We start from the raw sequence: 57671 nt of genomic DNA, 5'->3' as shown, positions 1-57671 counted from the left end.
TGTTAAGCGACTAGAGGTCCTAGGCCAAGCTTAGAGAGGAGCATTTATATGGATGATAAAATAATAAATGTAGCATTATTAGGATTTGGAACCGTAGGCTCAGGTGTGGTGAAGATCTTAAATTCCAACGGCGATAAGATTGCACCCAAAATCGGAGCGGCCCTCAATGTAAAAACTGTTTTAGTGCGTAATCCTCAAAAGGTTAGAGATATTGAATTTAGCGGCAATATTACTACAGATTACGAGCAAATAATAAACGACCCGGAGATTGATATAATAGTTGAAGTTATGGGCGGTGAAAACCCAACCAAAGATTATATATTAAGAGCCCTCCGCGCGGGAAAGCATGTTGTTACTGCTAATAAAGACGTTGTCGCTAAGTATGGCAAGGAGTTATTTGAAGCTGCTGAGGAATCAAATGTCGACCTAATGTTTGAAGCCAGCGTTGGGGGCGGTATTCCGATTATCAGACCCTTAAAACAGTGCTTAGCGGCTAATGAAATATCTGAAGTAATGGGTATCGTAAATGGGACTACTAACTATATGCTTACTAAAATGACCAACGAAAAAATGGATTTTGCTGATGTACTGGCCGAAGCACAGGCGAAAGGTTATGCTGAGGCTGATCCCACCGCCGATGTCGGTGGTTTCGATGCAGCTCGCAAGTTAGCGATATTATCTTCAATTGCGTTTGGAACCAGAGTGGCGCTCGACGATGTATATGTCGAGGGGATTACTAAGATTTCTAAACAAGATATTGAATATGCCACTGAGCTTGGCTATGTGATTAAATTATTAGCGATTGGTCGAGAAGATGAAAATGGCATAGACGTCCGTGTTCATCCAGCGTTTATTCCTTCTGATCATCCGCTAGCAACAGTCAATGACGTATTTAATGCTATCTATGTTCGCGGTAACGCAGTCGGTGAAACAATGTTTTACGGCCGAGGCGCAGGACAAATGCCGACAGCTAGCGCAATTACGGCTGATATTATTGACGTTGCCCGCAATATGATGCATAACGTCAATGGACGCATCCTTTGCACTTGTTTTGACGAGAAAAAATTATGCAATATCAAGCAAACGAAATCACCTTACTATATAAGAATTTTAGTAGACGACAAACCAGGTGTCTTGGCAGCGATTGCTGGTGCGTTTGGCGCTCAGCAAGTTAGCTTGAACTCTGTCATCCAAAAACGTAAAGTAAATAATTGCGCTGAAATCGTCCTTATAACGTACTATGTTTCAGAAGCTAATATTAGATTAGCCATTGACACAATAAAGGGTATGTCGGTAGTTAACGAAGTTAAAAACATTATTAGAGTGGTATCATAAGGCATAATTAGAGGAGAAGTTATTATGAAAGCACATATCAGTGTTCCAGGAACTACCGCCAATTGTGGTCCTGGCTTTGATTCAGTGGGAATTGCCTGTACAATATACAATTATATTGACCTTGAGTTGTGTGAAGATAGCAAATGCTGTAACATCGTTGTATCTGGTGAAGGTGAAGAAATTATTCCAACTGATGACCGCAATATTGCTGTTAAAGCCGTACGCACTGTGCTGGAGCGGGTAAATTGCCTTAATTATGGCATAAACCTGAAAATGGTTAATAATATTCCGTTGTCACGTGGACTTGGCAGTAGTGCTGCTGCCATTGTCGGTGGTCTTGTCGCTGCCAATGAGGCTACCGGAAATCTGTTGAGCCGACAGGAGATTTTTGAAATGGCGACTGCTCTTGAAGGTCATCCTGATAACGTTGCTCCCGCTATTTTCGGAGGTATCACTATAAGTGTAACTAGAGATAGTAAGCCGCACTGCTTACGCTTTGTCCCACATCAAGAATTGTTAATGGTAGTTGCCGTGCCGGAGTTTACATTATCTACTCATAAAGCCCGTCAAGTATTGCCAGCTTCGGTACCTTTAAAAGATGCCGTCTTTAATGTTGGTCGAACCGGTATGCTCATTGGTGCCTTGTGCAGTGGTCAATTTGATCATTTATGCTATGCACTCGATGATAAATTACACCAGCCATATCGTCAGAGCCTTATCCCAGGAACGAAAGAAGTGTTTGAAGCCGCCCTTAATTTCGGTGCGTATGGAGCGACAATAAGTGGTGCTGGACCCTGTATAATGGCGTATACTGACAAAGATCCTGATAAAATCGGTGTAGCAATGGTTGCAGCCTTTGCTCAAAAAGACATCCAGGCTAGATATATCACCTTAACTATTGACCAAAGTGGAGCAGCAGCGTGTCAAGAAAATCATAGTTGACATATTAGCAAATTTAAGGTAAAATATTTTTTGTCAGTCAGCATTGCTGTTTGGCAGATGTCGGGGCGTAGCTCAGCTTGGTAGAGCGCTACCTTGGGGTGGTAGAGGCCGCACGTTCAAGTCGTGTCGCTCCGACCAGTTGTATATTATTGTAGATCAAGAGTTCGCTGAAACGCGGACTCTTTTATATTTTTACAGTGTTAATCGCACATAAATAAATTTAAAAAGCAGCTTGCGCTGCTCTTATGTCGATGGATGATTAGGGCCAGTAAGGTGTTTATCGCCGCTTATATCTTGTCTTTTGAGATTCCGGTTTTGTTTCTTAATTTTTTTTTGCTCTAATGAATCATTTGAATTATTTTTTGACATTGTATCACCTCCCAAAGATCTACATTAGTTTATTAAATTTTTCAATATGCAACTTCTGGTCAAGTATTGGCATGCCTGAAGAACGAGTGGTATTGGTTCCTACAGAGAACCAAGGTAGACCCAGCCACATACTCTCCTGTTTCTTTGTTATTTATAAAACCACGGTAAAACGGCATGATACGACCCCCTTTAGTAAATAGTGTAGGAATTATAATTAGATTTAATTCACTTAAAAAAAGAATCATTTAGATTAATGCAGCTGAGATATTATTCACAATTGTTATAATTAATACTGAATTGTAAGGATAAGCGGCTAGCTTGAAATATCCCCAAGGAGGATTCTTATGTATGTGTTTTCTATTATTCTTATAGTTTTATCAAATATTCTATACAATGTTTGCCAAAAATCAACTCCGGAGAGTGTAAATCCATTTACTGCACTGCTTGTTACCTACTTTACAGCTGCAATGTTGACTGCTATTGCTTTTTTGGTGAATTCTGCTGATAAAACACTTTTGCAGTCTGTAAAAGAGCTGAATTGGACAAGCTTGGCTTTAGGCGTTTCAATTGTCGGTCTTGAGTTTGGATATTTGATGGCATATCGCTCAGGATGGAATATAAGCGTAGGGTCTTTAGTGGCGAATATTTTATTAGCAATTATGTTAATTCCAGTTGGGATTATTTTTTATAAAGAAGGGTTTGGATTTAATAAATTATTTGGGGTAGTATTTTGTTTAATTGGATTATTTCTGATAAATAAAAATTAAAGACGTAATAGAGAAAACACTATAGGTCGTCTTTTATTTTAATTACAATTATTTCCAGGGTAATAATTAATTTAGGTTTACGCTCTAATGTATCTGACTAGCTCAGAGTCCGCCAACTTATGGCAAAAGGGATATTGCTAGAACGCCGCGAAATTTATATTAATAGATTGCCATATCCAAACAAATTATAAAATACAATTAGACAGGGTGAATAATATTGAATTTCGTCAATAATAAGATAAAACATAAGAGGAGGTGAGACCGTATATGTCAAAACAGTGGAAACACTTTATGATTGGTGCACTTACAATGCTAATACTACTGGTAAGTGGCTTTTTACTTTTTTCTGAAACAGGGAAAATTTCAACTCGGTCTCCCTCTAATTCATTAAATCCAACTATTCCATCCGATACTGTAATTATTAAACCTCTCCCGCCTCTTCTGATTCTTCGTGGAACTGACGTTGCTTTCGAAGGAAAAGCAGAGTTTAAGCAGGCTATTGCAGGTCGTTTTGCCCAAAACATTGTTATTACTAACTTTCAGGCAACTGGTAATAATGCCGAAAAATCAATGATTAAGATTGTATGGGAGAATGGACAGATTGAAAAGATTTATCCAGGTACAACAGATAAAAGAATTTTATCTAACCAAAGGGCTGTTGACATTTCAATATTAGGATACAGCATGCATGAAAGGCGGATTTTTAAAGATTCTAGCCGTAAAGGTACACTGACATGGGAAATTCGCTACGAACCGGTTGAATTATGATGTTTAAATAAGATTTGTATAAAGTAGCCCTGCGAAAGCAGGGCTATTTTATTAGAGGTTTTTATTTAGTCTTGAAAGTTTTAGTATAAATACAGTAAAATCGTAAATAGTAATAATATTATTTAGGAGGGTTCCTTAATGGAAAGGGTTATTACCATTTTACGCCGTAATGGCTATAAGATAACGCCGCAACGCAGAGCAGTTATTGAGGCACTTATTAAAAGCGGTCAATTTACTACAGCGCATAAAGTGCTAGCCTATGTAAAAACAAGCCTTCCTGATATGAGTCTAGATACTATTTATCGAAATCTAAGCTTGCTAGTAAAACTTGATATAGTATATGAAATAAAAACTAGGGGGCGTGAGGGCAATCTGTTCGAAATTGTTAGTGGGGAGAAACATGATCATCATCATCATTTAGTTTGTTTAACCTGCGGCAAGGCTGAATGCTTAGACTTTTGTCCAATCAAGAATGAAGACTTGGTGCAAGCTGAGAAAAGCGGCTTTAAAATAACTTCGCATGCTTTTGAATTTTACGGATACTGCCGTAAATGTCGCGCTGCAATGTAATTCAACTGTTTTAGGAGGTATAATAAATGAAAATTCTACAGTTTGGAATTATTTCGCTGCTTTTGATAAGTTTAGGGTTAGCTGGTTGCAGTAACCAAAGTACGCCTATACAATCTCCAAATGATAGAATTAATATTGTTACAACTATTTATCCTCTTTACGAGTTCACCCGTCAGGTTGGCGGTGATAAGGTGCAAGTCGATATGCTTATTTCACCGGGCGTAGAACCCCATGACTGGGAGCCATCGGCTCAAGATTTAATCAGAATTAAGTCTTCTAAATTGTTTGTATATCATGGGGCTGGGTTGGAAGCAGTCGATAAACTATTGGCTAAAGAAGTGTTAGGCGGAGTTAAGTCAGTTGAGGTTAGTAAGGGTTTAATTAGTCATACTGCAGAAAAAGATGAACATCAGCATCAAAACGATGTACATACTTGGCTGGATCCGATTCTTGCTAAGCATGAATTAAAGGTCATTACTAAAGCACTTTGTGAAGTTGATCCTGCTAACAAAGAATATTATGAGCGAAATGCTGACCGTTTCGCAAAAGAACTCGACCAACTTGATAACGACTATAAAACTGTGCTTGCCAATGTTAAGCGCCGAGATATCATAACAAGCCACGCTGCTTTCGGTTATTTGGCAAACCGATATAATCTAAAACAGACTGGGATTATGGGCTTATCACCAGACTCAGAGCCAACTCCTGAAAGAATGGCCCAAGTTGTAAAGTTTTGTAGGGAAAACCAAGTTAAATACATTTTTTTTGAGACACTCCTAGGTCAAAAATTAGCTGAAACAATTGCAAATGAAACAGGGGCTGGCTTGTTGGTCTTAAATCCCCTTGAAAACCTGACAGAGCAGGAGTTTAAGGAAGGCAAAAACTATATAATAATAATGCGGGAGAATCTCGTTAATTTAGAGAAAGCGCTAAATAATTGATTTAAATGATAAAGGCCGGATATTTTCCGGCCTTGCGTCTTGTATAAAGTTATTGGACAACTGTTACCCAAAGGTCAACAGCTCTATCGGTATCAGTAGTGTTAGGGATAATCTGAACTTTACCTTTGCCTGGGCTAGTAGCTGTAAATACGACTCGGCCAGTGTCTTTCTCTTCCTCTTTTTTCATAATATTGCCGATAAAGTCTGCACCGGAAGATGAGAAGCGGGTAGTTTTAGTAAGACCTGGAGCAGGTTCAAGTATAAGTCGTTGACCAATCTTCATTACAATATTATTATTTGAGAGCTGGACCGGACCGGTATCACCGTAATTATAAATGACCTTAAATTCATTTTCATTAAATTGTTTCGACGGTGGGTTACCAGGTGCCGGAGTGCTTGGCGCAGGGTTTACAGGCGTCATATTATTTGTACAGCCCCCCAAGAGCACGCTGCAAGAGAGTAGTATAACAACAGCGTAAGATATAAGGTACTTAATACGAATAGTTTTCATTATAACCTCCTAATTACAAGTCATTTACAGTTATTATTAGAAGGTTGGCTGTTATTTATGAATTATTCGCGTGCGGTTTTAAATTTAAGTTCAAAGAGCTGGAATTGCTTTTTAATGAACAATCTTTACGGGTGTACCGACCGTAACCATTTTAGATAATTCCATAATATCGCGGTTATACATTCGGATGCATCCTTTAGACACATAACCGCCAATTGAGCCAGGGTTATTAGTACCATGAATACCATGGTGAGGTAGACTTAGCCCCATCCACATTACTCCAAACGGACCGCCTGGGTTGGGTCGTTTGTTGGCAATATAGTAGTTTCCAGCCGGGGTCGGGGTAGACATTTTTCCGACACCAACAGGATAAGATTTTAGTAAGCTTCCATTTTTAAAGAGATATAATTTTCGATCAGATAAGTCAATAACAATAGAATGGGCCACTAAAATTCACCCCCACAATATTCTATGCCATGACAAGTTTAAAGGCTAAAAACTATAATTGCTAACACCGGAGTTGCCTTTAAAATGAAGTGCTATAAAGAAATAGGGGGACGGGTTATATGCCAAGATAGCGAAAGTCTAACTTTACGTGTTCGGTAAGGAAAAAGACGTTATGTACCCGAGGGGTGATTGAAGTTGGAGCTGCGCTCAACAGGATTTTGTGCCTAAACGGGGGTGTCTGACTGGTCTTAATGTCAGCCGCAAAATTAAATCAATTGCTTCCTCTAGGCTGATGTCATTGCAAGAATTACCTTTTTCAATAACGCATAACGGATCAGATGCACCAATCTCACCACCCGGCATATAAACGTATTCCTCGGTACTGGCGTCACCAAAGATGAAACCGGCCTCCAGTTGTTCAGTTAATATTTTGCTCATAAATTACCTCTGCATAATTGTTTTATATAATTATAGCATAATCTTTACAATTTGCCGTTTCACGCCGTCTCTTGGAGGTTTGAAATCTCAATTTCTGTAGACTAAAAAAGGATTTCATCTGTTATAATAGAAACAAATACCAATATGTGCTATTTTTAGCTGGGGGTGCAAATAATTGGATAAAGGTTTAATAGTCTCAGAGACGATCGAAAAATATGAAAAATACATAAATCCTGCAGTTGCTCGTTTATTCCGTTTTATGGGATTGGCAACAATTGAATGGGAAGCTGAGGGAACAATTATCCGTGACATTGATGGCAAGGAATATATCGACTGTTTAGGCGGCTACGGTGTGTTTAGTTTAGGGCATAGAAACCCCAAGGTAGTCGAGGCAGTTAAACGTCAGCTTGATACTATGCCGCTGTCTAGCAAGGTGCTTTTTGATAAGCCAATGGCCGATTTAGCGGAAGTGTTAGCAGGAATTACACCAGGCGATTTGCGATTCAGCTTTTTTGTTAATAGCGGCGCTGAAGCAGTAGAGGGTGCTTTAAAACTGGCTCGCGTTCATACCGGTCGTTCTAAGGTTATATCTACTGTTAACTCATTCCATGGTAAAACGCTAGGAGCACTTACTGCAACGGGGCGCGACATGTTTAGGGAACCGTTCCAACCGCTCTTATCCGGGTTCAGTCATGTACCCTTCAACGATATTCAGACTTTGAAGCAGGAAATTGATCATGACACTGCAGCTGTAATCATTGAACCAATTCAAGGTGAGGGCGGTATAATTGTACCATATGATAATTATTTGCCGGCCGTCAGACAGTTATGTGACGAATATGGTGCACTGTTAATCTGTGATGAAGTTCAGACCGGACTCGGGCGCACCGGTAAAATGTTTGCTGTCGACCATTATAATGTCGTTCCTGATATCATTACTATGGCCAAGGCCCTTGGGGGCGGAGTTATGCCGATTGGGGCTTTTACAGCCAAAGCTAGTGTCTGGGAAAAATATATAACAAGCCCGTTCCTCCATACATCAACCTTTGGCGGAAATCCTCTAGCTTGTTCCGCAGCAATTGCTGCAATCGAAGTTATTAAGGAAGATAAGCTTTCTGAGCGCGCGGCTGTGGAAGGCGCATATTTTATTGAAGGTCTCAAGAAGATCCAGGCGTCTTTCGGCGACGTAATCAAAGAAGTGCGCGGCAAGGGTCTGATGATTGGTATTGAACTTACCAAGGAAGGTATAGGCGGTCTTATGATGAGCGAACTTGTCAACAATGGGGTGCTGGTAGCTTATACACTTAACAACCCAAAAGTAATCCGGATTGAACCGCCGCTTATTATCGGCCGTGAGCAAATTGATATTGTTCTAAAAGTAGTTGCTGATGCTGTAGAAAAAGCTCAGGAAATGATTGAAGATTTTTAAGGGAGGGGAAAACTGTGCCATACGTTGAAGTAACATTACCGATTAAAGCAAAACCCGATGAAGTATATCCAATTTTAAAGGAAATGGATAAATACCCAGAGTTTATGGACGACTTAGAAAGCGTTGAGATAATTGAGCGCAATGCCAACACTACTCAAACTAGATGGGTGTCAAATGTAGACGGTCGAGTCATTAAATGGATTGAGCTTGATACTTTTGATGATGAGAATATGCATATTACCTATCGGCAAATTGAAGGAGATCTTAAAAAATTTGAGGGTGAGTGGATTTTGACGCCGCTTGAAAACGGTACTGAAATCAAATTAACGGTAGATTTTGAATTTGGTATACCAATGATAGCTGGCCTGTTAAACCCTATCTTAAAAAAGAAGGTTCGCGAGAACTGCATGAGTATGCTCCAAGCAATCAAAAACCGTTTGGAAAAGTAGCGACTGAATACAAAAAACAATTACCGTACAATATACTGTAGATAGAGCCGCCACGGCTTTTAATTAGAGGAGGATATGTTATGGATAAAACGCTGAATTGGTTAAAAGAAATATCTACAGTACCAGGTGTATCGGGTTTTGAGCAGCCAGTAAAAGATTTAATGATGAAAAAGCTCAGCCATATAACCGAGATTTCTTACGATAAGATCGGCAGCGTGATTTTTGCAAAAAAAGGTAGTCTCGCTGAACCCAAGATAATGCTTGCCACTCATATGGATGAGATTGGGTTTATGGTTAAAACTATAACCAAAGAAGGATTTATAAGATTTACTACGCTAGGTGGCTGGTGGGAACAGGTAATGCTGGGTCAGCGAGTAACGGTATTGACATCTAAAGGAAATATTCCAGGAATAGTTGGCAGTAAGCCGCCGCATATTCTAACACCAGAGGAACGCAAAAAGGTTGTAAAGAAGCGTGAAATGTTCATTGATATTGGTGCTGCCGACGAACAGGAGGCAAGATCGCGATTTGGTGTACGACCTGGCGATCCAATTGCGCCTTACAGCGAATTCACCGTTATGGCCAACGAAAAATTCCTGATGGCCAAGGCTTGGGATAATCGTATTGGCTGTGCAATTATTACAGAAGTGTTGGAAAAATTGCAAAATGAAATGCATGCTAATACAGTTTATGGTGTCGGTACTGTCCAAGAAGAAGTTGGGTTGCGTGGTGCTCAGACTAGCAGCAACGTTATAAACCCGGATATTGCTTTTGCCGTTGACACCTGTGTGGCGGGCGACACTCCAGGTGTAACTGAAGATTTGGCGTCGAGTAAACTGGGTAAAGGTGTTGCTATTGCGATCTATGATGCCAGCATGATTCCTCATACAAAATTGAGAAACTTCGTTATTGATGTTGCAGAAAAGAATAATATCCCATATCAGTTGGAATTTACAGAGGGCGGCGGAACTGACGCCGGTAAGATTCATGTTCACAACCAGGGCGTACCAAGTTTGGTTCTTAGCATTCCGACACGCTATATTCATAGTCACAACAGTATTATCCACCGTGATGATTATGAGGCGGCGGTGCGCCTGATTATTGCTATCATAAAAGATCTTGATTTTAATCAATACAGGGAGTTGTTAACGTAGTGTCTTCAAAAAAAATAATGCCTTATAAAGATTTAATACCCAAAATTGATCCGACTGTTTTTGTTGCTGAAGGTGCCAGAGTGATCGGCGAGGTTACGATTGGGGAAAACTCCGGTATTTGGTACAACACAGTGCTGCGCGGTGATACGCATCCTATTCTTATTGGGAAGTATACAAATATTCAAGATAATTCAACCGTCCATGTAATGCACGACTATCCCTGTGAAATTGGGGACTATGTAACTGTCGGCCATGGCGCAATAGTTCATGGCTGTATTATTGGTAACAATTGCCTAGTTGGTATGGGAGCAGTCATTTTGAGTTATGCTCAGATTGGTGATAACTGTATTATTGCGGCTGGGTCGGTTGTACCTGAACGTAAAGTAATACCGCCTAATTCAATGGTTATGGGTGTACCAGGTAAGGTCGTTCGAACGCTAACTAACCAAGAAGTTGAAGCAATTCGTAAGTCAGCAATAGAATATCATCAGTTGGCTAAGGATTATTTGCAGCAGCAGAAGTAATAGTTAATGCTGATAATGTTTTTATTGAGGTGGAAAAATGAAAGTTTATACGAAAACGGGAGATAAGGGGATTACTAGCCTGTTAACCGGCGAACGCGTAGATAAAGACAGCTTAAGAGTTGAGGCTTATGGAACAGTTGATGAAATAACTTCGGCCCTAGGTTTAGCCAGAGCATTTTGTAAAAAACAGGATGTTTCCGAAACAATTGTTAAATCGCAAAAATTATTAATGATGGTTATGGCTCAACTTGCCAGCAAGGGCGACAAAGCTACTTATATTACAAACGTACAGGTGGAGCTACTTGAGAAGATAATAGATTCTTTTGAAGAAAGGCTTCCGCCTTTGAAAGAATTTCTTATTCCCGGAGATACCCCGGCAGGGGCTGCGCTTGATATGGCACGGACGATCACACGCCGTGCAGAGCGCCAAGTGCTCCGTTTAGCAAAAGCTGAGCCAGTTGATGAGTCTATTGTGATTACCTTAAATAGACTATCAGATTTATGTTTTGTTCTAATGCGTTTTGAACAAATGTAAATGAAATTTATTAACTATTGACACGAAATGCAAGCTCCTGACATAGATTATAACGACATTGTACTGCATAGTGACAAGGGGGCGAGCGTGGTGAAAGCGTTGAAGGTATACCTTTTACGGGTGCCCAAACCTTTTAGAAGAATGATGCGTGCGATTTGTAACAAAAGTTAAATACTAAAAAATAATAGCCGCCTGAGAAGGCGGTTATTATTTTTTAAGCCCATTAGAATATTTTTACCAAATTTATACTAATACGCGAATAAATTGACTGAAAAGAAGGAATATTTCCAGTAAACAGAGAATTTCTAAAACATGCAATTTACACCATGAGTCACGCTATGTGTGGTTCAAGTTAATCTAAGCATATAGGAGGGATATTAATTGAAAGAGTACAGAAGTGACGGGCTAAGAAATGTTGGTATTGTTGCCCACGGTGGGGCGGGAAAGACTTCGTTGGCGGAAGCTTTCTTATTTAACTCAGGTGCGATTAATCGTCTAGGCCGTGTAGATGACGGGACGTCCACAACGGACTTTGAACCTGAAGAAGTAAAACGGAAAGTTACCATCAGCGCGGCACTTGCTCCTTGTGAGTGGCGTGATCACAAGATAAATTTCGTTGATACCCCCGGATATGCGGACTTTGTAGCTGAAGTTAAAGGTACTTTACGGGCAGTTGATAGTGCTTTGGTCGTTTTATGCGCGGCCTCAGGCGTCGAGGTGGAAACAGAAAAGGTTTGGCAATATGCTGACGAGCTTTCCTTGCCTCGCATTGGCTTTATCAACAAGATGGACCGTGAGAATGCCGATTACTTCAGTGTTTTTGATTCTATGAAAGAAAGACTGTCGACGAGCGTTGTCCCTCTGCAGCTGCCAATTGGGGCGGAAGATTCTTTCAAAGGTATTGTTGACTTAATTAAGATGAAAGCAATAACTTGGTCCCAAACCAATAAATCTACTGAAAGTGACATTCCTGAAGATTTACTCGAACGTGCATTGGAAAGCAGGCAAATCCTAATTGAGGCTGTTGCTGAAACTGATGATGATTTACTGGTAAAATACCTAGATGGAGAAGAATTAAGTGATGATGAACTAAAAAAAGGACTGTTAAAAGGAATTGCAGACGCCAAAATATTCCCGGTTCTCTGTGGATCAGCCTTAAAAAATATTGGTATACAGCAATTACTAGACTCAGTTTTAGCATATATTCCTTCACCGGATAGTAAAGTCGCTATGGGTATGCATCCTGTAAGCAAGGAAACAGTAGAACGCAAGATCACAGACCCGTTTTCGGCTATCGTGTTTAAGACAACTGCTGATCCGTTTGTGGGCAGGTTGAGTTACCTAAGGGTTCTCTCTGGTTCAATGAAACCCGACAGCATGCTATATAATGCTTCAAAAGAAAAAATTGAACGTATTGGTAGTATTTTCACGCTACGCGGTAAGACACAAGATCCACTGACTTGTGCACATGCCGGCGATATTGTAGTCGTTGCGAAATTGCAAGAAACCACTACCGGTGATACACTTGCCGATAAAGATAAGCCAGTAGTTTATGAGTCGATATCATATCCCAAGCCAATGTTTACTATGTGTATCGAGGCTAAGAATAAAGGCGATGAAGATAAGATTTCAAATGCCTTGAACCGTTTAATGGATGAAGATCCAACCTTCAAAGTCCGTAAAGATGTTGAAACTGCCCAGTTGTTAGTTAGTGGGATGGGTGAACTGCATACCGATATTCTTGCAGAGCGCATGAAACGTAAATTCGGTGTTGATGTACTGCTGCGCGATCCTAAAATTCCTTATCGTGAGACCATTCGTGGCTCTGTTAAAGTTGAGGGTAAGCATAAGAAACAAAGCGGTGGACATGGACAGTTTGGCCATGTCTGGCTCCAACTTGATCCGCTGGAGCCAGGTAAACAGTTCGAATTTGTGGATTCTATCTTTGGCGGCGCTGTACCGCGCCAGTATATTCCTGCGGTCGAAAAAGGTGTACGCGAAGCACTAAATGGAGGAATATTAGCTGGCTATCCGATGGTTGACGTTAAGGTTACACTATACGATGGCTCATATCATACAGTAGACTCTTCAGAAATGGCCTTTAAAATCGCTAGTTCAGGGGCGTTGAGGAAAGGAGCTCTTCAGGCAAAGCCTGTGTTATTAGAACCCATCTGCAATGTTGAGATAAATGTACCGGAGTCTTTCATGGGTGATGTCATAGGAGACCTCAATGGGAAACGTGGCCGCGTATTAGGTATGGAACCGGTTGGTAAAGGAATGAGTTTAGTAAAAGCTCAAGTTCCATTCTCAGAGATGTTCAGATATACCGTCGATTTGCGATCAATAACCCAGGGCCGGGGCAACTATGATATGAGCTTCTCACATTACGAAGAAGTTCCGCAGCGGATTGCAGAGACAATTATTGCCAACGCTAAGAAAGACAGAACTGAAGAATTATAAGAAGAAGCCGCCGGTTTGACATTACCGGCGGCTTAGAATATTTTAGGCATTATAAAAGACATAAGCTGCGCCAGGTCCTTGCGGATGTAGCTGAAGCTTATGTCTTTATATTTGGGTTATATAATTTAAATGGTCGGGATGACAGGATTCGAACCTGCGACCTTTCGGTCCCGAACCGAACGCTCTACCAAGCTGAGCCACATCCCGAAGTAAAGATGGCAGGGGCGGCTGGACTCGAACCAACGCATGACGGAGTCAAAGTCCGTTGCCTTACCGACTTGGCTACGCCCCTATATAATCGTAAGATTACACAAAACAGTTTGTTATCACAGTTATTAAGTATACACAGAGAGGGCATTATTGTCAACTGTTTTCTGTGATATTTTACCGTCATTGATAAAGACCATAGGATAATTTAGTATTGATAAAAATTTCAAAAGTTCGCTCCCATGGTAGATGAGCTTCCACATTAAGGTCAGTTATATAATATTTTTTTAGTCCATCTGGTGTCTTAATTAAAATAGGGTGGTTATAAAAATAGTCATGATACAGGATCTGAGCCTGGTTTTGCATAAGAGTGCTTACCAGGCGGTTTGTTTGTGCGTAAACACCATTCAGGTTGTAGGGGTCAGCCTTACGATCCTTGAGATGACTATTAATGATGTCCTGGATATTCTTTTGGAAGTACCAATCATCGAGGAATCTTGAAGTTAGAAATTCTAGATTATCTTGATGTAGCTTAACTATATCATAAGCAGAATGGTATCTTTTTAATCCGTCAGTGAAAACTAAAGCCTGCGTTACTGCTGTACCGACCGAATTACTTGTGGTATTCCAGCCGGCATACGCTATAAGCTTTGTTACAACTGCATTTTTCTTATCTAAATGAGGAAAAAGCGTCTGGCTAGCGTAAAAGTTTTCACTTAAATCTACTAATGCTACTTTATAGCCATTATTGAGTAAATCATTAAGCTGTTTAGCCATTTCGGGCAGATTATCTATATTTTTATCGGTGCCGATGTGGACATAGAGAACATAGTCGGCTGTATTTATATCATTAGTTTCCTGACAACCGGTAAGGAAAATTTTTTCCCTTACCGTTGTTGCCACGGTATTAGGCATATAGGGCATTGTAACTCGCGGAGCATTCTCATCTGAATACATTACAAATACACGAGGGTGATGACTGCTAAAGTCTGTTACGATTCTTCCGAGCAGCGATAAAGCGACTTCGTCAGTGCCGCGTGTAATGATAATTCTATCTCTGCTAGACAATTGACTAACATAGTGCTGAATTTGTTTCTTGCTTATATTAGGAATTCCAAAGGGGTATCCATCGTCTTGGCCAATGACCAAGCAAGTGATGACTCCTTCTTCAACTAAGTGCGCGAGCTCAGTATTGATTTTAACATTTTGTTGATACAAATCGTTATAGCGTGATAAAACATGCGGTGGGATTTGATTTTCGAGTTCAGATAGTTTTTCGATATCAGAGGGATTTTCGAAAGTGTATACTTGATCTTTTAATACCGAGTATTTAAAAACATTTTTTTGATATACGGAGTTTTCCTTGCTATCAGCTAGAAGTAAACGGGGAATTATATTAAAAGCATAGATTTTTAGATTGTCATTTTCTTTATGGATCGCTTTTAATAATTCAAGGACAGCTTGGTTATCTTCAGGACTGCCGGCCGATAAACGAGAGGCCAGCAAACTCCCGTGGGTGAGCATATCGACGGATACTATTGCCGCATCAGCATTCTTCCCCTCATTTTTCAACCAAATTCGAAGAGCGTTTTTATCAGCTGGCGTTTTATAATTATCTAAAATTTCCGACGGCGGGAGGATTATCTCAATTCCAGAAATTGCTCCTAGTCTCTCAACAAAATTGGTACATGCTGGTCGGCTATCGAGAGGAAGTACGATAACCTTCAACCAATAGTTTTTATAATTTAGTCCTTCAACAGGAGTGACAGTTTTGATGTTTTTACAAATACTTTGCACCATTATATTAATGGATAATAACGCAAAAATTATTAACAAATAACCTATGGACCGTTTAAGCATTAAACACCTCAAGCGATATTAATCAACTGACGAGAATAGCCTTGATTTATCTAGGGTTATTAGATAAAATTTTGAATCCGAAGTATAAAATAGAATTTCTCTTAGTTTTCCATTTTTCCTGTAAAATCTTACAGATTGTTGCTTTTTTTGGTTTGATTAAAGTAGTATAATGAAATGTGTTATGTCCAAATATGTTAAAAATTCACAGGTAATGTGGGGTAGATATGCGAATAATTACCGGTAGCGCCAAGGGGACACGGCTAAAAACGCCACGCGGGATGGAAACGCGACCGACTAGTGACCGTGTTAAAGAGTCTGTATTTAATATTTTAGGGCCATTCATAGCTAACACTAATGTACTAGACTTGTTTGCCGGAACTGGAAATCTAGGGCTTGAAGCCTTAAGTCGAGGTGCTGCATCAGCTTTGTTTATTGATAAAAGTTCGGCAAGCGTAAACTTAGTTCGCGACAACATTGATCTTACTAAATTTAATGATAGAGCAGTGGTTTTAAAAAGTGATGTGTTTTATGGTCTAGACTGGCTAATTAAGGAAAACAAGCGCTTTGAACTGATTTTTTGTGATCCGCCTTATAATAAAGGCCTTGTTGAAATGGTACTAACCAAAATTGATACCAGCAATATTTTGTCGGTAGAAGGTATCATTGTAGTAGAACATTCGAATCATGAGCAAATAAGGGGAGAGTTTAACCAACTTAAAGTAAAAAGGACCGAAAAATACGGCGAGACATTAGTTAGTTTTCTCACCTTATGAAATGGAGGTATTATTGTGCGAATTGGAATATGTCCCGGTAGTTTCGATCCAGTAACAAATGGTCATATTGATGTTTTTGAGCGAGCAAGTACAATGTTTGATGAGCTCATTGTTGCCGTTTTTCATAATCCTAGTAAAAAACCCCTTTTTAATATGGCTGAAAGGGTTTACTTATTAGAAGAATCGACTAAGCATCTTAAGAATGTTCGTATTGATTCATTTTCTGGCTTGCTTAACGTCTATGTTAAGCAGCAGAATTCAAAAATAATTGTTAGGGGTCTACGGGCGTTAATCGATTTTGAATATGAATTCCAGAGAGCCTTATTAATAAAAAAAGTTGACCCAGATATTGAAACAGTGTTTATGATGACTAGTAGTGAGTATTCTTTTTTAAGTTCAAGTGGTGTCAAAGAATTGGCGCAATTTGGCGGATGCATAAAAGGGTTAGTCCCGGAATGTGTCGAAATTGAGATGAAAAAGCGTTATCAAACTTCATGAAGTATTGTTGGGGGAGGAAAATATGAGTATTGATGAGATTTTAGAAGAACTGGAAAATCTGCTTATTGATGCATCGAGGGTTCCCTTTACCAATAAAAGGATTGTCGAAGAAGATGATCTGGCAAGAATTATCGATGATTTACGTGAAGCGCTACCTAGTGATATAGCTGAGGCAAAGCGTATTATTAGCGAACGCAAACGCATTTTGGATGACGCCCATAAAGAAGGGCAAAATATAATTGATCAAGCAAAAAATTACGTTATGAAACTTACCGATGAGAATGTAATTACCCAACAAGCGCAAGAGAGCGCCAGCGGTATAATCGCTGAGGCTCAAAAATCAGCCCGCAGTCTACAAAGTGACGCAGTTGGCTATGCAGATGATGTTTTTAAGCATTTAGAGGCTAATCTAGAGAGGGCGCTAGAAGTTGTTCGCGCCGGCCATAATGAGCTTTATCAGCAAAGTCAGCAAAATCAAAAAAATCAAGCATCATAAGTTATCTTTTTATATAAAAATACAAACTTCTGGTAATATGAATAGCGATTGATACCGTTATTAAGATTGCTGTCAAGATTATTAACTGGTAACCGATTTGCTCTAATCTTGCTAGCCAAAAAGCAAGAGTGTTTGTATTTCCCATATTAAGCATTACTGGCATTGTAAACACTTTTGCTGCACTTTGGGCGGGTTCACATAATACAACTGTAAGTAGAGCTGCCAATAATGCATGCAAGAATCTGGCAACCATGTAAGGTGTCATTCTAATGCCTGACTCTATTACGATGCTAGCTACTTGACCATGCACACAAAGTCCGCTCCATGCGATTATCGCGCTGACAATCGCAACTTTTTCAATAAGCGGGGCATCGGCCTGGCTGGCAGCCATAGCACCTAGGTCAAGTTCAAATAATCCGCTAACCAAAGCTGGGGATAGACTTTCGCTTAGGCCAAACGTGCTGAGGCAAGCAGCAAAGAAAGTACCTAGAAAAGCAGTTACACCAACAACCGATAGGATGCGCAAGAAAACCGAGAACAATATAATAAAACCGCCAATAAGCAAAATAGTATTCATTGAGCTTTTGACAGAATCGCCGAGCAGTTGATTTAGTGATCGCTTATCTTCTTGGCGGGCATTGTATAGAGCGCGAAAGGCGCGAACGATAATGTTGCCTTTTTGCTCAGTATTCCTTTTGGGAGTCTCATACCTATCCCGATTCAGGCCGTGAAAACGGAAAATTATGCCTACTAAGAAACTTGATATGTAGTGAGCTAATGCAATTGTTATGCCTAATTCTGGCATGCCAAACATACCGACAGCGACGGCGCCAACCATGAACAACGGGTCGGCAGTGTTAGTAAAAGACAAAAGGCGCTCGGCTTCGACCGCGCTGCATAGTTGATTTTTGCGGAATTTGCAAGTTATTACTGCATCCATTGGATAACCAGATGCGAGGCCCATTGACATTGCGAATGCGCCGACACCGGGAACATTAAAGAGTGGACGCATTAAAGGTTCTAGAAGAACTCCAATAAAGTGGACCACCCCTAATCCCATTAAAATTTCGGATAGAATGAAGAAGGGCAATAGTGATGGAAAGACGATATTCCACCAAAGATTAAGTCCCATAATTGCTGAGTCAAATGCATCTTTCGGAAATTTCACCATCGTTACGACGATAAAGACAGTGCCAAACGCCATGAAGTATGCCAGGAGGCGAGAACGATAACGTTTGCCTCTGTCAAAAAGCCTCATAGAATAATCTCCTCCTCTATCCAGGCATTGAAAAAATTACGCGGTAATTTAAGCCGTAAACATTATATATATATGAATGGATAGAGGTAATATAACTAAAACCAAGTGTAAATTAGAGCTAGGGGGGGGAATATGAGGTTAAAGATAGGTTTAGCTCTTGGTTCTGGTGGTTTGCGTGGTCTCGCCCATGTCGGTGTTTTAAAAGTTTTAGAACGCGAGAATATTCCTATTGATTTTATAGCTGGCTGCAGTATAGGCAGTATGATTGGCGCGCTTTATTGTGCCGGACATAGTCCGGATACTATTGTTAAATTGGCAAAGCATCTTAAACCAAGATATTGGCTGGATTTTGTCATACCTAAGCTTGGGATAATCTCGGGTGATAAAGTCCTTAACACCATTAGCCTTTTAACCCAGCAAAAAAAGTTTTCGGACCTTAATATACCATTAGCAATTGTCGCAACTGAAATCAACTATGGACGGGAAGTTATTTTTACTGAGGGAGATGTAGCTCAGGCCGTACGAGCGAGTACATCAGTACCCGGGGTATTTGTTCCGCACAAAATTGGTGATATGATGTTGGTCGATGGTGCTGTATTAAACCCAACACCCATTGATATAGCAAGATCAATGGGTGCAGATGTTGTGATAGCTGTCGATTTGGCTCATGCAGGGGTTGTTTGTAATATTACAAATGTATTTGATGTACTCATTCAATCCATTGACATCATGGAACGTGAGCTTTTAAAACGTCGTCATAAAAATTGTGATATTTTGATACAGCCTGATATTGCCCATATATCACCAAGCTCATTTGAAGCTATTGATGAATGCGTAAGACTGGGTGAGGAGGCGGCCAGCAATATGATGCCGGAGATCAAACGGATAATTAATAGTGATGAATGTACTGCGGTGAACAGCGAAAATCCCATCCACCATGGCTCAAGTTAGGATTGGGCATTCCTAATACGTATAAGTCGGTAGCTAGAGTGTCGATTGCCAGCATACGCTCAAACGGTGTTAGATTGCCGATTGAGCGTTGTTTGCTGTTAAGGTGGGCTGCAGTTTTTATTATACTGGGAATGGATGCTGTCTCTGTCATCTTTTTCAGTATCTGACGGCCGCATGCATTAAAAGCTAACACCCTGGCATAAAGCGGACCAGTTTCGTCGAAGGTGGATATGTCGGTTTTTGTAATACCAACTAAAGCGTGAATAAGAATTCGCTGCAGACGAGTATAAGGATAACGTCGACTTTTTATTATGGTGAGGAGTTGTTCTATGCTTGTCGCCTTGAGCACTGCGTCGCTGATTTTATTGTGTAGTCCTTCAGACACTTCAGGCAAATCTTCTATTTGTTTAAGGGTAAGTAAACGTAATTGCGCTAAAATGGGTTTTTCGAACGCTGAAAATGTTACCGGGCCTCGTCCTTCATTTAAACATTGACCAACAATTTTCGCAGTGTCTTGCGGCATAGCTTGCTCTGCCTTGGTAGTTATAGTCCGCTTTGTGATAATCTCCCTTCTGACGGCGGTGGCGCTGGCCAAGGGGGCATTTATCTCAGTGTCATGATAGCGGGAATGTTTTCTGAGAATTGGCATTGGAATAAGCTGTGGCGCGAATTTTCTAATAGCTTTCAAATATTCAACAGCCAGGATATTATTAGGCGATGCTATGGATTCAAGTTGAATAGAGCATTGTTTTTCAATAACTGATCCTAGTGCGGCAGCGTAGCTAATTCCGTCTTTCATTAACAACTGCATTTTTGCTATATTTTGTTCATTGCTGCTAGCATCGGCCATAATATTTAAAGTTTGAATATCTGGGGATTCAGCGCCAAAACAAAGATGAGTTACCAAACCAAGCGAGGATAAGAGGCGCACGGCACCTTCAGCAAAGAACTGGGCGCTTCGTACTGCAAAGACTGTTGGGAGTTCAATAATAAGATCGACACCGGATTTTACTGCCATTTCAGCGCGTTTCCATTTATCAAAAACAGCGGGTTCGCCACGTTGAACGAAATTTCCGCTCATAACACCAATAACGTATTTGCAACCTGTCGCTTGTCTCGCTCTTTCGATATGCCACTGATGTCCGTTATGAAATGGGTTATATTCAACAATAAGTCCAACGGTATTCATATTACATCCCTCAAGTTTTAAGATATTGGTAAAAAGTTCTCATATATGGCAGTAAATCCTGCAATTCAACAAATAAATTCTTTTTTTACGCTAATAGTTTTATAACTTTGCAGGTAAAATAATACATGTGTCGAATAAAGAACAAGATGTTGTCAAATGGCTTCATAAGTAATACATATCAAGATTATGTTGGGAGGATTCAGTAAGTGAAAGTTCTAGTTGTAAACTGTGGTAGCTCATCTCTTAAGTATCAATTATTTGATATGACCGATGAATCGGTCTTGGCTAAAGGTCTTGTCGAGCGTATTGGCATTGAGGGCTCGGTTTTAAAGCATGAGCCAGCCGGAAAAGACAAAGTTGTTATCAACGCTGACATTAAAAATCACAGCATCGCCATCAAAATGGTAACGGAGGCGTTGACGGACAAAAATCACGGTGTTATAACTGATATGATCGAAATTTCAGCTGTCGGCCATCGTGTTGTACATGGCGCAGAAAAGTTTGCGTCTTCGGTTCTTATTACCCCGGAAGTTATGCAAGCATTGGAAGAGTGCATAGAAATGGCACCGCTTCATAACCCGCCGAATATTCTTGGCATAAACGCTTGCGCTGAACTCATGCCCGGTGTAGAACAAGTTGGTGTGTTTGATACTGCTTTTCATCAAACAATGCCTAAACATGCTTTCATATATGGCCTGCCATATGAGGCTTATGAAAAGTATCGCATAAGAAGATATGGATTCCATGGAACTTCCCATCGTTTTGTATCTAAAGTTGCAGCAGATATGATGGGCAAAGATATTAAAGACTTAAAAATTATCACTTGCCACCTTGGCAATGGATCCAGTGTAGCAGCTGTTGATGGCGGCAAATGTATCGATACTAGCATGGGTCTAACACCACTTGAAGGCTTGGTAATGGGAACTCGCTGCGGCGATGTCGATCCTGCAATTCTGCCGCTCCTCATGAAAAAAGAAAACATGGACGCTGATCAAATCGACCAGTATATTAATAAAAAATCTGGTGTTCTTGGTATCTCGGGAGTATCAAGCGACTTCCGCGACATCGAGAGTGCAGCAAATGAAGGTAACAAACGCGCTCAATTAGCGTTGGATATGTTTGCTTACAGAGTTCGTAAATATATCGGAAGTTATGCTGCGGCTATGAACGGCGTTGACGCAATCGTCTTTACAGCTGGTCTTGGTGAGAACTCATCATCTATGCGTGAAGCAATATGTTCTGGTATTGAATACCTTGGCACTAAAATCGACCCCGTTAAAAATAACGTTCGCGGCAAAGCCACAGAAATCAGCGTAGACGGCGCTAAAGTTAAACTATTTATAATTCCTACTAATGAAGAGCTTGTAATTGCGCGCGATACTAAAGAAATCTGCGCAAAATAGTTTTTAGATAATGTGTGGTAGGGTAATTTATCCCTGCCACTTTGATTTCTTGACAAACATAATGGGGGTCGCTATAATTAATGAAGGTTGGTGGAAAATGATGAAAATTAACATCCAACGTGTCAAAGATAATATTGGAGCAACTCAAAATTTTCGCTTGTGTTTTTCCGCCGCTGATCTTTTTGAAGAAAGCGACAGCACTTGGATTAATGACCCTATTGTTGCTGCCGGGGAAATTGTAAATGACGGACTTCGCTTAAAAGTTAGCGGGGTTATTGAATTTACTTCAAACTTTGAGTGTGACCGTTGCCTAGAAAAATATACCGCCTGTTCTGAAATTCCTTTTATTGAAGAATTTCGGGAAACCAATAAAGTTAGTGAATCCGATGAGATCAATACCTATCATGGTGATGAGATCAATATCAGCGATTTGCTGCGCGAAAGCATTATTCTTGCTAAGCCGTTAAAGACGGTCTGTAAAGAAGGCTGCCAAGGTTTATGCCCGAAGTGCGGTACGAATTTAAATATCTCTACTTGTGCATGCGAGATAGGTGTGATTGATCCCAGGCTCGCAGCGCTACAGCAATTATTGGATAAAGATGATTTTCACCGTTAAACGTTTTAAGGAGGTGTAACTAATGGCAGTACCTAAGCGCAAAATGTCTAAAGCCCGCCGTGATAGCCGCCGTGCTAATTGGAAGTTATCGGTGCCTGGCTTTGTTGAATGCCCACAATGCCACGAACTGAAAATGCCGCATCGTGTTTGTCCTGATTGCGGATATTACGATGGTAAGGAAGTCGTAAAAGCAGCTGAATAAGCTAAATTAGAGCAAAACGAAATTTCGTTTTGCTCGTTTTATTTTTAAAGAACGGATCCTAAACAGATTTTTAATAGCTTTCTAAAATTATGGCTTGATTTCTTTAGTACTAACTGCTTATAATAGATGTTATAAATTGGTTTTAATACTTGGTACTAAACGTGGGTGATAATATGGCGCGACTGCAAAAAAAACTACGCCAAAAAATGCTTCAAGAAAAAATTAATAGTTCGCCTTTTATCCGAGACGAAGAATTAGCTGAGTTGCTTAAAGTCAGCGTTCAAACTATCCGCTTGGATCGTCTTGAATTAGGTATACCTGAACTGCGTGAACGTACTAAACAAATGGCCGAGATAGCCCGTAAGGAACCAAAGACAATCGCTAGTACCGATGTAGTCGGTGAGCTGATTGATTTGGAGCTCGGCAAGAGAGCTATTTCAATCATGACTGTTACACCTGAAATGGTATTTGAGAAAATCCAGATTGCTCGTGGACATCATGTCTTCTCACAAGCTAATTCGCTTGCTTTGGCGGTAATTGATGCACCGGTGGCTGTAACCGGGGTAGCTAATATAAAATACAAGGTTCCTATAAAAAAAGGTGAAAAATTAATAGCCAAAGCGGAACTTGTAAAAAAAAGAGGCAATAAATATTTTATTTGGGTTAAAACTAGGAACGAAAAGCAGGAAGTGTTTCGGGCCAAATTTATAATGGTTTCACTGGAAGAATGAAGGGAGACTTTTGATGAGAGTTGCCGTTGATACTATGGGCACTGACTATGGGCCTCTGGAAATTGTGTTAGGTTGCGTTGAAGCGGCTAAAGAATATAAATGTGAAATTACTTTGGTAGGAAATGAAAACGAAATTTTACAAGCTCTAAATCGGTGCGGTAACTGGCAGTCGCTTGGGATTTCAGTTCAGCATGCAAGCGAAGTAATTGAAATGCACGAACATCCCGCCGTTGCGATTCGTAAAAAGAAAGACTCCTCAATTGTAGTAGCCACACGGTTAGTTAAAGATGGCGTGTGTGATGCCGTTGTTTCTCCCGGTAGTACTGGCGCTGCTGTAGCCGCTGCCTTATTTGGGTTAGGAAGAATAAAGGGAATTGAGCGTCCCTCTATTGCTACACCTATACCTAATTTAACAGGAGTAACAATTTTACTTGATTCAGGTGCTAATGTTGATAGTAAACCAAAGCACCTAGTTCAAAGTGCGATAATGGGTTCAATATACTCTAAGTATATTTGGGGCATTAATAAACCTAGAGTAGGTCTTTTAAATATCGGAGAAGAAGAGACGAAAGGCAATGAGCAGGCTCTCAGTACGTATCCTTTGCTCAAACAACTAAATACTGTAAACTTTATAGGAAATGTTGAAGGACGCGATATTCCTAAAGGTACAGTTGATGTGGTTGTTTGCGACGGTTTTGTCGGCAATGTAGTACTCAAGCTTGGTGAGGGCCTGGCCGGCGCGATAATGCAGTTATTAAAAGATGCAATTAAAAACAGCAGTTTTATTACAAAAATGGCAGCGATGTTAGTACTTCCGGTTCTTAAAAGTTTAAAAAAGAAGTTAGACTATACCGAGTACGGCGGAGCGCCGCTTTTAGGGGTAGAAGGCGGTTTTATAATATGTCACGGCAGTTCTAAAGCGAAAGCTATTAAAAATGCCATACGCGTTGCCAAAGAGTTCACTGAGCAGAAGGTAGTAGATCATATACGTGAACAAATAGCTAGGGAGGGGATTTTGACCAATGAAGGCGAATAATGCTGTAGGTATAATCGGTTTAGGGTATTATGTTCCTGAAAAAGTATTGACTAATTTTGATTTGGAAAAAATGGTTGATACTTCTGATGATTGGATAGTAGAACGCACAGGTATCAAACAGCGGCACATCGCGGATGATGCTACTGCAACTTCTGATTTAGCTGTGAAGGCAGCTGAAAAGGCATTGGAAGATGCTGGTATAACAGCTGACGAACTAGACTTAATCATTGTTGGTACAGCAACGCCAGATATGTATTTTCCTTCTGTGGCGTGTATAATACAAGATAAGCTAAAGGCTACTAAGGCAGCAGCGTTTGACCTGTCGGCTGGGTGTTCTGGTTTTGTCTATAGCCTCGTGACAGGAAGTCAGTTTATAAGTGCCGGACTTTATAAAAAAGTTCTTGTTGTAGGGGCTGAAACAATATCTAAGATTCTAGACTGGACTGACAGAAATACATGTGTACTCTTTGGCGATGGCGCAGGTGCTGCGGTATTGTCCGCTGTAGACGATGGATATGGCATCCTTGGTGTTGAGCTTGGTGCCGAAGGTGCAGGCGGTGAGCATTTAAAGCTTCCAGCAGGTGGTTCACGTCTGCCGGCGTCTGCCCTCACAGTATCTGATAAGATGCACTATGTACATATGAATGGCAATGAGGTTTTTAAATTTGCCATTAAGGTAATGGGGGAGGCTGCGCTAAAGGCGCTTGAAACTGCCGGCCTTTCGCCTGAAGACGTTGATTGCTTCATTCCGCATCAAGCAAATATTAGAATAATTCAATCTGCAGCTAAAAGACTGAAACTTCCGCTTGATAAAGTTATGATTAATGTTGATAAATATGGTAATACCTCAGCAGCATCAATACCTATTGCCCTAAAAGAAGCTGTTTTATGCGGCAAGGTTAAAAAAGACGATACAGTAGTTTTAGTAGGTTTCGGAGCTGGCCTGACTTGGGCTTCCTGCGTTATAAAATGGAGCAAGGAGGATAACACTATTGCTTAAAAACAAACTTTGCCAGTTACTTAATATTAAATACCCCATAATGCAAGGGGGGATGGCTTGGGTTGCGACGGCTGAATTGGCCGCTGCTGTCTCGAATGCTGGAGGTCTTGGGGTTATCGGTGCCGGTCATATGCCACCTGATGCTCTAAGAAAAGAAATTCAAAAAGCTAAAGCATTGACATCGAATGTATTCGGTGTAAATATTATGCTTATGTCGCCTTTTGTTAAAGAAGTTATGCAAGTTGTTGTAGAGGAGAGAGTGCCGGTTGTTACAACTGGTGCTGGTAATCCCGGTGAATATATTCCGGCATTGAAAGAGATTGGTACCAAAGTTATTCCTGTAGTAGCTTCCGTGGCGTTGGCTAAAAGACTTGAGCGTATTGGTGTTGATGCCATAATTGCTGAAGGTTGGGAAAGCGGCGGTCATGTTGGTGAAGTTTCAACAATGGCATTGCTGCCAATGGTTGTAGACGCTGTAAGCATCCCAGTAATTGCTGCGGGCGGTATCGCTGATTCACGCGGCATTGTGGCTGCTTTAGCATTAGGTGCCGATGGTGTACAGATTGGAACTCGCTTTGTTGCTTCCAGTGAATGTACGGCTCATGAAAACTATAAACAAGCTGTGGTTAAAGCAAAAGAGCGTTCAACCGTACTGACTGGAGTTAGTACCGGACACCCCGTTCGAGTTATAAGTAATAAGCTGACACGCGAATATCTTGAATTGGAAAAAGGCGGCGTACCTGAAGAGGAATTAGAAAAGCTTGGAGCAGGCAAATTACGCGCCGCAGTCGTTGACGGTGATGTCGATTACGGCTCTGTTATGATAGGCCAAATTGCTGGTCTTGTTGATGAAATTAAAACAGTAGATGAAATTATGCAAGAACTGGTGCAAGGAATTCCCGCAGTAGTTGACAACATAAATCACATCGTCCAATCATAAAAAGGGAGAGTGAATTATGGGAAAAATAGCTTTTGTATTCCCAGGGCAGGGTTCTCAAACAGTCGGAATGGGAAGAGATTTATATGAAAATTACAGCTGCGCGAAAAAGATATTTGATGAGGCCGATGCCGCGCTGGGATTTTCGATTACCGATATGTGCTTTGAAGGACCTGAAGAAGAACTCAAGAAAACTTTTAATACACAGCCTGCCATATTAACGGTAAGCATTGCCTGCTATGAAGTCTTAAAAGAGCTAGGAATTACTCCCGATATTGTAGCCGGACATAGTTTGGGTGAATATTCAGCCCTTGTAGCTGCTGGTTCGCTCGCTTTTGGTGACGCCGTAAGGTTAGTAAGAAAACGTGGACAGTTTATGCAAGAAGCCGTTCCGCTTGGCGAGGGCAGTATGGCAGCAATTCTCGGCCTAGATCGTCAATTAATAATAGATATTTGTAAACAAGTTGAGGTTGAGCATGGGCCTGTTCAAGCAGTTAATTTTAATTGCCCAGGCCAAGTGGTTATTGCTGGAACTGCCGATGCTGTTGAAAAAGCGGCTGCAGCCTTAAAGAATGCTGGTGCAAAACGAGCGGTAATGCTCCCGGTTAGTGCTCCGTTTCATAGTACGCTGATGAGGCCGGCTTCGGTAAAACTTGCTGCAGAGCTTGATAAGGTAATAGTGAACGATGCTAATATACCTGTTGTAGCTAACTTAACTGGTAAGATTATCACCTTAGGAAGTGCAATTAAACCTTCTTTGGTCGATCAAGCGGCTAATGCTGTTCGTTGGGAAGACTGTGTAGCCGAAATAGTTAGCTATGGAGCTGAAGTTTTTGTAGAAGTAGGTCCAGGCAAGGTATTAACCGGGTTTACTAAAAAAATCGCGAAGGAAGTTTTGACACTTAATGTCGAGGGAATAGATTCGTTAGAAAAAACCCTTGATTATTTCAAGGAGGTTCGCTAAAATGCTTTTAGACGGTAAAGTGGCAATTATTACAGGTGCCTCTCGCGGAATTGGTCGTTCGGTAGCACTCGAATTGGCCAAAGCGGGCGCTAAAATTGTTGTAAACTATGCAGGCAACGCGGCTGCTGCCGAGAACGTTAAAGACGCAATATTGGCAGAGGGCGGACAAGCGATAGTTGTTCAGGCTGACGTATCTGATGCAGTTGCTGTCGATAATTTGGTTAAGCAAACAATAGAGGCATTTGGCCGCATTGATATTCTTGTTAATAACGCCGGAATTACGCGAGACGGCCTATTAATGAGAATGAAAGAGACTGATTGGGATGATGTAATCAACACCAACCTAAAAGGCGTTTTCAGCTGCACAAAAGCCGTTTCTAAAGTAATGATGAAACAAAAAAGCGGAAAAATTGTTAACATGACTTCAGTTGTTGGTCTGATGGGTAATGCTGGTCAATCAAATTATGCTGCTGCTAAGGCTGGTGTAATTGGATTTACCAAGTCGATGGCAAAAGAATTGGCACCTCGCGGCATAACAGTCAACGCCATTGCTCCAGGCTTTATTAGCACCGATATGACCGCAGTTTTATCCGAGCAAGTTAAGATTGACCTAGCACAGAAAATTCCGCTTGGCCGCTTAGGTGACCCTAATGATATAGCTAAAGCTGTTCTATTTCTGGTTTCTGACTCAGCTAATTATATTACCGGGCAAACTTTAAATGTTGATGGCGGTATGGTAATGTAAATAATAAATATAAAAGCTTGTGGAAGGAGGTGAACCAGCATGACAACATTCGATAAAGTTAAAGAGATCGTTGTTGAACAACTTGGCGTTGATGAAGCCGATGTTAATATCGATTCCACATTTATTGATGATTTGGGTGCCGATTCTCTTGATATTGTTGAATTGATCATGGCCTTTGAAGAGGAATTCAATATTGAAATCCCTGATGAAGTGGCTGAGAAGATCAAGACTGTTAAAGACGCAGTTACCTACATAGATCAGGAGAAACAAGGCTAGTATTACCTGTTAAAAGAAGAAGGTCCCGTGAAATTAGTTTTCGTTTCGCGGGGCTTTCTTAAGGTAAGAGCTGCTGAATGGAGGAGTTAATACTTGAAACTTCCAGAACTAAAAATAGGCCATCTGGTTGCTAAAGTACCTATTATGCAGGGTGGCATGGCAATACGACTTTCTACAGCTCGCTTAGCGGCAGCTGTTGCCAACGAAGGTGGAATTGGCTTAATTGCTGCATCCGGAATGACTTTCGATGAACTCCGGTATGAAATTCGTTTGGCTCGTTCACTGACAAATGGAAAAGGTATAATTGGTATAAACGCAATGGTAGCGGCAAGAGTGTTTGCCGGACTTGTTGAAACTGCAATTGATGAAGGTATTGATTTAATTGTTGCGGGTGCAGGCTTTTCGCGTGATATGTTTGGAATGGGCAAAGCCTCCGGTACTCCAATAGTACCAATCGTATCATCGGTAAAACTTGCAAAAATTTCTGAATCGCTAGGTGCTTCTGCCGTCGTTGTCGAAGGCAAAGAGGCAGGTGGACATTTAGGTACAGAACAAACGTTGGAATCATTAATCCCTGATATTAGTAAGGCTGTTAAAATTCCTGTTATTGCTGCCGGTGGAGTTATGTCCGGCCGTGAGATTGTAGAAACATTGAAACTTGGTGCAAGTGGTGTGCAAATGGGCACTCGTTTTGCGGCCAGTGAAGAAGCCAATGGGGCTCCTGCTTTAAAAGAATTTTACTTAAAAGCCAAGCCGGAGGATGTTGTTCTTATAAAAAGTCCGGTAGGATTTCCTGGGCGGGCTATTAAAAACCCATTCGTTGCGAAAGTTCTTGAAGATGCTGCGCCGACCCCAAAATCGTGTGATGCTTGTCTTAAACATTGTGCCAGAAATTTCTGTATAATAAAGGCGCTTATCCGCGCTCAACAAGGCGATGTTGAGACAGGATTGGTATTTACCGGCGAGTATATTCATAAAATAGAGGAAATACTACCTGTGAGGGAAATTTTTGCCAGAATCATTAATGAAGTTGAGGCAATATAATGCTGGGCAATGCCGAGTATTATTTATAGACCGCTTTTTAAAAGTTAATAAAATGTGAGGTGATCATTTTGAAGAAACGAGTCGTAATAACAGGTTTGGGCGCAATAAGTCCTGTAGGCATTGGAAAAGATGATTTTTGGCAATCGCTGATTAATGGTGTTTCGGGCGTTGGCCCAATCACTCGTTTTGATGCGAGCGACTTTACAGCTCAAATTGCAGGCGAAGTAAAAAACTTTGATCCTGCCCAATACATCGACAAAAAAGAAGCCAAAAGAATGGATCGCTTTACCCAGTTTGCCGTAGCGGCAACAAAAATGGCCTTAGAGGATGCTAAGATAGATCTTGACTGCGAGGATAGAAGCCGGATAGGCACATATATTGGCACAGGCATCGGCGGCATTGAAACTCTTCATGAGCAATTTAAAGTCCTATTTGATAAAGGGCCCGGCCGTATTAGTCCGTTCTTTGTGCCAATGATGATTGCAAATATGGCATCAGGTCAAACATCAATTACTTATGGTCTTCAAGGTCCTAATAGCTGTGTAGTAACTGCTTGTGCTACTGGCACTAACTCAATCGGCGATGCTTTCAAGGTAATTCAGCGTGGTGACGCTGACGTAATGGTCGCTGGCGGTACCGAAGCAGCAGTTTCTCCTGCAGCTGTAGCTGGCTTCTGTTCCATGAAAGCTCTTTCGTCTCGCAATGACGAACCGACTAAAGCTTCCCGCCCCTTTGATAAAGACCGTAATGGTTTTGTCATGGGTGAGGGTGCTGGCGTCGTAGTTTTAGAATCACTTGAACACGCTTTAGCCCGCGGTGCTCATATATATGCTGAGATTGCCGGCTATGGTTATAATGCAGATGCTTTCCATATAACAGCGCCTGCTCCTGAAGGAGCACAAGCTGCAAAATGTATGGCAATGGCAATTGAAGATGCTGGGCTAAGCACAAATGATGTTGACTATGTAAATGCACATGGTACTTCTACACCATTAAATGATAAGAATGAAACACTTGCTATTAAAAGTCTATTCGGTGAGCACGCTCACAAAATGGCTGTAAGTTCTATCAAATCAATGACTGGTCATTTGCTTGGTGCAGCTGGCGGTATTGAATGTATCGCTACAGCCTTAACAATAGCTAACGGCATAATACCACCTACAATTAATTACGAAACGCCAGATCCTGATTTAGATCTAGACTATGTACCTAATAAAGCGCGTGAACAAAAAGTGGATGTTGCCATTTCCAATTCCTTTGGTTTTGGCGGTCATAACGCGACTATTTTGCTCAAAAAATATCAAGCATAGTTTTTAAAACCATGAAAAACCATTTCAACGCTGATCGTATCAAGCAGCTTAAATTGTTATGCAGTGTATTAAAAGTTGACCTTAAAGACTTGAATTTGCTTCACCAAGCTTTAACTCATACATCGTTTGCTAACGAAGCGAAACATCATGGTATTGTCCATAATGAGCGTTTAGAGTTTCTTGGTGACGCTGTTCTCGACTTGGTAATTAGTGAATATTTATTCCGGCGTTTCCCAGGGCTTCCGGAAGGCGAGCTGACTAAAGCTCGGGCGATGGTGGTATGTGAACCGACGTTGGCCCAGTGTTCGTCCAAAATCAGAATCGGAGACTACTTGCTTTTAGGCAAAGGCGAGGCTGCTTCAGGCGGGCGTGAACGATTATCGATATTAGCGGATGCCTTCGAAGCTATCATAGGCGCTATTTATCTTGATAGTGGTTTCGATAGCGCTGCCAAATTTGTTTTGGAACATCTAGCTAACGACTTGATGCTGATTGAACGAGGCGATTATCTTAAGGATTATAAGACATCGCTGCAGGAAGTTGTACAAAAAAACAGTGATAGTAAAATTTCCTACGAGATTATTGCCGAACGCGGCCCAGACCATGATAAGCTATTTGATGCAATGATATTAATTAATGGCATTGAGATGGGACGAGGAACAGGACGCAGCAAAAAAGAGGCCGAGCAACGCGCCGCAAAACAGGCATTAATAAAATTGGAAGTTATTGTGCAATAGCAGGGCGGCCTTTGGCCGCCCACATTTAATTATTGAGGTAATTATGAAACATTATATCATCCCAATATTTATCCCTCACTTTGGCTGTCCCCATCAGTGTATATTTTGCAATCAAAAAAAAATAACCGGTTTTCAAACTTCAATGACCCCTAAACTTGTTGCCCAAGTTATTAAAGATCATCTAGCTAGAATAAACCGCGAACGGCGAATTGAGATTGCATTTTATGGTGGCAGCTTTACTGCACTGCCGATCGATATTCAAGAAGCACTCTTAACTCCTGCTTATCATGCTCTTAAAGCCGATAAAGTTCAGGCAATTCGTTTATCCACTCGGCCCGATTGCATTTCACCGGAGATTTTAAAAATGCTTCATGGTTTAGGTGTCTCAACAATTGAGCTTGGGGCGCAGTCCCTTGATGATAAAGTTCTGCAAAGCGCGGCCCGAGGACACACAAGCCAAGCCATAAGAACTGCGGTAAATTTAATAAAAACTGCAGGCATTAAATGCGGACTGCAATTAATGGTTGGTCTCCCGACCGAGAATTGGTCCAACTTAATAAAAACAGCTTTCCAAGCCGCCGAGCTGAAGCCTGATTTTACGCGCATCTATCCTACTCTTGTTATTGCTGAGACCCATTTGGCCCGACTATATCAAAGTGGAGCTTATGTGCCGCTTCCTCTTAATGAAGCCGTTGCCCGCTCAGCTTTTATGAAACTTATTTTTAACCGTTGCAATATCCCAGTTATTCGAACTGGTTTACAGGCCAGCGATGATTTAAATAGCCGAGATGTTGTTCTAGCAGGACCTTATCATCCGGCTTTTGGGGAGATGGTGGACGCCTATTTATTTAACATTATGGTTGCACGTTGCCTGGACAATTTTACTGAACTTGGGGCGGAGGTAGTTATTCACCATCATGCCAAGGACTCATCTAAGGTGCGAGGTCTAGCAAACGCAAATATAAAAGCCTGGACTGATAACTATAAGGCAAGTTTTAGCCTTGTGCCCGATGGGACTACAATCGGCCTATTAAAAATTGAAACTAATGGACATAGATGCATTATAACAAGAAATATGCTGGAATAGTTTAAAGAAATTCATATTTGAAGGAATTTTTAGGAAATCAGCAGAATACTTTAGTATCGTATAGCCCTCAAACCAAAGGAGGTAACGTAATTGGAAGTACTTAAAGTATCTGCACAATCGAATCCTAAATCTGTAGCAGGCGCTCTTGCTGCCGTACTTAGGGAAAAAGGCTCAGCTGAAGTGCAAGCAGTTGGCGCAGGAGCAGTTAATCAAGCCATTAAAGCAATCGCAGTTGCGCGTGGCTTTGTGGCACCCAATGGTATAAATCTGATAACAATACCTGCCTTTGCCGAGATAACTATTGATGGAGAAGAACGTACTGCGATCCGCTTTATTGTTGAGCCCCGTTAATTAGTAATTTAAAAAGCCTGTTTGCGTTTGCAAATAGGTTTTTTAAATTTTTCTTTCCACATTTACCCTTTTCACCTTCTGATTTACATGATAAAATTTATGATTAGATGTTTGAATGTGTGGTGATTTGTTTGCTATTGCAAAGGCTAGGTCTATATGGCTTTAAATCATTCGCTGAAAAGACAGATATTGAGTTTGGGCGGGGGATAACTGCCATAGTTGGTCCGAATGGTAGCGGTAAAAGTAATATTACTGATGCTATTCGTTGGGTATTGGGTGAGCAAAGTATTCGTAATTTGCGCGGCGCCAAGTTAGAGGATGTAATATTTGCCGGCAGCGCCGGCCGTCGTCAGAGCGGTATTGCTGAGGTTTCGTTGACTTTTGACAACAGCGATCACTTACTGCCGGTAGACTTTAATGAAGTGACCATCACACGCCGGGTTTTTCGCTCAGGAGAAAGTGAATACTACATTAATAAGTCGTCGTGCCGGCTAAAAGATATTCACGAGTTACTTGCGGATACTGGGCTAGGTCGGGATTCTATGACTGTTATTAGTCAAAATAAGATTGACGAGGTCCTAAACAGCAGGCCTGAAGATCGTCGGTCATTGTTTGAAGAAGCTGCCGGTATAACTAAATACAAGCATCGAAAAAAAGAGGCTATGCGAAAACTTGAAGATACTTCACAAAATTTAACACGTGTAGCCGATATAACCGCTGAATTGGAAACCCAGCTCGGACCATTATCTGAAAGCGCGGCCCGCACGACTCGCTATAACGAGTTATATACAGAACTAGTAATTTGCCAGTCTAGTCTATTACTTAATAGACTTAATAAAACAGAAAAGATGCTTGAGATTGCTAACCAAGAGCAAGAGTCGCTTGTTGATGATGAAGTAAACTTAAGTACTACTATTAGTCTTAAGGAATCTGAAGAAGAAGTGATCCGCTCTGATATAGCAAAAATTGATAACGAACTTTCAACTCTTTTAGCTAACATTAATAACGCCAACACCGAGATAGAACGATTAGATGGACAAGCCGCAGTACTGCGTGAGCGTATCAGTCAAGCCGAATATTCTCAGAATAGAATTGTTGAGGAAAAGGCGATCGGCATTGAACAATTACATGAGGTAAATGATAAGCTTTCCCAGGCAGTTACCGCTTACGAAGAAAAGCGGGAGCAAATTATTGCTATAAAACAATTGCTGGCAAATAAAACGAAAGAATACGATGAACTTGCCAGTCTTGTTAGGAGTTATGAACGACAGGTCGAATCAGAAAAAGAAAAAACTTTCGATCATCTTCAGGAGCTAGTAACTTATCGTAATGCAATTAATGCCATTGAACACGAGCTAACAAGGCTAAATACCCAAAAGATGGGGGTTCTTGACGAGCAGACCGACTTTAAAACTCAGCTTACCTCGGCACAAACAAATCATAATAAAATGACTGCAGAAATAAAAACATTAGCTTTAGGAATTAAAGAAAATGATTTGAAGCAGGACAAATTAGAAAAAGAGAAGCTGTCATTGGAAAAAAAGTTAAAAAACTTATTAGTGCATGAGCGCCAACTTACCAATCAACTAAATGAAAACAAATCCCGCCTAAAAGTATTGAATCATATGCAACAGGAACTTGAGGGCTTCGGCCGCGGTATTAAGAATGTCCTAAAAAGCACTGCGACTTGGCGAAATGGCATTTGCGGCGCAGTAACTCAGATATTAAAGGTTGATCAAAAGTATATCACTGCGATAGAGATTGCCTTGGGCGGTGCACTACAGCATATTGTTACGGAAGATGAAAAGACAGCCAAGCAGGCAATAAGCTATTTGAAAGAAGGTCGGCTAGGACGGGCTACCTTTCTTCCGTTAAATACAATTAAGCCGTCACCACGCCGTGACTATGAGTTAACTGCGGCTAATTCCCCAGGATCTCTTGGCTTTGCCTCGGAACTTGTGGATTATGATGTTAAGTATCGCCGCGTTATTGAATACTTGCTTGGTCGGACAATTATCGCTAAGGATATTGATACAGCGTATGAACTTGCTAAGCGCGGTTCATTTTTACTAAAAATCGTAACCTTGGATGGCGAATTAATTAGCCCTGGCGGATCTATAACAGGTGGAACAATCAATAGGCGAGATGCCAGCTTTTTAAGCAGGAGTAGGGATATAGAATCTCTCCAGACTAAAATCGGCAGTATTGAACACAATTTACGTCAACTCAAGAGTGAAGTTGCTACAGATGAACAACGTTTAGCAGAATTAACGGAACAAATTCAATTAGCGCTAGAATATCGGCAACAAACTGAAGTACGTCAGGCCGAATTAATGGTGCATAACGATAAAATCATAGCCGAAATCAACCGCTTGACAATTGGTGAAAAAACCTTAGCATACGAAATTCAAAACTATCAGGAGGAACAAGCTCAATTAGAACAAAAGCTAATTGATACTAAAAATACAGTGGAGCATCTGGAAAATCGTGATATGGTACATAAGCAGATGCTTGAGGATTGGCGTACTAAATTGGCTGAAGCTATTGCTTGCAAGGAAAAATTAAATCAAGATTTAACTGAGCAGAAGATCAAACTATCGGCTTTGGAACAAAATGCGGCCTCTATGCAGGAAAACCGTAAACAGCTTACCGAATATGTCCAGGCTTTGAATAATAAACAGGCTAGTTTAACTGAAGAACAGACTAAGCTAGAGCATCAAATAACTATCACTAGGGAAGAACTAAACGTAATAACCACTTCTCGAACTAATCAAATTAATCAAAAAACCGGCATGGAGCTTGATTATAAAACAGGCTATATGCGAAAACTTGAAATTGTAACTGCTGCTCAAAAGTTGGACAAGGATTTAAAAGAATTACGCCGCAAACATACCGAGCTGCAGAGACGGCTGCATGAGCTTGAACTTCTTAGAACAAGGTACGACTATGAAGTAACGCGCTGTAAAGATGAACTGCGTGATCAATACTCTTTGTCGAAGGAGGAGGCCCTTAAACTGTACCGTTCGGACGACCCAGTACAACTTGCTAAAGACGCTAACCGTCTTGAATCCGCTATAGACGAACTGGGACCGATAAACCCAACGGCAGTTGAAGAATATGCCAAACTCTCAGAGCGTCGTCAGTTTCTGCAAACGCAGTATGATGATCTAGTGGCTGCACAAGACTATCTTTCGTCGATCATTGGTGATATCGACATGACTATGGGTAGCCAGTTTAAAGAAGCCTTTCATAAAATTAACGGTTACTTTGGGGAGATTTTCGTTAAAATGTTTGGCGGCGGCATGGCTCAAATACGACTTACCGATCCAGACAATTTATTGGAAACTGGAATTGAAGTTATCGTTCAGCCGCCAGGTAAGAAATTGCAAAACCTTGTTTTGCTTTCAGGCGGAGAAAGGGCTTTGACTGTTATCGCCTTGCTGTTTGCATTTTTGACCTATCGGCCATCACCATTTGTTGTTGTCGACGAAATCGATGCGCCTCTCGATGAGGCTAACCTACGCCGATTTAGCTCATTTTTGCGTGAGTATGCACTCAAAACTCAGTTTATTGTAGTCACGCACCGTAAAGGAACGATGGAGGCTGCTGATGTAATGCATGGTGTTACAATAGAAGAGGCCGGAATTTCTCGCTTAGTCTCAGTAAAGTTTGGCGATAAAGCCGGCTGATTAGGTATACTAGGAGGTTATCATGGGATTTTTTGATAAGTTAAAAGCAGGTTTAGAGAAGACGCGTAAAAGTTTTACGGAAAAAATCGAACAACTTGTTATCGGCTATGCTAAAATCGATGACGAATTTATTGATGACCTTGAGGCCGTTTTACTTTCGGCTGATGTAGGTGTTAAAACAACAACTAAATTAATTGAGGAAGTTCGTAAAGGAATAAAAGCTAAAGAAATTCAGTCACCGGACGATCTGAAACCATTTTTGCAAAGGCAGATAAGCGCTATTCTTGGCGAGGGCTCTACTGAGTTACTTCGCGCAGTCCAGCCACCTACTGTGATCATGGTGGTAGGCGTAAATGGGGTAGGCAAAACGACAACTATCGGGAAACTAGGTAATTATTATCGGGAGCATGGTGCTAAAGTTGTTTTGGCGGCTGGTGATACATTTCGTGCTGCGGCTATTGAGCAGCTTGAAATCTGGGGCCAACGAATCGGAGCCGAAGTTATTAAGCATTCCCACGGCTCCGATCCGGCTGCTGTTGCTTTTGATGCCGTTCAGTCTGCTAAGGCAAAGAAAGCGGACGTTCTTATTATCGATACCGCCGGTCGACTTCACACCAAATCAAATCTTATGGATGAATTAAAAAAGGTTAGACGAGTAATTACTCGCGAACTGCCCGATGCTCCGCATGAAACCCTTCTCGTTCTTGATGCCACTACCGGGCAAAATGCTATAAGCCAGGCAAAAATCTTCTCGGACGCCTGTGATATTACTGGTGTCGTGCTTACTAAACTTGACGGAACAGCAAAAGGCGGTGTAGTTGTAGCTATAAAATCAGAGCTTAATTTACCGGTCAAACTCATTGGGGTCGGGGAAGGCGTTAACGACTTGCGCCCATTCATACCGAGCGAGTTTGCTAAGGCTTTATTCCTTAATCAAAAGGGGTAAAGTTCTAGGTAAAGTTTTTTAACTGACAAGTAATAATGCTTGACATATCTTATTAGGTTAATTATACTATTAAATGTAAAGGCAATTACCTTGTCAGCAAGCAGGTGAGAAAAATGTTGGATAAAGTTCTTCGCATCGGTCCTTTATTTGATTTTTATGGAGCCTTACTGACCGATAAGCAGCGACAGTGCATAGAAATGCACTATTTAAATGATTTTTCTCTTTCAGAAATAGCAAGTGAATTTAACGTTTCAAGACAAGCTGTTCATGACATCCTGCGGCGCGCTGAACAAACTCTTGAAGAATATGAATATAAGCTGCAACTAGTTGAGCGTTGTCGACGTGAGCAGCAATATATACGGGAAGTTTATAGTTTATTAAAAGGTCTGCCCTTACAATTAAAACGAAATCCAGATATTAACCAGGCGCTGATTAGATTGGATGACCTAATAGATTGGCAAAAGGGGGTGTAGTATGGTTTTTGAGGGATTAGCCGATAAACTGCAGCAGACGTTTAAAAAGCTTCGGGGCAAAGGCAAATTATCTGAGTCCGATGTAAATGATGCAATGCGCGAAGTTAGGATGGCTCTTTTAGAAGCAGATGTCAACTTCAAAGTTGTAAAAGATTTTATTACAAAAGTAAAGGAACGAGCTGTTGGCCAAGAAGTTTTGGGAAGTCTTACTCCGGGTCAGCATGTAATTAAGATAGTAAATGAAGAACTAACTAACCTCATGGGTGGAACTCAAAGCCGTATTACAATATCTTCGCGCCCGCCGACAATTATAATGCTTGTCGGCTTGCAAGGGGCAGGTAAGACAACAACAGCCGGCAAATTAGCCCTTTTACTTAAGAAGCAAAACAAGCGGCCATTATTGGTAGCCGCTGACGTGTATCGCCCCGCGGCTATTAAACAGTTGCAGGTATTAGGCGAACAATTAGAACTACCAGTTTTTACAATCGAAGACAATAAAAATCCGGTTGAAATTGCCGAAAAAGCTATCGAATATGCTAATTCTCACGCGCGAGATCTAATAATAATTGATACTGCTGGCCGCCTGCATATAAATCAGGAATTAATGCAGGAGCTTAAAGCAATAAAAGCAACTGTGAAGCCCCATGAAATTTTACTGGTAGTCGATGCAATGACGGGTCAAGATGCTGTTACTGTCGCTGAATCCTTTAATAATGATCTAGGACTTGACGGAGTAATTTTAACTAAGCTTGACGGCGATGCTCGTGGTGGTGCTGCACTTTCCGTTAAAGCAGTTACCGGACAGCCGATAAAATTCGCAGGCATGGGTGAAAAACTTGATGCTTTGGAACCATTCCATCCTGACCGTATGGCCTCAAGAATCCTTGGTATGGGTGATGTCCTCAGCTTAATTGAAAAAGCGCAGACCAACATGGACTTGGAACAAGCCAAGGAAATGGAGAAAAAGCTTCGTAAAGAGGATTTTACACTTGATGATTTCCTGGATCAGCTGCAGCAGGTTAAAAAATTAGGACCGCTTGAACAAGTTCTATCAATGCTCCCGGGTATGGGTAATATTAAGAATCAGCTAAAGGATGCCAAAATTGACGAAAAAGAACTTGGGCGGGTTGAGGCTATCATTCGTTCCATGACTAAGAAAGAACGTCGCGATCCGGCGATAATCAACGGCAGCCGCCGTAAAAGGATCGCGGTCGGCAGCGGTACTAAAGTTCAAGACGTAAACAAATTATTAAAGCAATTTGCTGAAGCTAAGAAAATGATGAAACGCTTTCAAAGCATGCAAAAAAGTGGAAAAAAATCACTGGGCGGTTTCAAACTTCCCTTCATGCGTTAAGTATTTTTCTAAAATATAAAGGAGACTCTATAAAGGAGGTGAATGTTCATGGCAGTAAAAATTCGCTTAAACCGGATGGGTGCTAAAAAAAGCCCTTTCTATCGTGTAGTAGTTGCTGACTCACGCTCTCCGCGTGATGGTCGTTTTATCGAAATTCTTGGTAATTACGATTCCACAAAAGATCCGGCTATTGTCAATATTGATGAAGAAAAAGCTATTGATTGGCTTAAAAAAGGTGCACAACCTACTGATACAGTTAAAGCTCTTTTCAGTCAAGTCGGCATTATGAAAAAGTGGGATGAATTAAAGCGCACTAAGAAAGAAGTGTGATAACTATGAAAGATATTATTGAAGTTATCGCCAAATCGCTGGTTAAGAACCCTGACCAAGTTAACGTAACAGAGTCTATTGATAGAGACACTACTGTATATGAATTGCGCGTGGCTCCTGAAGATATGGGAAAAGTTATTGGTAAGCAAGGCCGCATCGCTAAAGCTTTGCGGACAGTAGTCAAGGCTGCTGCTACTCGCGCTAATAAGAGAGTCGTAATCGAAATTATCTGATGAAAAGGCGGACTAAACATGGATAGCATAACCTTAAAATGTCCGGTTACCATTAAAGCCAAAGTAACCGAAGACTTAAAACAACAATTGGCGGCCGAAATTCAGGACGCTTTGAAAAAAGCCGACATGGAACTTCAGCAAATTGACTTTCATGCCAAACGTGTTATGGCTGAACAGGCTAAACAAGATGCACAAGGTTTAGTAGCCCTTCGTCAGCAAATTGATGCTGAGAAGCAGAAACGTCTCGACTTTAAAAACCATATGGTCGAAAAACTAAAAGAAACAGCGCAACTCGAAATTGGTGCCGAAATCGTTCAAGGAACGCTCGAAAGGATTGTCGAAGTACGCATTGGCGATGATTTAAACAAAATTGTCAATACTGAGATTTTGCTGGAGAATGGCAAAGTAATCTCTTTTCGCAGCTAACTATGAGAAATGAACTGATTGTCATTGGTCAAATCGTTGCCCCGCACGGTGTGCGGGGTGACGTTCGTGTTTTCCCCCATACGGACTTTCCTGAAAGATTCGCCAAAACCAAAAGAGTTGTACTTGAAGACGGCAGCGCGCTCGATGTTGAAAACGCAAAATTTCATAAACAGTTTGTACTGGTAAAATTCCGTAACGTCAATACAATGAATGATGCGGAGAAATTACGAGGCAAGCTCCTTCATGTAAACCGCCAAGATGTTGTTCCTTTACCTGAAGGGCATTTCTACCATTTCGATATAATCGGCCTAAAGGTATATACTGAGTCCGGAGAATATCTCGGCATAGTAACTGATATTCTCGAGACCGGCAGTAATGACGTGTACGTTACGGAACAGGAAGATCAAAAGCCTATCCTCATACCTGCTTTGAAAGAAGTTGTATTAAAAATTGACATCCCGAGTGGCAGGATGACGGTAAAATTACAGGAAGAATGGGAATAACATGATTATTGATATTATTTCCTTATTTCCAGAGATGTTTGAAGGGCCATTGGGTCACAGTATAATCAAACGCGCCCGCGACGCAGATATTTTAAAGGTCTCTGTTACCAATCCTCGTGATTTTACTTTCGATAAACATCGGATTGTCGATGATTACCCCTTTGGCGGCGGTTCAGGTATGGTAATGAAACCAGAACCTATCTTTAGGACTGTTGAGAATATCGCTAGTCAAAGCACAGCTAAAAACCGACGTATTATTATGATGTGCCCTAGTGGTCAGCGCCTAGATCAAGCTAAGGTGCGGGACCTTGCACATTATGAGCATCTAATCCTTATCTGCGGCCATTACGAAGGTATTGACGAGCGAGTTAAACAATTTTTAGTGGACGAAACCATTTCGGTTGGCGATTATGTTTTAACAGGCGGGGAATTGCCTGCTATGATAGTTGTAGATGCTGTTGCCCGAATGCTGCCCGGCGTTTTAGGCAGTAGTGAGTCTGCTCCGCATGATTCTTTTTATAATGGATTACTAGAATATCCGCAATATACACGGCCTCGCGAATTTAACGGCATGAAAGTGCCAGACATTTTGCTTTCGGGCGATCATGCTAAGATAAATCGCTGGCGCCAAAAAGAGTCCTTAAAAAAAACTTTGGAGTGTCGTCCGGACCTCTTGGAAAATGCTGAATTAAGTTCAGAAGACGCCAAATTATTGGCTGAGGTTATTAAAGAACAGTCGGGAGGCTAAAATGTCAGCTCCTGTATATCTGGGTTTAGTACATTACCCAATTTATAATAAAAATGGCGAAATCATCACTACTGCGATAACTAACTTTGATATTCACGATATTGCCCGTACTTCGCGAACCTATGATATTAAGCAATATTTTATAATTCACCCCTTGGAATCACAGGCCGAACTTGCTCGGAATATAATAAGCTACTGGCAGGATGGGTACGGCAGTCAGTATAACCCTGACCGCAAAGAAGCATTTAGTATTCTAAAAATTATGCCTGATATTGAGAAAGCTGTAGAATTCATAAAAAATGCTGAAGGTGAGCATCCTGTAATTATTACAACTGACGCACGTAAGTTTGATAATACGGTCTCTTATATTAAGGTACGTAACGATATTGCAAGCGGCAATAAACCTTGTTTACTCCTTTTTGGTACCGGTTGGGGAATGGAAAGGTCAGTCATGAAAATGTTTGACTATATCTTGGAACCAATCTACGGTCCTTGTGATTATAACCATTTGCCTGTTCGCGCTGCGGTAGCAATTATTTTAGATAGATTATTAGGTGAAAATTGGTGGAGTAAATGAAATATTCCTTGAGTTTCCTAGGATGATATGATAAAATTTTTACGGTGTAAAACGGACGGTCCTCTGCCTGATATTTCTAAAAAATACTATTTGGGTTATGAACGTCTAGTATAAGGAGGAACTACATTGAACATTATTCAAGCATTAGAACAAGAACAACTTCGAAAAGACATCCCTTCATTCAGAGCTGGAGATACAGTTCGCGTGCATGTTAAGGTTGTTGAGGGCAATCGTGAACGTATCCAGGTTTTTGAAGGCGTTGTAATTCATCGTCAAGGCGGCGGTGTTCGTGAAACTTTCACTGTAAGACGTGTGTCCTACAATGTTGGTGTGGAACGTACTTTCCCTGTTCATTCCCCGCGTATTGACAGAATTGAAGTTACTCGTAGGGGCATTGTTCGTCGTGCTAAATTGTACTACCTGCGCAACCTCACTGGTAAAGCAGCACGTATCAAAGAAAGACGCTAGGTTGTATAAGGGACTGTTTGCAGTCCCTTTATTCATTTTTATTTAAATGAACTGCTCTTAGTAAATAAGCGTTATCACAGGTTTTACGGCAGGAGGGATAATAAGTGAAAAGCTCAAGCTTAGGTGAAGAAGTCAAGGATTGGATAGTTTCAATTCTGATTGCCGTTGTTTTAGCATTCTTTATCAGACATTACATTGTCGAATTATATATGGTAGAAGGTCCGTCCATGCGTCCTACCTTGCAAAACGGGGAAAGGCTTGTTGTAAATAAGTTTATATATCGATTCAACAAACCGACTAAAGGTGAAATAATTGTTTTTCGCTATCCTCGTGACCCAAGCCGAGACTTTATTAAGCGGGTAATCGCAGAGCCCGGTGATACAATTGAAATTAAAGATGGACGCGTTTTTGTTAACGGTCAGTTATTAAACGAACCATACATATTGGATAAAACACGTGGTTCATATAATTTGGCAACAGTACCGGATGGGCATATTTTTGTAATGGGCGACAACCGTAACAATTCCGAGGACAGCAGATACCGTGATGTCGGATTCGTATCTTATGATCTTGTTAAAGGTAAAGCTGTAATGATTTTCTGGCCGCTTGACCACATAAAATCCCTTCCCTAAGGCCAAACTATTGACATTAAAATGAGATTGCCACCTGCGTTGCGCGTTCGCAATAACTATGACCATTTATCTAGCGTGTCATGGCGATTAGCACAATTGAATGGCCATCTCAATTTTTTTAGAACTGTAATTTCCGTTAGAGAGTAGTGATACCATGGAACAAGATATCAAAATTAATTGGTTTCCTGGTCATATGGCTAAAGCTCACAGGATGATCCAGGAAAGCCTAAAATTAGTCGACGTCGTCATCGAGCTATTAGATGCACGTATTCCTGTAAGCAGTTCAAATCCAATGATTAGTTCAGTTGTTCTCGATAAGCCGCGTGTTATTGCACTCAATAAAGCTGACCTCGCAGAACCGGAGTGGACTGAAAGATGGAGTACTCATTTTAAGAGTAAAGGCTTGCAGGTAGTCGCTATTGAGGCAGTGACCGGTAAAGGTGCTAAAACTCTAATTTCTAAGGTCGAACAGGCCGCGAGTCCGAAAATTGAAAAACTTAAAGCTAAAGGTCTCAAGCCACGGGCTGTACGAGCCATGATTTTAGGCATACCCAACGTTGGTAAATCATCATTAATTAATCGGCTCTTGGGCAATGTTGTCGTCAAAACAGCAGACAAACCTGGCGTTACCCGCGGTAAACAATGGATTAAGATTGGCCGCAACTTAGAACTCCTGGATACTCCAGGCGTGCTTTGGCCAAAATTGGAAGATCCCGATGTTGCTTTTAATCTTGCAGTAACAGGAGCGATAAACGATGAGGTTTACGATATGGAACAGGTCATTGCAAAGTTCATCCTTTATTTGCGGGAAAATTATGGTTCCAGACTAATAGAACGTTATAACCTTAAAGAGCCGCTTCCGGAGGAGCCATCAGAAATACTGAATCAAATCGGCGCTAAGCGCGGCTGTTTACGTAGCGGCGGTATAGTCGATTATGAAAAAGTAAATCGGATAATATTAAACGAATTTCGTAATGGTAAATTAGGCAAATTTACCTTAGACAAACTAGAGTAAGATTCTTAGACCGCTACAAAGCGGTCTTTTTTTATCCCATAACAGGGATTTGGACATACTTCAAGAATATAAATAAATAACCAATAATCAGATATTTATATCGTAAAGATTCACGGAGGGTTAATATTGCAAATTGCCAACATGACTGTGGCAAATGTTTCACAGCTTTTAGAAAGTGATACTGTCTCACAAGAGTTAATAACTTTATTAAAACAAGATCCACGTATTAGTGTGGCTCAGCTCATTAAAAAGTGGGAACGCCGCCAAGCCCAAACGCTATTAGAACAAAAAAGGCTATACGACCTTTTTAAGTTTGAGCGCTCACTATACGAGCAAGGCTTTGAATTGATTGCCGGTGTTGATGAGGCCGGTAGGGGTCCGTTAGCTGGCCCGGTAGTTATAGGCGCAGCAATTTTACCAGCCAATTTTAACCTGCCTAGACTAAATGATTCTAAAAAAGTTTCCGCGAAACAACGCGAGTTATTATATGACAAGATCAAACAAAGTGCAATCTCAACGGCTTTTTCGATCGTAGATGTAGCTACGATTGATGAAATTAACATTTATCAGGCAACGGTTAAAGGAATGTATGAGGTAGTTGATCAGTTAAATCCTGCCCCCCATGCTGTACTTATTGATGCAGTTCCGCTACCAGATTTAAATATCTATGCCGCATCAATTATTAATGGTGATGCCTTGAGTGCATCGATCGCGGCAGCTTCGATAATAGCTAAAGTTGAACGGGATAGAATTATGGATCGCTATGACCTCGAATATCCACAGTACGGTTTTGCGCGTCATAAAGGCTATGCAACTGCCGAACATTTTGCTGCGCTTGTAGAACATGGACCATGCCCAATACATCGGCAGAGTTTTGAGCCGATAAAAACGTTGGTGAAAGATTATGAAGATTAGCCTTCCGTCTTCTGATAATGCATTAGCTAGCCTTAATATTCAAAATAACCAACAACTAACCGATTCCAATAATAGTTCTGGTGTTACTTTAGTTAAGCAGACTCATTTTTCGGTTGAACAAGCTGTTAACAGTTTGTTAAAAGAAATTGCGACATCCATCCGTAATCGGGAAAATCTTATCAACTTATTACCTGTCAATTTAAAAGACGCCGCGATTAAAGTTATTCAGCAAAATACAGCTGCTCCGGAAAATTTTTTACAGGGGCTTGCTGCTTTGGCGAGTAGTCAAAAAACTGCTGCTGATAAACTCTTCAAGCTTATAGCGGCTATCCAGGATGCTCAAGTCATCAAAGAAAGTTTTACGCTAGAACAGCAAAAATCACAGGTTTATATACAGACTTTAGATGATTTTTGGGCGCCATTGCTTAAAGCAGACTCCAATTTAGGTAAATTACTTTCCGAAAGTAGCTTTTTGTTGCTTGCTAAATACATAAGCGAGAATACTAATTTGAAGCAGCTTATACAAAAGACATTTAATCAAAAATTTCCTGATACACAATATATGACCATTAAAGAAATCTTGGTAATGTTTGCGAAAACAGCACCTGAAAGCCTAGTTCAGTTTGCTGAAAAAAACTTATTACCAGAGCTCATAATGCTATGGGCTAGTATAAAGCTCAAAAATGCCTTGCCTTGGTTAGATATGAATACCCAGCAAGTGCAAAAGTCGTCCGATATATTGCAGCAACTAGCAACATCATTGCAAACTCATACCGCTGGTAGCGAAGAAACAGGGGCTACTGCCACTAATCAGAAGCTATTTAGTGTAACCATACCTCTGTATTTTGAAAATGCTACCAAGCCTTATCCAGCGTACATTCATGTCTACCAAGACGCTAAGGAGGAGGACGGAGAGCGGCGTCAACAAACACCGGAAACTTGGTTGCGGGTTTGCTTGTCTACTGAGAACATTGGTATTGTCGATATTGTATTTCGGTTATACCAGGAAAACCTTATTAACGTCAGTGTAGCTTTCTCCTTAAACAGCGCAGCAAATGTATTTACCGAATATTTGCCTGAAATTGAAACCCGTTTATCCAGCTCAACTTTGAAATTAACAGATATAAAAGTAAAATAATGCGCAGGTGTTTTCATGAGCAAAAATGAAGAAAAGACCATGCAAGCCATTGCCCTTAGTTATAATGCAAAAAATGCTGCACCTAAAGTTGTCGCAAAGGGCTCCGGCTATATTGCCGATAAGATTGTTTTCTCAGCCAAACAAAATTCTGTCCCAATATATCAAAATAAAACTTTGGCCGGGATGTTAATGGCAGTTGATATTGATCGAGAAATTCCGCCTGAGTTATATCAAGCTGTTGCTGAAATATTGGCATATGTATACCGTGTCGACCAAAGGTTGGGAAAACGGCAAAAATAGGAGGAATTAGATGCGTCGTATTCTACTCGATAATATAACTCCTGGTATGAAGCTGGCAAAACCGCTCTACAGCGCAGACGGTATGATACTATTAAATGCCGGTATCGAGCTAAAGGATAGGTTCATTGGACGTCTGCGCGAATTGGACGTAACTTACATATATATTGAAGATGAACTTACCGATGATATTGATATTCCAGATGTAATTAATGAAAAGACTCGAATTGAATCAATTGTATCAGCAAAAAACATCATCGAAGGCGTAAAAGTAGGTAAAAGTGTCGATGCAGACCAAGCGAAAAAGGTTGCAAATCTTCTTGTAGACGAGCTTTGCCGCAATCATGGCACACTAGTTAGCTTTATTGATATGCGTACTCAAAATGATTATCTATTTGGCCATTCGGTTAACGTTTGCGTGTTAGCTATAATGACAGGCCTAAGCCTTGGTTATGATGAATTACGTTTACGAGATTTAGGTGTAGGAGCCTTGCTTCATGATATCGGTAAAACTAAACTTTCCGCGGAGTTACTTAATAAAACTGGCAGACTAACCAATGATGAAATTCAAGAAATAAAAAAACACCCGTACTTAGGCTTTGAAATTCTTCGCAAAAACCCAGATATAAGCCTAGTTTCTGCCCATTGTGCCTTTCAGCATCATGAACGCTATGACGGCAGCGGCTATCCCCGTGCTTTCAAAGGAAGTGATATCCACCAGTTTGCTCACATTGTGGCTATAGCCGATGTTTATGATGCTTTGACATCTGATGCCACTTACCGTAAAGCAATGCCGGTGTATGAGGCTGTAGCTATAATTTCTAAAGCTGCCGGAAGTTACTTTGATGCTGACTTGGTTAGTAAGTTCACTGAAAACATCGCAATATACCCAATTGGTTCAGTCGTACGGTTAAATAACAATCAATTAGGAGTAGTTGTTGATATATCACGTGATAGTAAAACCAAACCCGTTGTGCGCATTATAATGGACGAAAATAAACGTCATATGAATAAGCTATTAGAGATTGACCTGTCCAAGAATCCAAGACTATATATCGCCGATGTAGTAGAACGGTAAAAAATTACAACTTCATACCATTTTAGGCAGGAAGTTGTAATTTTTTAGGGAATATAGGTATCGAGGTGTCTGCATGTGAATCGAATAATAACTGGCAACATAGGCGAACAAGCTGCCGCTGCTTTTTTACAGCATTCCGGTTATAAAATCCTGGCCCAAAATTTTCGCTGTAAAACCGGTGAAATTGATATCATTGCTGAACACTGCGGCGTAATTGTTTTTGTTGAGGTAAAAACTAGGCGAAACACATTGTTTGGCTCTCCGGCAGAGGCCGTTACCCATAAAAAACAACAAAAAATTATTAAGACTGCCTTATATTATCTAAACATGATACGAAAGCCTTACGGCCCATGTCGCTTTGATATATTAGAAGTTTTTTTGGTACAGCATCAGAATCCTAGCTGCAATCATATCGTAAATGCGTTTGGCAGTTAGACTAAATTCCAGAACGCTTCCTAAGCGGTTAAGTGAGGTAGAACCAGTGTTTGCACAAACATTAGGCTCAACTACATTAGGTCTTAACGGTATTATAATTACTGTAGAAGCAGATATCGCTAATGGGCTGCCAAGTTTTGATATCGTTGGGCTGCCGGATGCCGCAGTTAAGGAATCTCGTGAGCGGGTACGAGCAGCAATAAAAAATTCAGGCTTTGAGTTCCCAGCAAAAAGGATAACGATCAATCTTGCGCCAGCCGAACTCAAAAAAGATAGTTCTGGTCTCGATTTGCCAATAGCTGTCGGAATTTTAGCCGCAAGCGGTTATCTAAACCTAAAGGTTTTAGAATCAAAACTATTTGCGAGTGAATTATCGCTTGACGGAAAACTACGAGGAATTTCTGGTACTTTACCAATCGCAATAAATTGTGCCGAAAGTGGTGTTACACAAATTTTCGTTGCACCGGATAATACTCAAGAAGCTTTGTTAGTTGGTAATCTGACAGTATACTCACCGACCTCCCTAAATCAGTTAGTATTGCATTTACGAGGTGAGCAAATATTAGACCCGTCACTTAAAGAACCCAGTCCCGCTCAACAAATAACCTATGAAGATTTCGCCGACGTTCAAGGGCAATCAGTTGCCAAGCGGGCACTTGAAATCGCAGCCGCGGGCGGTCACAATGTCTTAATGATTGGCCCGCCAGGCTCGGGCAAGACAATGCTAGCGCGGCGCATTCCTTCGATACTGCCGTCGATGACCGAACGCGAATCACTTGAGGTAACTAAAATTTACAGTGTAGCTGGACTAATGCAAAAAATTGGCGGGCTTATAGCAACACGGCCATTTCGAAATCCACACCATACTATTTCTCACGCTGGCATGATCGGTGGAGGGCGTATACCTAGACCTGGCGAAGTAACACTCAGCCATCATGGTGTACTATTTCTTGATGAACTGCCTGAGTTTCCCCGAATGGTGCTGGAGGTTCTGCGACAGCCGCTTGAAGATGGACAAGTTACCATTTCTAGGGTTAACGCCTCACTCTCTTATCCTGCAAAATCCATTCTCATTGCTGCTATGAATCCGTGTCCGTGTGGTTATCTGACCGATCCTATCCACGAATGCACTTGCAGCAGCAGCGATATTAATCGCTATGTACGAAGGATATCTGGGCCCTTGCTGGACAGAATTGATATCCATATAAATGTACCTCGACTGCAGTATGATGAGATGACCAATATTTCCCTAGTTGAAACATCAGCACAAATTCGCCAGCGAGTTGAAGCAGCCCGAAAGCTTCAGCATAATCGCCTAGAACAGTTTGGGATATTCTGCAATGCTCAGATGAGCCATAAGCATATCAAGCAAACTTGTTCCATGACACCTGGCGCTCAAAATCTGCTTAAAGCAGCTTTTGATAAGATGGGACTGAGCGCCAGAGCTTATGACCGTATTGTTAAGGTAGCCCGAACTATTGCTGACCTTAATAACATAGATGTTATCAATGAGGCGCATATTGGTGAGGCGATTCATTATCGGAGTAGCCTCGATAACCTGTCGTGAAGGTAATAATTGTCTCTCTTAATCTTGGAGGTAATCTGAATCGAGCTGTTGAATACATAATACCTTCTTATTTAAATTATTATATTGGAGGTGAGCGTTGCTTGTTAAAGCTCGGAAAACTATCAGGCAAAGAATGCCCGCCCAATCGACGTTTAAAGATTTTTATCGGCGTTTTTATAGTTTTACTTACATATTATGTAACAACATCAACCGAACCAGCGGGAACGGCATCTGTATCACCAGTAAAACAGCAGGTTAAACAAATTAAGCAAAGTGGGCTAGTTAATTCTAAGCCGGTAATGCCCAACGGATATCAGAATGAAAAAGTTACACGTAATCCCTTTGCTTTGCCGCCCGATATGGTTGCCAAAAATGCTAATAAAGTTAGTCCCTCGAATTTAACACCTAAGAATTTACCGTCTGACACACCATCTGTTATTCAGGGATCCGTCCTGCCTAAAGAAGCCTTACCAAGCCTCCGACTTACAGGAATTATTACATCCCCGGATATGAGATTGGCAGTAATCCACTCTGCTGGCAAAAGCAAATCTTATCAAATAAATGATTCTTTGGGAACCTATAAAGTAGCAGCAATTTCGGATGACACCGTATTGCTTCACGGTCCGAGCGGTCCAAAAGTCCTTAACCTCGATACGGTACATAAGGGAGAAGCCAAAAATGCGAAATAAAATGATAATAATACTAAGCGCACTTATAATACTGCTTGTACCCAATCTTTGTAGTGCAAACTCTACTTCGTTTGATATTAATTTCGTGGATGAGGATTTGCGTACTGTATTATACACGCTTGCAACCATTGGCGGTGTCGATATCGTCGTCGATGATTCTGTAAAAGGTAAAGTAACCATGAAGCTTAAAGATGTCAGTTTTGAAACAGCTCTGAATCTTGTTACCCGCGCAAAAGGCTTGTCCTATCGAAAGATTAACAATGCAGTAATCATTGAGCCGTCCGATATCGGCGCAACAGAAGTTCTTAAACTTAACTATGCGCAAGTTAGCGATATTCAAACAGCATTAAAGCCGTTACTGACTGATTTAAAACTAAAAGCTGAGGCTGATAATACCTCTAACTCTCTGGTAATCAGCGGTTCAATCACAGGAATCGACCGCGTGAAAACCATACTTGCTACTTTGGATGTTCCTCAGCAGCAAGTTGAACTAGAGGCTAAGGTTGTAGCCATTAACAAAACTCACTCTAAAGATACCGGTATAGATTGGTCTTGGGAGGCTACTCCGCAATTTCCGGAGGTAACCCACGAATATGAATATGTGCCGACAGAGGACGGTAAGTCTACTATAATGGTACCAAAAACAACTGTTACACGTGATAGTCATAAAGGTATAATTCGTTTTGGTCGAAATCCAGAAGGCTATCCCTATGAATTTTACTATCAGGCTAAAATTAACGCTTTGATTAGCAATGGCAACGCTAAAATGCTGGCTCAGCCTAAAGTTATGACCATAAACGGCAAAGAAGCCCGTATTCTAATCGGTGATCGTGTTCCTGTTCCCGTTGAAAGCACTGATAGCGCCGGAAAAACAACAACCAAGATTGACTATATTGATGCCGGTATTAAACTGACCTATACGCCAGTTATTAATACGGATGGCCTCATTACAGCGAAAGTACGCACAGAAGTCAGTTCACCTTCCTTGGTAGACTCAATCAAAGCCTACCGTATTACAACTCGCGAAGCGGAAACTAATGTCCGGATGAAAGACGGCGAAACTCTGGTAATCGGCGGACTGATTGGTAACGATGAATCGCAGATGAAAAACAAGGTTCCTTTTTTAAGTGACCTCCCAATTCTCGGTAAGCTATTTCAAAGCAGTCATAACAGCAACAATGATACTGAAGTTGTGATCTTTCTCACAGCTCGTGTTGTAAAATAATATTTGAAAATACAGATGGGGGTTTCTCTTGTATAACTTGTTATGTCCGCGCCTAATTATCGGCTCGCTGCAGGATATTAATATTGAGATGTTAATCGAAAGCGGTATACGCGGCCTGATCTTTGACCTTGATAATACCATCATTCCTTGGGATAGCCCAAACATGGGCCCAAAAGAGACTGAAGTTATACACAATCTTATTAGCAAGGGCTTAAAAATTTGTCTGGTCTCAAATAACCGTAATAAACGAGTTAATGAAATAGCCGGACTATTCGGTATTCCTTTTATTTCACGGGCGTATAAACCTGCTAAAAACGGTTTTAAACGGGCCGCCCTCATTATGGAACTTTCCCCTGAAGAAGTTGCAGTAGTCGGCGATCAGTTATACACCGATATTTTGGGTGGCAACCGCCTCGGCATGTATACTATTTGGGTAAAGCCATTAAGTTCACGCGAGTTTATCGGCACAAAAATTACCCGACAGCTTGAGAAACTAACAGTACGTATCCTTAAAGCTAAAGGCCTACTAAAGTAACTTGGAGGAAAAACCATTGATTACAGGCAAAACAAAACTAGTCGGCATATTAGGATGGCCAGTTGAGCATTCTCTATCGCCGGCTATCCATAATTCGGCCTTTGCGGTTTGTGGCCTTGATTATACTTATATACCTTTGCCGACACAGCCCGAAAGCCTAGAATCAGCAGTAATCGGTTTAAAAGCTTTGGGTTTTTCAGGCGCAAATGTAACAATACCGCATAAAGTAGCAATAATGCCTTATCTGGATGAAATTGATAATAATGCAAAGATTATCGGAGCTGTTAATACTGTAGTTATAAAAAACGGGAGAAGTATTGGCTATAATACCGATGCAGAAGGGTTCGTGAATGCATTATTAATTAAGAAGACAAAAATCCATAATGCCAAGGTTGCAATATTGGGGGCAGGCGGGGCAGCACGAGCCATCGTATGCGGATTGCTGAATCATGGTGCCCGAAAGATAATTGCTGGCGCCCGCAATGACAGGAAAGCTATTGAGTTTGCTAAAAGCTTCAACGATGCCAGAATTACCGGAATGACTTGGCAGGATAACGGCTTCGGCAGCTATCTACAAGAGACAGATATACTGATAAACTCTACGCCCCTAGGAATGTACCCAAATTTAAATTCACAGCCTCCTGTCATTTGGGAGACAGTAAGTAAACATGCAGTAGTTTGTGACATAGTATATAACCCATATCGAACCATGTTTCTAACATCTGCCGCTAAACGAGGCCATGATATAGTTACGGGAGATGGAATGCTGGTCGAACAGGCTGCGATTGCCTTTGAGTTATGGACAGGAGTAAAGGCGCCACGTCAAACAATGTATGAGATTGTCAATAAATTCTCAACTTAATTCAGAAAAATATCCATAATTTGTTTAATATGCAGGAAAACCACGATATTGTACGAATTTTATATAATACCAATTAAATAAAAGGGTGCAATGAAGTTCATGGTCAAATATGGGCACTTTAGCCTGGACTGAGCAAGTAGTGCAACCGACCAAACGATATTTTTATTTATTGAATGTCTGCGGTTGCTTTTTTAATCTATCAGTTTTACATCTTTATTTTAACAGCAGTTGACGAGGGTAGGTTCATTTCTATTCTTTATGATAGGTTTTAATAGTCAAGGCGGTGTGAAATGTTTAAAGGACGAAAGCGCTTAGGTAATCTGCTGATAGAGGCAGGAATAATTACTAAAGAACAACTGGATAAGGCTCTTAGCGTACAGCAGAAAACCAATGAACGTCTCGGCAGGGTATTGCTCAATCTTGGTTATGTATCTGAAGACAGTATGATTGAGGTTTTGGAATTTCAGCTTGGTGTGCCGCACGTTGATTTAGCCAATCTGCCAATAACCAAAGAAGTTGCTGCTGCCATACCGGTAAGTCTGGCTGAACGCTATCAAATAATTCCGATTAAGCGCGAAGGAAAAAAACTCACGTTGGCGATGGTCGACCCAACTAACTTTTACGCGATTGATGACGTAAGAATGGTTACTAACTGTGAAATCGACACAGTCATTGCTGCTGAACGGGAAATAATGAGGGCCATAAGCCAAGCTTATGGTGTTCAGGACTTAGTAGATAAAGCCGTAAATAAGCTTAAGCCTGAAGACTATCAAACAATGACCGAATTTCAAACAGCCGACGATGCGCCAATAATCAGCTTGGTTAACTCGTTGTTTAGTCAGGCTGTTCGTGAACGGGCAAGTGATATACATATCGAGCCGCAAGACAAAACGCTCCGCGTCCGGTTTCGGATCGACGGTATTTTGCGTGAAATATCCAGTTTTACGAAAGATATTTATGCTGCTATCGTATCCCGAATAAAGATTATGGCTGAAATGGATATTGCCGAAAAACGTTTGCCGCAAGATGGCAGAATCAAGATAAGAGACGCCGGACGGGATATTGATATTCGGGTTTCTACCTTGCCGACTATTCTCGGTGAGAAGGTAGTTATGCGTATTCTTGATAAAAAGGCCGTTATTTTAGATATTAGTAAGCTTGGGTTTTCCTCCGATAATCTATATCGCTACCGAAGACTTTTCTCGCAATCTTATGGCATGATTTTAGTTACAGGTCCTACCGGCTCTGGTAAAACAACGACACTTTATTCAACATTATCGGAAATAAGCTCGCCGGAAAAAAACGTCATCACAGTAGAAGATCCTGTCGAGTATCGTGTAGACGGTATCAACCAGGTTCAGGTTAATCCTAAAGCCGGTTTAACCTTTGCGAGCGGGCTACGGTCAATATTGCGGCAAGACCCCAATATCGTAATGGTTGGCGAAATACGCGATGGTGAAACAGCTGATATAGCTGTGAGAGCGGCGCTTACCGGGCACCTTGTATTAAGTACCCTGCATACTAATGATGCTCCAGGGGCAATTACCAGACTTACCGACATGGGGGTAGAACCTTTTCTGGTAGCATCTTCAGTGTTGGGCGTAATTGCCCAGCGGTTAGTCCGATTGATTTGTCCCGAATGCCGTAAATCATATACTCTCGAACCTGATTCAGTTGAGCGGTTATTCTTAGGACTAGCTCCGGATCAGCCGATAACACTGTATCATGGATCAGGCTGCGCTAGCTGCGGCTATACCGGTTACCACGGCAGGATTGCGATCCATGAAGTTATGCCGGTTAGCACCCAAATACGCGAACTTATCAATAAAGGGGCCTCTTCCGATAAATTTGCTACCATTGCCAAGCAGGAAGGTATGTTATCGATGCGGGAAGACGGCATTAATAAAGCAATACAAGGATTAACTACTGTCGCCGAAGTCATGCGCGTCGCGTATGCGGGCGTTTAATGGGGGATAACGCATGATGATGGAAGCCTTACTCAGAACAGCAGTCGAAAGGAATGCCTCCGATATTCATATCACAGTAGGAGTACCGCCAGTTTTTCGAATTAACGGCAGCCTAGTGCATTATGAATCGCCCGCACTTTTACCCTCCGACACTATGGCTTTCTTTGATGAAATAACCACTCAAGAGCAACGACAAAAGCTTGCGCTTAACGGCGAACTCGATTTTTCGTTTGCTATTCAAGGTGTTAGCCGTTTTCGTGTCAATGCCTTCCGCCAGCGGGGCTCTTTAGCGATTGCGATTAGGGTTGTCAATGAGCAGGTACCAACCTTGGACAAGCTTGGCCACCCAGAAATACTAAAAACCTTTGCCCGTCAGCATCGTGGTCTAGTATTGGTTACCGGTCCTACCGGCAGTGGTAAATCAACAACCTTGGCTGCCATGCTTAAGCTGATCAATGAAGAGCGCTCTTGCCATATCATAACGCTTGAAGATCCAATAGAGTATCTGCATAAGCATAATAAAAGCATTGTTAATCAGCGCGAGATTCACTCAGATTCACTTTCTTTTGCTAATGCTTTACGAGCTGCCTTACGTGAAGACCCTGATGTAATTTTAGTCGGCGAAATGCGGGATGTCGAAACCATCGGTATAGCTGTTACGGCTGCCGAAACCGGCCACTTGGTTTTTGCCACTCTGCACACCGGCGATGCTGCCCAAACTATTGATAGAATAATTGATGTTTTCCCGCCTCACCAACAGCAGCAGATAAGAATCCAACTGTCACTTACCCTACAGGGTATCGTTTGTCAGCAACTGCTGCCCCGCCTTGATGGAAATGGCAGGGTAGTCGCTTTAGAAATCCTCACAGTAAATCCGGCAGTGCGTAACTTAATCCGGGAAGGCAAATCCCATCAGCTAGTATCTGTAATTCAGACAGGCGCTAGATTTGGCATGCAATCGATGGATATGTCGCTAAAGGATCTTTACCGCCGGGGGATTATCTCCTATGAGGATGCCTTAGCCCGGGCCATAAACCAAGAGACTTTTGTTCGCCTAGTCAACGGATTATAACAATATTTTTATTAGGTGGTAGACATGTCTACAACATTTATTTACAAAGCCAAGGATCGAAGCGGCCAACTACTGACTGGTAGCATCCTGGCCGACAGCGAAGCAGCAGTTGCTTCTTACATTCGAGAAAAGGGCTATTTTGTCACTCAGATTAAAAAGAAGAGCAGTTCTAACTCTATAGAAGGTCTTCTAGAAAACCTACATCGAGTTAGTACAAAGGACTTAGCTGTTGTCTGTCGTCAATTTTCAACAATGGTAGATGCCGGACTATCGCTTGTAGCCTGCCTAAATATCCTGATAGAACAATCAACTAATCCGCGTCTTAAAACTGCCTTGCAGGATGTCTATAAAAAGGTAAAAGAAGGCGAGATGTTATCGCGTGCTTTAGCCGACCATGCTAATATTTTCCCGGCTATAATGATAAACATGGTTGAGGCCGGTGAAGTAGGCGGAGTGCTTGACGATGTTTTAGGCCGCTTGGCAACGCATTTCGAAAAAGAGCATAAACTCAATGAAAAAGTAAAGTCGGCGATGACTTACCCGGCCGTAGTCCTGTCAATGGCCTTCATTGTAGTAATTTTTATTCTTACCTTCGTATTACCGACTTTTATGCAGATGTTCATTGGTATGAAGATGGAACTTCCATTGCCGACTAAAATATTGATGGGCTTGAGCGAATTTCTCCGTGAGTATGCATTACTGCTATTTATAGCCTTCTTGCTTTCTAGCATTGGACTAGCCATAACAGTTAAAAAACCTAAGGCCAGAAAAACAGTCGATGAATTAATTCTCAAGATGCCTATATTCGGCGTACTTGCCCGCAAAATCGCCATTGCCCGCTTTAGCCGGACGCTAAGCACCTTAGTCAGAGGCGGCGTACCTATTCTAAGTGCTCTCGAAGTCGTCAAAAAGACTATGGGCAACCTCAGTATGGTTGACGCCTTAGGCAAGGCTCAAGTCAATGTTAAAGAAGGCATTGGTCTTGCCCAAACGTTAGGCTCCAGTAAGGTATTTACCCCAATGGTTATTCAAATGGTGGCTATCGGGGAAGAAAGCGGTTCTCTAGATAAAATGTTGGAAAAAATTGCTGACTTTTACGAGAGTGAAGTTGACGATATGGTCGGCCGACTGAGCAGTATTCTGGAACCCGTAATTGTCGGGATATTAGGAGTGGTAATTGGCTTTAT

At 41.2% G+C, this 57671-nt stretch carries 64 protein-coding genes, 3 tRNA genes and 1 riboswitch (1 of these 68 running past the window's edge); of the genes, 59 read left to right on the top strand and 8 right to left on the bottom strand.

Translation table 11 applies throughout. The features are described 5' to 3' along the window. The 8 genes from GX348_02685 to GX348_02650 form a co-directional block, all read left to right on the top strand. Positions 1-34, top strand: the 3' portion of a protein-coding gene (locus tag GX348_02685; protein NLP41092.1) for an ACT domain-containing protein. 416 nt of this gene lie to the left of the window's left edge; only the last 34 of its 450 coding nucleotides appear in the window; its start codon lies beyond the left edge, outside the window; its stop codon occupies positions 32-34. A 14-nt stretch (positions 35-48) separates the two neighbouring features. Continuing rightward, a complete protein-coding gene (locus tag GX348_02680) occupies positions 49-1335 on the top strand; it encodes a homoserine dehydrogenase (GenBank protein NLP41091.1) in 1287 nt (428 codons plus the stop codon). A 24-nt stretch (positions 1336-1359) separates the two neighbouring features. Beyond that, positions 1360-2277, top strand: a complete 918-nt coding sequence (locus GX348_02675; protein NLP41090.1) for a homoserine kinase — start codon at positions 1360-1362, stop codon at positions 2275-2277. 61 nt (positions 2278-2338) lie between these two features. After that, a tRNA-Pro gene (locus GX348_02670) sits at positions 2339-2415 on the top strand. Between the two features lie 569 nt (positions 2416-2984). Next, the gene (locus GX348_02665; GenBank protein NLP41089.1) at positions 2985-3413 is read left to right on the top strand and encodes an EamA family transporter; all 429 of its coding nucleotides are present in this window, start codon (positions 2985-2987) and stop codon (positions 3411-3413) included. Positions 3414-3680: 267 nt separating this feature from the next. Further along, positions 3681-4181, top strand: coding sequence for a hypothetical protein (locus tag GX348_02660; GenBank protein NLP41088.1), 501 nt, complete (start codon positions 3681-3683; stop codon positions 4179-4181). Positions 4182-4319: 138 nt separating this feature from the next. Further along, positions 4320-4751 (top strand): transcriptional repressor, encoded by a 432-nt coding sequence (locus GX348_02655; protein ID NLP41087.1) that lies wholly within the window; start codon positions 4320-4322, stop codon positions 4749-4751. Positions 4752-4777: 26 nt separating this feature from the next. Then, positions 4778-5692, top strand: a complete 915-nt coding sequence (locus tag GX348_02650; protein ID NLP41086.1) for a zinc ABC transporter substrate-binding protein — start codon at positions 4778-4780, stop codon at positions 5690-5692. Between the two features lie 49 nt (positions 5693-5741). Here GX348_02650 and GX348_02645 read toward each other — a convergent pair whose 3' ends face one another. The 3 genes from GX348_02645 to GX348_02635 form a co-directional block, all read right to left on the bottom strand. Next, entirely contained in the window at positions 5742-6203 is a 462-nt protein-coding gene (locus GX348_02645) for a hypothetical protein (protein ID NLP41085.1), read from the bottom strand. A gap of 111 nt (positions 6204-6314) precedes the next feature. Then, positions 6315-6650 carry a L,D-transpeptidase gene (locus tag GX348_02640; protein ID NLP41084.1) on the bottom strand — a complete coding sequence of 112 codons (336 nt, stop codon included), beginning with the start codon at positions 6648-6650 and terminating at the stop codon, positions 6315-6317. Between the two features lie 207 nt (positions 6651-6857). Next, entirely contained in the window at positions 6858-7088 is a 231-nt protein-coding gene (locus GX348_02635; GenBank protein NLP41083.1) for a hypothetical protein, read from the bottom strand. 259 nt (positions 7089-7347) lie between these two features. On the opposite strand from GX348_02635, the gene GX348_02630 reads away from it, so the two are divergent. The 6 genes from GX348_02630 (at position 7348) to fusA (ending at position 13639) form a co-directional block, all read left to right on the top strand. Continuing rightward, positions 7348-8517: an acetylornithine/succinylornithine family transaminase gene (locus GX348_02630; protein NLP41082.1), complete on the top strand. Its 1170-nt coding sequence runs from the start codon at positions 7348-7350 to the stop codon at positions 8515-8517. A 14-nt stretch (positions 8518-8531) separates the two neighbouring features. Beyond that, positions 8532-8966, top strand: coding sequence for a cyclase (locus tag GX348_02625; GenBank protein ID NLP41081.1), 435 nt, complete (start codon positions 8532-8534; stop codon positions 8964-8966). 80 nt (positions 8967-9046) lie between these two features. Then, positions 9047-10120 carry a M42 family metallopeptidase gene (locus GX348_02620; protein NLP41080.1) on the top strand — a complete coding sequence of 358 codons (1074 nt, stop codon included), beginning with the start codon at positions 9047-9049 and terminating at the stop codon, positions 10118-10120. A 17-nt stretch (positions 10121-10137) separates the two neighbouring features. Further along, a complete protein-coding gene (locus GX348_02615) occupies positions 10138-10644 on the top strand; it encodes a gamma carbonic anhydrase family protein (protein ID NLP41079.1) in 507 nt (168 codons plus the stop codon). Positions 10645-10681: 37 nt separating this feature from the next. After that, a complete protein-coding gene (locus tag GX348_02610) occupies positions 10682-11179 on the top strand; it encodes a cob(I)yrinic acid a,c-diamide adenosyltransferase (protein NLP41078.1) in 498 nt (165 codons plus the stop codon). A gap of 381 nt (positions 11180-11560) precedes the next feature. Next, positions 11561-13639 carry an elongation factor G gene (gene fusA / locus GX348_02605; GenBank protein NLP41077.1) on the top strand — a complete coding sequence of 693 codons (2079 nt, stop codon included), beginning with the start codon at positions 11561-11563 and terminating at the stop codon, positions 13637-13639. 130 nt (positions 13640-13769) lie between these two features. Here the strand turns inward: fusA and GX348_02600 are convergent. The 3 genes from GX348_02600 to GX348_02590 form a co-directional block, all read right to left on the bottom strand. Beyond that, positions 13770-13846, bottom strand: a tRNA-Pro gene (locus tag GX348_02600). Between the two features lie 9 nt (positions 13847-13855). Continuing rightward, positions 13856-13931 (bottom strand) — tRNA-Gln (locus GX348_02595). A gap of 98 nt (positions 13932-14029) precedes the next feature. After that, positions 14030-15706, bottom strand: coding sequence for a DUF4127 family protein (locus GX348_02590; GenBank protein ID NLP41076.1), 1677 nt, complete (start codon positions 15704-15706; stop codon positions 14030-14032). Between the two features lie 224 nt (positions 15707-15930). On the opposite strand from GX348_02590, the gene rsmD reads away from it, so the two are divergent. From rsmD to GX348_02575, 3 genes are read left to right on the top strand one after another with little or no spacing between them, the layout of a single operon-like run. Beyond that, positions 15931-16479 (top strand): 16S rRNA (guanine(966)-N(2))-methyltransferase RsmD, encoded by a 549-nt coding sequence (gene rsmD / locus GX348_02585; protein NLP41075.1) that lies wholly within the window; start codon positions 15931-15933, stop codon positions 16477-16479. 15 nt (positions 16480-16494) lie between these two features. Continuing rightward, a complete protein-coding gene (gene coaD / locus GX348_02580; protein NLP41074.1) occupies positions 16495-16977 on the top strand; it encodes a pantetheine-phosphate adenylyltransferase in 483 nt (160 codons plus the stop codon). Between the two features lie 22 nt (positions 16978-16999). Continuing rightward, on the top strand, positions 17000-17473 hold the full coding sequence (locus GX348_02575; protein ID NLP41073.1) for an ATP synthase F0 subunit B: 474 nt from the start codon (positions 17000-17002) through the stop codon (positions 17471-17473). A gap of 1 nt (position 17474) precedes the next feature. Here GX348_02575 and ylbJ read toward each other — a convergent pair whose 3' ends face one another. Beyond that, positions 17475-18731 (bottom strand): sporulation integral membrane protein YlbJ, encoded by a 1257-nt coding sequence (ylbJ, locus tag GX348_02570; GenBank protein NLP41072.1) that lies wholly within the window; start codon positions 18729-18731, stop codon positions 17475-17477. A 132-nt stretch (positions 18732-18863) separates the two neighbouring features. Between ylbJ and GX348_02565 the strand changes: the two genes are divergently transcribed. Then, positions 18864-19682 carry a patatin family protein gene (locus tag GX348_02565; GenBank protein ID NLP41071.1) on the top strand — a complete coding sequence of 273 codons (819 nt, stop codon included), beginning with the start codon at positions 18864-18866 and terminating at the stop codon, positions 19680-19682. On the opposite strand, the gene GX348_02560 is transcribed toward GX348_02565, so the two are convergent. After that, entirely contained in the window at positions 19621-20871 is a 1251-nt protein-coding gene (locus GX348_02560) for a nucleotidyltransferase (GenBank protein NLP41070.1), read from the bottom strand. The two genes, GX348_02565 and GX348_02560, sit on opposite strands and share 62 nt — an antisense overlap. Before the next feature lie 206 nt (positions 20872-21077). Here GX348_02560 and GX348_02555 point away from each other — a divergent pair, with 206 nt between their 5' ends. The 41 genes from GX348_02555 to GX348_02355 form a co-directional block, all read left to right on the top strand. After that, entirely contained in the window at positions 21078-22274 is a 1197-nt protein-coding gene (locus GX348_02555) for an acetate kinase (protein ID NLP41069.1), read from the top strand. Positions 22275-22371: 97 nt separating this feature from the next. Further along, positions 22372-22890: a DUF177 domain-containing protein gene (locus tag GX348_02550; protein ID NLP41068.1), complete on the top strand. Its 519-nt coding sequence runs from the start codon at positions 22372-22374 to the stop codon at positions 22888-22890. A gap of 22 nt (positions 22891-22912) precedes the next feature. Continuing rightward, a complete protein-coding gene (gene rpmF, locus GX348_02545) occupies positions 22913-23092 on the top strand; it encodes a 50S ribosomal protein L32 (protein NLP41067.1) in 180 nt (59 codons plus the stop codon). Positions 23093-23265: 173 nt separating this feature from the next. Continuing rightward, positions 23266-23823 carry a transcription factor FapR gene (fapR, locus tag GX348_02540; protein ID NLP41066.1) on the top strand — a complete coding sequence of 186 codons (558 nt, stop codon included), beginning with the start codon at positions 23266-23268 and terminating at the stop codon, positions 23821-23823. 13 nt (positions 23824-23836) lie between these two features. Continuing rightward, entirely contained in the window at positions 23837-24859 is a 1023-nt protein-coding gene (gene plsX / locus GX348_02535; protein NLP41065.1) for a phosphate acyltransferase PlsX, read from the top strand. Beyond that, positions 24846-25859, top strand: coding sequence for a ketoacyl-ACP synthase III (locus tag GX348_02530; GenBank protein NLP41064.1), 1014 nt, complete (start codon positions 24846-24848; stop codon positions 25857-25859). Before plsX ends, GX348_02530 begins: the two co-directional genes overlap by 14 nt. After that, positions 25852-26799, top strand: a complete 948-nt coding sequence (gene fabK / locus GX348_02525; protein NLP41063.1) for an enoyl-[acyl-carrier-protein] reductase FabK — start codon at positions 25852-25854, stop codon at positions 26797-26799. Before GX348_02530 ends, fabK begins: the two co-directional genes overlap by 8 nt. Positions 26800-26815: 16 nt before the next feature. Next, a complete protein-coding gene (gene fabD / locus GX348_02520; protein NLP41062.1) occupies positions 26816-27760 on the top strand; it encodes an ACP S-malonyltransferase in 945 nt (314 codons plus the stop codon). 1 nt (position 27761) lies between these two features. Then, positions 27762-28505 carry a 3-oxoacyl-[acyl-carrier-protein] reductase gene (gene fabG, locus GX348_02515; GenBank protein NLP41061.1) on the top strand — a complete coding sequence of 248 codons (744 nt, stop codon included), beginning with the start codon at positions 27762-27764 and terminating at the stop codon, positions 28503-28505. A 39-nt stretch (positions 28506-28544) separates the two neighbouring features. Beyond that, entirely contained in the window at positions 28545-28781 is a 237-nt protein-coding gene (locus GX348_02510) for an acyl carrier protein (protein ID NLP41060.1), read from the top strand. Positions 28782-28874: 93 nt separating this feature from the next. Then, a complete protein-coding gene (locus GX348_02505; protein ID NLP41059.1) occupies positions 28875-29825 on the top strand; it encodes a nitronate monooxygenase in 951 nt (316 codons plus the stop codon). Between the two features lie 68 nt (positions 29826-29893). Beyond that, positions 29894-31135: a beta-ketoacyl-ACP synthase II gene (fabF, locus tag GX348_02500; GenBank protein ID NLP41058.1), complete on the top strand. Its 1242-nt coding sequence runs from the start codon at positions 29894-29896 to the stop codon at positions 31133-31135. 11 nt (positions 31136-31146) lie between these two features. After that, positions 31147-31872: a ribonuclease III gene (locus tag GX348_02495; protein ID NLP41057.1), complete on the top strand. Its 726-nt coding sequence runs from the start codon at positions 31147-31149 to the stop codon at positions 31870-31872. Positions 31873-31915: 43 nt separating this feature from the next. Next, positions 31916-32959 carry a radical SAM protein gene (locus GX348_02490; GenBank protein ID NLP41056.1) on the top strand — a complete coding sequence of 348 codons (1044 nt, stop codon included), beginning with the start codon at positions 31916-31918 and terminating at the stop codon, positions 32957-32959. 90 nt (positions 32960-33049) lie between these two features. Then, positions 33050-33310 carry a stage V sporulation protein S gene (locus tag GX348_02485; protein NLP41055.1) on the top strand — a complete coding sequence of 87 codons (261 nt, stop codon included), beginning with the start codon at positions 33050-33052 and terminating at the stop codon, positions 33308-33310. A 131-nt stretch (positions 33311-33441) separates the two neighbouring features. Beyond that, complete coding sequence (gene smc / locus GX348_02480; protein ID NLP41054.1) at positions 33442-36999, top strand: chromosome segregation protein SMC; 3558 nt, start codon at positions 33442-33444, stop codon at positions 36997-36999. A 22-nt stretch (positions 37000-37021) separates the two neighbouring features. Next, positions 37022-37945 carry a signal recognition particle-docking protein FtsY gene (gene ftsY, locus GX348_02475; protein ID NLP41053.1) on the top strand — a complete coding sequence of 308 codons (924 nt, stop codon included), beginning with the start codon at positions 37022-37024 and terminating at the stop codon, positions 37943-37945. Positions 37946-38058: 113 nt separating this feature from the next. After that, positions 38059-38418, top strand: a complete 360-nt coding sequence (locus tag GX348_02470) for a YlxM family DNA-binding protein (GenBank protein NLP41052.1) — start codon at positions 38059-38061, stop codon at positions 38416-38418. 1 nt (position 38419) lies between these two features. Then, the gene (gene ffh / locus GX348_02465; GenBank protein ID NLP41051.1) at positions 38420-39772 is read left to right on the top strand and encodes a signal recognition particle protein; all 1353 of its coding nucleotides are present in this window, start codon (positions 38420-38422) and stop codon (positions 39770-39772) included. A gap of 48 nt (positions 39773-39820) precedes the next feature. After that, positions 39821-40102: a 30S ribosomal protein S16 gene (rpsP, locus tag GX348_02460; protein ID NLP41050.1), complete on the top strand. Its 282-nt coding sequence runs from the start codon at positions 39821-39823 to the stop codon at positions 40100-40102. A 5-nt stretch (positions 40103-40107) separates the two neighbouring features. Beyond that, the gene (locus tag GX348_02455) at positions 40108-40335 is read left to right on the top strand and encodes a KH domain-containing protein (protein ID NLP41049.1); all 228 of its coding nucleotides are present in this window, start codon (positions 40108-40110) and stop codon (positions 40333-40335) included. Between the two features lie 18 nt (positions 40336-40353). Then, a complete protein-coding gene (locus tag GX348_02450) occupies positions 40354-40761 on the top strand; it encodes a 16S rRNA processing protein RimM (GenBank protein NLP41048.1) in 408 nt (135 codons plus the stop codon). 2 nt (positions 40762-40763) lie between these two features. Then, positions 40764-41264, top strand: a complete 501-nt coding sequence (rimM, locus tag GX348_02445) for a 16S rRNA processing protein RimM (GenBank protein NLP41047.1) — start codon at positions 40764-40766, stop codon at positions 41262-41264. Position 41265: 1 nt separating this feature from the next. Beyond that, on the top strand, positions 41266-42012 hold the full coding sequence (gene trmD, locus GX348_02440) for a tRNA (guanosine(37)-N1)-methyltransferase TrmD (protein NLP41046.1): 747 nt from the start codon (positions 41266-41268) through the stop codon (positions 42010-42012). A 1-nt stretch (position 42013) separates the two neighbouring features. Continuing rightward, positions 42014-42589, top strand: coding sequence for an RNA methyltransferase (locus GX348_02435; protein NLP41045.1), 576 nt, complete (start codon positions 42014-42016; stop codon positions 42587-42589). 126 nt (positions 42590-42715) lie between these two features. Further along, positions 42716-43057: a 50S ribosomal protein L19 gene (gene rplS, locus GX348_02430; protein ID NLP41044.1), complete on the top strand. Its 342-nt coding sequence runs from the start codon at positions 42716-42718 to the stop codon at positions 43055-43057. 104 nt (positions 43058-43161) lie between these two features. After that, entirely contained in the window at positions 43162-43689 is a 528-nt protein-coding gene (gene lepB, locus GX348_02425; GenBank protein ID NLP41043.1) for a signal peptidase I, read from the top strand. A 154-nt stretch (positions 43690-43843) separates the two neighbouring features. Then, positions 43844-44704: a ribosome biogenesis GTPase YlqF gene (gene ylqF / locus GX348_02420; GenBank protein ID NLP41042.1), complete on the top strand. Its 861-nt coding sequence runs from the start codon at positions 43844-43846 to the stop codon at positions 44702-44704. Positions 44705-44830: 126 nt separating this feature from the next. Further along, entirely contained in the window at positions 44831-45619 is a 789-nt protein-coding gene (locus GX348_02415; protein NLP41041.1) for a ribonuclease HII, read from the top strand. Continuing rightward, on the top strand, positions 45609-46757 hold the full coding sequence (locus tag GX348_02410; GenBank protein ID NLP41040.1) for a hypothetical protein: 1149 nt from the start codon (positions 45609-45611) through the stop codon (positions 46755-46757). Before GX348_02415 ends, GX348_02410 begins: the two co-directional genes overlap by 11 nt. Positions 46758-46772: 15 nt before the next feature. Continuing rightward, positions 46773-47057, top strand: coding sequence for a flagellar biosynthesis (locus GX348_02405; GenBank protein NLP41039.1), 285 nt, complete (start codon positions 46773-46775; stop codon positions 47055-47057). A 10-nt stretch (positions 47058-47067) separates the two neighbouring features. Next, the gene (locus tag GX348_02400) at positions 47068-48132 is read left to right on the top strand and encodes an HD-GYP domain-containing protein (GenBank protein ID NLP41038.1); all 1065 of its coding nucleotides are present in this window, start codon (positions 47068-47070) and stop codon (positions 48130-48132) included. Positions 48133-48207: 75 nt separating this feature from the next. Continuing rightward, on the top strand, positions 48208-48567 hold the full coding sequence (locus tag GX348_02395; protein NLP41037.1) for a YraN family protein: 360 nt from the start codon (positions 48208-48210) through the stop codon (positions 48565-48567). 46 nt (positions 48568-48613) lie between these two features. After that, positions 48614-50134: a YifB family Mg chelatase-like AAA ATPase gene (locus GX348_02390; GenBank protein ID NLP41036.1), complete on the top strand. Its 1521-nt coding sequence runs from the start codon at positions 48614-48616 to the stop codon at positions 50132-50134. 101 nt (positions 50135-50235) lie between these two features. Further along, the gene (locus GX348_02385) at positions 50236-50823 is read left to right on the top strand and encodes a hypothetical protein (protein NLP41035.1); all 588 of its coding nucleotides are present in this window, start codon (positions 50236-50238) and stop codon (positions 50821-50823) included. After that, positions 50813-52048 (top strand): type II and III secretion system protein, encoded by a 1236-nt coding sequence (locus GX348_02380; protein NLP41034.1) that lies wholly within the window; start codon positions 50813-50815, stop codon positions 52046-52048. Before GX348_02385 ends, GX348_02380 begins: the two co-directional genes overlap by 11 nt. Positions 52049-52076: 28 nt before the next feature. Continuing rightward, positions 52077-52583: a YqeG family HAD IIIA-type phosphatase gene (locus GX348_02375; protein NLP41033.1), complete on the top strand. Its 507-nt coding sequence runs from the start codon at positions 52077-52079 to the stop codon at positions 52581-52583. 16 nt (positions 52584-52599) lie between these two features. Then, on the top strand, positions 52600-53445 hold the full coding sequence (locus GX348_02370; protein ID NLP41032.1) for a shikimate dehydrogenase: 846 nt from the start codon (positions 52600-52602) through the stop codon (positions 53443-53445). A gap of 74 nt (positions 53446-53519) precedes the next feature. After that, positions 53520-53605, top strand: a riboswitch (cyclic di-GMP riboswitch). Between the two features lie 130 nt (positions 53606-53735). Beyond that, a complete protein-coding gene (gene gspE / locus GX348_02365; GenBank protein NLP41031.1) occupies positions 53736-55412 on the top strand; it encodes a type II secretion system ATPase GspE in 1677 nt (558 codons plus the stop codon). 13 nt (positions 55413-55425) lie between these two features. Next, positions 55426-56484, top strand: coding sequence for a type IV pilus twitching motility protein PilT (locus GX348_02360; protein ID NLP41030.1), 1059 nt, complete (start codon positions 55426-55428; stop codon positions 56482-56484). A gap of 24 nt (positions 56485-56508) precedes the next feature. Then, positions 56509-57671 (top strand): type II secretion system F family protein (locus tag GX348_02355; protein NLP41029.1); only part of this gene is annotated, 1163 nt, incomplete at its 3' end.

The sequence above is a fragment of the Veillonellaceae bacterium genome, from assembly GCA_012523975.1.
Taxonomy (GTDB): domain Bacteria; phylum Bacillota; class Negativicutes; order JAAYSF01; family JAAYSF01; genus JAAYSF01.
Note: the sequence above shows the minus strand (reverse complement) of the source record. Positions and strands in the feature narration are given on the sequence as shown.

What these genes read in the sequence shown, in the direction of transcription:
- GX348_02680 (NLP41091.1), top strand. Translation starts at nt 49, where the DNA reads ATGGATGATAAAATAATAAATGTAGCATTATTAGGATTTGGAACCGTA.
- GX348_02675 (NLP41090.1), top strand. Translation starts at nt 1,360, where the DNA reads ATGAAAGCACATATCAGTGTTCCAGGAACTACCGCCAATTGTGGTCCT.
- GX348_02660 (NLP41088.1), top strand. Translation starts at nt 3,681, where the DNA reads ATGTCAAAACAGTGGAAACACTTTATGATTGGTGCACTTACAATGCTA.
- GX348_02655 (NLP41087.1), top strand. Translation starts at nt 4,320, where the DNA reads ATGGAAAGGGTTATTACCATTTTACGCCGTAATGGCTATAAGATAACG.
- GX348_02650 (NLP41086.1), top strand. Translation starts at nt 4,778, where the DNA reads ATGAAAATTCTACAGTTTGGAATTATTTCGCTGCTTTTGATAAGTTTA.
- GX348_02645 (NLP41085.1), bottom strand. Translation starts at nt 6,203, where the DNA reads ATGAAAACTATTCGTATTAAGTACCTTATATCTTACGCTGTTGTTATA.
- GX348_02635 (NLP41083.1), bottom strand. Translation starts at nt 7,088, where the DNA reads ATGAGCAAAATATTAACTGAACAACTGGAGGCCGGTTTCATCTTTGGT.
- GX348_02630 (NLP41082.1), top strand. Translation starts at nt 7,348, where the DNA reads ATGGGATTGGCAACAATTGAATGGGAAGCTGAGGGAACAATTATCCGT.
- GX348_02620 (NLP41080.1), top strand. Translation starts at nt 9,047, where the DNA reads ATGGATAAAACGCTGAATTGGTTAAAAGAAATATCTACAGTACCAGGT.
- GX348_02615 (NLP41079.1), top strand. Translation starts at nt 10,138, where the DNA reads ATGCCTTATAAAGATTTAATACCCAAAATTGATCCGACTGTTTTTGTT.
- GX348_02610 (NLP41078.1), top strand. Translation starts at nt 10,682, where the DNA reads ATGAAAGTTTATACGAAAACGGGAGATAAGGGGATTACTAGCCTGTTA.
- GX348_02590 (NLP41076.1), bottom strand. Translation starts at nt 15,706, where the DNA reads ATGCTTAAACGGTCCATAGGTTATTTGTTAATAATTTTTGCGTTATTA.
- rsmD (NLP41075.1), top strand. Translation starts at nt 15,931, where the DNA reads ATGCGAATAATTACCGGTAGCGCCAAGGGGACACGGCTAAAAACGCCA.
- GX348_02575 (NLP41073.1), top strand. Translation starts at nt 17,000, where the DNA reads ATGAGTATTGATGAGATTTTAGAAGAACTGGAAAATCTGCTTATTGAT.
- ylbJ (NLP41072.1), bottom strand. Translation starts at nt 18,731, where the DNA reads ATGAGGCTTTTTGACAGAGGCAAACGTTATCGTTCTCGCCTCCTGGCA.
- GX348_02565 (NLP41071.1), top strand. Translation starts at nt 18,864, where the DNA reads ATGAGGTTAAAGATAGGTTTAGCTCTTGGTTCTGGTGGTTTGCGTGGT.
- GX348_02560 (NLP41070.1), bottom strand. Translation starts at nt 20,871, where the DNA reads ATGAATACCGTTGGACTTATTGTTGAATATAACCCATTTCATAACGGA.
- GX348_02550 (NLP41068.1), top strand. Translation starts at nt 22,372, where the DNA reads ATGATGAAAATTAACATCCAACGTGTCAAAGATAATATTGGAGCAACT.
- rpmF (NLP41067.1), top strand. Translation starts at nt 22,913, where the DNA reads ATGGCAGTACCTAAGCGCAAAATGTCTAAAGCCCGCCGTGATAGCCGC.
- fapR (NLP41066.1), top strand. Translation starts at nt 23,266, where the DNA reads ATGGCGCGACTGCAAAAAAAACTACGCCAAAAAATGCTTCAAGAAAAA.
- plsX (NLP41065.1), top strand. Translation starts at nt 23,837, where the DNA reads ATGAGAGTTGCCGTTGATACTATGGGCACTGACTATGGGCCTCTGGAA.
- GX348_02530 (NLP41064.1), top strand. Translation starts at nt 24,846, where the DNA reads ATGAAGGCGAATAATGCTGTAGGTATAATCGGTTTAGGGTATTATGTT.
- fabD (NLP41062.1), top strand. Translation starts at nt 26,816, where the DNA reads ATGGGAAAAATAGCTTTTGTATTCCCAGGGCAGGGTTCTCAAACAGTC.
- fabG (NLP41061.1), top strand. Translation starts at nt 27,762, where the DNA reads ATGCTTTTAGACGGTAAAGTGGCAATTATTACAGGTGCCTCTCGCGGA.
- GX348_02510 (NLP41060.1), top strand. Translation starts at nt 28,545, where the DNA reads ATGACAACATTCGATAAAGTTAAAGAGATCGTTGTTGAACAACTTGGC.
- GX348_02495 (NLP41057.1), top strand. Translation starts at nt 31,147, where the DNA reads ATGAAAAACCATTTCAACGCTGATCGTATCAAGCAGCTTAAATTGTTA.
- GX348_02490 (NLP41056.1), top strand. Translation starts at nt 31,916, where the DNA reads ATGAAACATTATATCATCCCAATATTTATCCCTCACTTTGGCTGTCCC.
- ftsY (NLP41053.1), top strand. Translation starts at nt 37,022, where the DNA reads ATGGGATTTTTTGATAAGTTAAAAGCAGGTTTAGAGAAGACGCGTAAA.
- GX348_02470 (NLP41052.1), top strand. Translation starts at nt 38,059, where the DNA reads ATGTTGGATAAAGTTCTTCGCATCGGTCCTTTATTTGATTTTTATGGA.
- ffh (NLP41051.1), top strand. Translation starts at nt 38,420, where the DNA reads ATGGTTTTTGAGGGATTAGCCGATAAACTGCAGCAGACGTTTAAAAAG.
- rpsP (NLP41050.1), top strand. Translation starts at nt 39,821, where the DNA reads ATGGCAGTAAAAATTCGCTTAAACCGGATGGGTGCTAAAAAAAGCCCT.
- GX348_02455 (NLP41049.1), top strand. Translation starts at nt 40,108, where the DNA reads ATGAAAGATATTATTGAAGTTATCGCCAAATCGCTGGTTAAGAACCCT.
- GX348_02450 (NLP41048.1), top strand. Translation starts at nt 40,354, where the DNA reads ATGGATAGCATAACCTTAAAATGTCCGGTTACCATTAAAGCCAAAGTA.
- rimM (NLP41047.1), top strand. Translation starts at nt 40,764, where the DNA reads ATGAGAAATGAACTGATTGTCATTGGTCAAATCGTTGCCCCGCACGGT.
- trmD (NLP41046.1), top strand. Translation starts at nt 41,266, where the DNA reads ATGATTATTGATATTATTTCCTTATTTCCAGAGATGTTTGAAGGGCCA.
- GX348_02435 (NLP41045.1), top strand. Translation starts at nt 42,014, where the DNA reads ATGTCAGCTCCTGTATATCTGGGTTTAGTACATTACCCAATTTATAAT.
- ylqF (NLP41042.1), top strand. Translation starts at nt 43,844, where the DNA reads ATGGAACAAGATATCAAAATTAATTGGTTTCCTGGTCATATGGCTAAA.
- GX348_02410 (NLP41040.1), top strand. Translation starts at nt 45,609, where the DNA reads ATGAAGATTAGCCTTCCGTCTTCTGATAATGCATTAGCTAGCCTTAAT.
- GX348_02405 (NLP41039.1), top strand. Translation starts at nt 46,773, where the DNA reads ATGAGCAAAAATGAAGAAAAGACCATGCAAGCCATTGCCCTTAGTTAT.
- GX348_02400 (NLP41038.1), top strand. Translation starts at nt 47,068, where the DNA reads ATGCGTCGTATTCTACTCGATAATATAACTCCTGGTATGAAGCTGGCA.
- GX348_02380 (NLP41034.1), top strand. Translation starts at nt 50,813, where the DNA reads ATGCGAAATAAAATGATAATAATACTAAGCGCACTTATAATACTGCTT.
- gspE (NLP41031.1), top strand. Translation starts at nt 53,736, where the DNA reads ATGTTTAAAGGACGAAAGCGCTTAGGTAATCTGCTGATAGAGGCAGGA.
- GX348_02360 (NLP41030.1), top strand. Translation starts at nt 55,426, where the DNA reads ATGATGATGGAAGCCTTACTCAGAACAGCAGTCGAAAGGAATGCCTCC.